We start from the raw sequence: 57671 nt of genomic DNA, 5'->3' as shown, positions 1-57671 counted from the left end.
ATTGGGCGTACCTTCACGTATGAACATTGGTCAGGTCCTTGAGATTCACCTTTCACTTGCTGCAAAGGCTCTTGGATTTGATATTGAAACACCAGTATTTGATGGTGCAAAGGAAATTGATATTCAGGATACTCTTGAGCTTGCAAATGACTATGTAAATATGCCATTTGATAAGGAAGAGGCTGAGAACGGTGAGGAGACATTCTACGACAAGTACGTTGATATTCTTCGTGATGATGTTATGGAATACTTATCTACAAATCGTGCTCACAGAGCTCTTTGGAAGGGTGTTCCTATTTCTAGAGATGGTAAGGTTCAGCTTCGTGACGGTCGTACAGGTGAGCCATTTGATGGTCCTGTTACAATCGGACACATGCACTACCTGAAACTTCACCACCTTGTAGATGATAAGATTCACGCACGTTCAACTGGTCCTTACTCTCTTGTTACACAGCAGCCACTCGGTGGTAAAGCACAGTTCGGTGGACAGCGTTTCGGAGAGATGGAAGTTTGGGCCCTCGAGGCTTATGGTGCATCATATACACTTCAGGAAATCCTTACAATGAAGTCAGATGATGTTATCGGACGTGTTAAGACATATGAGGCTATTATCAAGGGTGAAAACATCCCTGAGCCAGGCATCCCTGAGTCATTCAAGGTATTGCTTAAGGAATTACAGTCACTTGGTCTTGACGTTCGTGTTCTTGATGAGAACCGCGAAGAGGTTGAGCTCATGGAGACAAGTGAATATGGAAATACTGACCTCAACGCAATTATCGCAGGTAGCGACAGAAACTTCGCATTCGAGGATGACAGCTCATTTGCACAGGCAGGCTTTTCTACAAAGAAGTTTGATACTGAAGGCGAACTCGTAGATGACGAGGAAGAGCAGTTCGAAGATGAAGAAGATGATTTTTCTGATATACCAACAGATTTTGATGAGGAATAAATAGGAAGGGAGCTACAAAATGCCAGAGAATAAAGAAGCGACATATCAACCAATAGCATTTGACGCAATACAGATTGGATTGGCATCACCTGAGAAGATCAGACAGTGGTCTCGTGGCGAGGTTAAAAAGCCTGAGACAATCAATTATCGTACACTGAAGCCTGAAAAGGACGGTCTTTTCTGCGAGAAGATTTTTGGACCTAGCAAGGACTGGGAATGTCACTGCGGAAAGTACAAGAAAATTCGTTATAAGGGTGTAGTTTGTGATCGTTGTGGTGTTGAAATCACAAAGGCATCAGTTCGTCGTGAGCGTATGGGTCACATCGAGCTCGCTGCACCAGTTTCACATATTTGGTATTTCAAGGGTATTCCTTCACGTATGGGACTTATTCTTGATCTTTCACCAAAGACATTAGAGAAGGTTCTCTACTTTGCATCATACATCGTACTTGATGCAGGTGAGACAGCTCTTATGTATAAGCAGGTTCTTACAGAGGCTGAGTACCAGGAAGCTAGAGAGCAGTATGGTAACGGCTTCAGAGTAGGAATGGGTGCTGAGGCTATCCAGGAGCTTCTTAGAGATATCGATCTCGATGAAGAGGCTACAAAGCTTCAGATTGAATTAGACAGCGCTACAGGCCAGAAGCGTTCACGTATCATTAAGAGACTTGAGGTTGTTGAGGCATTCCGCGAGTCAGGAAACAGACCAGATTGGATGATTATGACAGTTATCCCTGTTATTCCACCAGATCTTCGTCCTATGGTACAGCTTGATGGTGGCCGTTTCGCTACATCTGATTTGAACGATTTATATCGTCGTATTATTAATAGAAATAACCGTCTCCGTAGATTGTTAGAGCTTGGTGCTCCTGATATCATCGTTCGTAACGAGAAGAGAATGCTTCAGGAAGCTGTTGATGCTCTTATCGATAACGGTAGACGTGGTCGTCCTGTTACAGGTCCTGGTAACAGACCTCTTAAGTCACTTTCAGACATGCTTAAGGGTAAGTCAGGACGATTCAGACAGAACCTCCTTGGTAAGCGTGTTGACTACTCAGGACGTTCAGTTATCGTCGTTGGACCAGAACTTAAGATTTACCAGTGTGGTCTTCCAAAGGAGATGGCACTTGAGCTCTTCAAGCCTTTCGTTATGAAGGAGCTCGTTGGTAATGGCATGGCCCACAACATTAAATATGCTAAGAAGATGGTTGAGAAGTTTGAGCCAGAGGTTTGGGACATCCTTGAAGATGTCATTAAAGAGCATCCAGTTATGCTTAACCGTGCTCCTACACTTCACCGACTTGGTATTCAGGCTTTCGAGCCAATCCTTGTAGAAGGTAGAGCTATCAAGCTTCATCCACTTGTATGTACAGCTTTCAACGCCGATTTCGACGGTGACCAGATGGCTGTTCACCTTCCACTTACTCAGGAGGCACAGGCTGAGTGTAGATTCATGCTTCTCTCACCTAACAACCTCTTGAAGCCTTCAGACGGTGGTCCTGTTGCCGTTCCTTCACAGGATATGGTACTCGGTATCTACTACCTTACACAGGAGCGTGGTACTACAGTAGGCGATAGCCGTGAAGAGCTTGGTGAAGGTAAGGCATTTAAGAACCTTAACGAAGCAATCCTTGCTTACGAGAATGATGCTCTTACAATGCATGCACGTATCACTGTTAACGTATCTAAGACACGTCCAGATGGTACAGTTGTAACTGGTAGAGTTTCATCTACACTTGGTAGACTTCTCTTCAACGAGATCATTCCACAGGATCTTGGTTACGTAGATCGTACAAATCCTGAAAACGAGCTTGTTCCTGAGGTAGACTTCCACGTTGGTAAGAAGCAGTTAAAGCAGATTCTTGAAAAAGTTATTAATACACATGGAGCTACAAAGACAGCAGAAGTTCTTGATGATATCAAGGCTATGGGTTACCACTACTCAACAATTGCTGCCATGACAGTTTCAATTTCAGATATGACAGTTCCACCTCAGAAGCCAGAGCTTATTGCACAGGCTGAAGAGACAGTTGATAAGATTACTCGTCAGTACAAGAGAGGTCTTATTACTGAGGAAGAGCGTTACCGTGAAGTTGTAGATACATGGAAAGAGACTGATGATCAGCTTACTAGAGACCTTCTTGATGGTCTTGATAAGTACAACAACATCTTCATGATGGCTGACTCAGGTGCCCGTGGTTCTGAAAAGCAGATCAAGCAGCTCGCAGGTATGCGTGGTTTGATGGCTGATACAACAGGTAAGACTATCGAGCTTCCTATTAAGTCTAACTTCCGTGAGGGTCTTGACGTACTTGAGTACTTCATGTCAGCTCATGGTGCTCGTAAGGGTCTTTCAGATACAGCTCTTCGTACAGCCGATTCTGGATACTTGACACGTCGAATGGTTGACGTTGCTCAGGAGCTTATTATCCGTGAGTCTGACTGTGTTGCTGGAACAGACCGTGAGATTCCAGGTATGTGGGTATACGCATTCATGGATGGTCGTGAGGAGATTGAGTCTCTTAAGGACCGTATTACAGGTAGATTCTCTTGCTACTCTATCTACGATGCTAAGGGCGAGATGATTGTTAAGGCTAATCACATGATTACACCTAAGCGTGCAGCTGCAATCATTGAGCGTGGTGTTGATGATAAGGGCGAGCCAATCAAGAAGGTTAAGATTAGAAACGTACTTAACTGCCGTTCACACGTTGGTGTTTGTGCTAAGTGTTATGGTGCTAACATGGCTTCAGGTCGTGCCGTTCAGGTCGGCGAAGCAATCGGTATCATCGCTGCACAGTCAATCGGTGAGCCAGGTACACAGCTTACCATGAGAACATTCCATACTGGTGGTGTTGCTGGTAACGATATTACACAGGGTCTTCCTCGTGTAGAGGAGCTTTTCGAGGCTAGAAAGCCTAAGGGACTTGCTATCATTACAGAGATTGCTGGTACAGTCACTATTGAAGAGGACTCTAAGACAAAGAAGAGAGAAGTTGTTGTAACAAACTCTTCTACAGGCGATGTTGAGAAATATCTCATCCCTTACGGATCACGTATCAAGGTTCTTTCAGGTCAGGAGCTTGAGGCTGGTGATGAGCTTACAGAAGGTTCTGTAAACCCACACGATATCCTTGCTATCAAGGGTAAGGCAGCTGTTCAGGATTACCTCATCCGTGAAGTTCAGCGTGTATACCGCTTACAGGGTGTTGATATCAACGATAAGCATATTGAAGTACTTTGCCGTCAGATGCTTAAGAGAATCAGAATCGACGAAGCAGGTGATACAGGCTTCATGCCAGGTTCACTTGTTGATTGGCTTGATTTTGAGGAAGCAAACGAGCAGATGGAAGCAGAGGGCAAGGAGATTGCAACAGGTACACAGGAGCTTCTTGGTATCACAAAGGCAGCACTTGCTACAAACTCATTCCTTTCAGCAGCTTCATTCCAGGAGACAACAAAGGTTCTTACTGATGCAGCTATCAAGGGTAAGGTTGATCCACTTAACGGTCTTAAAGAGAACGTTATCATCGGTCGCTTAATCCCTGCTGGTACAGGTATGAAGAGATACTCAAATATCCCTCTTTCAACAGACAACGATTTAGCTAATGTTGAGATTCCAGAGGATTTTGAAGATATGACTGGTGAGTCTGATGAATTAGTATCAGATGAGTTAGTAGAAATTGAAGAGTAATCTCGAAATTTTATATTGAAATTGATGGACTAGGGTCAGAAATGACCCTAGTTTTTTCACATTTTTAGGGTTGACATTATGATTTTAAGGAAATATAATGTTCTAGCATGCGCTAATAGGATAACTATGCCTATATTTAAGCATGCGAAGAAATAAATTAGGAGGTAAAAAGAATGCCAACATTCAACCAGCTAGTTAGAAAAGGTCGTCAGACATCTGTAAAGAAGTCTACAGCACCAGCACTTCAGAGAGGTTATAACTCTCTTCAGAAGAAGCCTACAAACACTTCTTCACCACAGAAGCGTGGTGTATGTACAGCTGTTAAGACAGCTACACCTAAGAAGCCTAACTCAGCTCTTAGAAAGATTGCCAGAGTTCGTCTTTCAAACGGAATCGAAGTAACTTCATACATTCCAGGCGAGGGTCACAATCTTCAGGAGCATAGCGTTGTTTTGATTCGTGGTGGTCGTGTTAAGGATTTACCAGGTACACGTTATCACGTAATCAGAGGTACACTTGATACAGCCGGCGTTGCTAACCGCAAGCAGGGACGTTCAAAGTACGGCGCTAAGAGACCTAAGGACGCAAAATAAATCTTAGGATAATTTAGTTGTAATTCACATTCACTTTGGTTAATGTTGTATCTATTTTACTTAGAAATAAATACTGCATGGACACATAGTAATTAAATGTGAGTACCGTTGATCTAACAAATTTTAGTTAAGGAGGGAAGTATCGTGCCAAGAAAAGGACATACTCAAAAGAGAGACGTTTTGGCAGATCCTATATACAACAGCAAGGTAGTTACAAAGCTTATCAACAACATCATGCTTGATGGTAAGAAGGGTGTAGCTCAGAAGATTGTATATGGTGCATTTGACAGAGTCGCAGAAAAGACTGGAAAGCCTGCACTTGAGGTTTTCGAAGAAGCTATGAACAACGTTATGCCTGTACTTGAGGTAAAGGCTAGACGTATCGGTGGTGCTACATATCAGGTACCTATCGAAGTAAGACCAGATCGTCGTCAGGCCCTTGGCCTTAGATGGCTCACAATGTTCTCACGTTCACGTACAGAGAAGACAATGGAAGAGCGTCTTGCAAACGAGATCATGGATGCAGCTGGCAACACAGGTTCAGCTGTTAAGAGAAAAGAAGAAATGCATAGAATGGCAGAAGCTAATAAGGCATTTGCTCATTACAGATTCTAATAGGAGGGACGAACAGTGGCAGGAAGAGAATATCCACTTGAGCGTACCAGAAATATCGGTATTATGGCTCATATCGATGCCGGAAAGACTACACTTACAGAGCGTATTCTTTACTATACTGGCGTAAATTACAAGATTGGTGATACTCACGAAGGTACTGCAACCATGGACTGGATGGAGCAGGAAGCTGAGAGAGGTATCACAATCACTTCAGCTGCTACAACATGTCACTGGACTGAGCAGGAAAACTGCAAGCCTAAGAAGGGTGCTCTTGAGCACCGTATCAATATCATTGATACACCAGGCCACGTAGATTTCACTGTTGAGGTTGAGCGTTCCCTTCGTGTACTTGATGGCGCCGTTGGTGTCTTCTGTGCAAAGGGTGGCGTTGAGCCACAGTCAGAGAATGTTTGGAGACAGGCTGACACATATAACGTACCAAGAATGGCTTTCATCAATAAGATGGATATCCTTGGTGCAAACTTCTACGGAGCTGTTGATCAGATCCGTGACAGACTTAAGAAGAACGCTATCGTTCTTCAGCTTCCAATCGGTAAGGAAGATGATTTCAAGGGAATCATCGATCTTTTCGAGATGAAGGCATACATCTATAACGATGATAAGGGTGATGATATTTCTATCACAGACATCCCAGCTGATATGGCAGAGGATGCTGAGCTTTATCACACAGAGCTTGTTGAGAAGATCTGTGAGTTAGATGATGATCTTATGATGGAGTATCTTGAGGGCGAAGAGCCATCTGTAGATGCTCTTAAGGCAGCACTTCGTAAGGGTACTTGCGAGTGTAAGGCTATCCCAGTATGCTGTGGATCTGCTTATAGAAACAAGGGTGTTCAGAAGCTTCTTGATGCAATCCTTGAGTTCATGCCAGCTCCTACAGACGTACCAGCTATCCAGGGTGTAGATATGGATGGCAACCCAGTTGAGAAGCACTCATCAGATGATGAGCCATTCGCAGCTTTAGCATTCAAGATTATGGCTGATCCATTCGTTGGAAAGCTCGCTTTCATCCGTGTATATTCAGGTACATTGAACTCAGGTTCATACTGCCTTAACGCTACAAAGGATAAGAAGGAGCGTGTAGGTCGTATTCTTCAGATGCACGCTAACAAGCGTACAGAGTTAGACAAGGTTTACTCTGGTGATATCGCAGCTGTTGTAGGTCTTAAGGTTACAACAACTGGTGATACAATCTGCGACGAGCAGCACCCAGTAATCCTCGAGTCTATGGAATTCCCTGAGCCAGTTATCGAGCTTGCTATCGAGCCTAAGACTAAGGCTGGACAGCAGAAGATGGGCGAGGCTCTTGCAAAGCTTGCTGAAGAGGATCCAACATTCCGTCAGCATACTGACCAGGAGACAGGCCAGACAATCATCGCTGGTATGGGTGAGCTTCACCTTGAGATCATTGTTGATCGTCTTCTTAGAGAGTTCAAGGTTGAGGCTAACGTTGGTGCACCTCAGGTTGCATACAAGGAAACATTTACAAAGCCTGTTGATCAGGAATACAAGTATGCTAAGCAGTCAGGTGGTCGTGGACAGTACGGTCACTGTAAGGTTAGATTTACTCCAATGGATGCTAACGCTGAGGAGACATTCAGATTTAAGTCTTCAGTAGTTGGTGGTGCTATTCCTAAGGAATACATCCCATCTGTTGGTGAGGGTATCGAGGAAGCAGCTAAGGCTGGTATCCTTTGCGGATTCCCTGTTCTTGGTGTAGAAGCAGACGTTTACGATGGTTCTTACCATGAAGTCGATTCATCAGAAATGGCATTCCACATTGCTGGTTCAATGTGCTTCAAGGAAGCTATGGCTAAGGCAGCTCCAGTTCTTCTTGAGCCTATCATGAAGGTTGAAGTTACTATGCCAGAGGAGTACATGGGTGATGTAATCGGATCTCTTAACGCTAAGAGAGGTCAGATTCAGTCTATGGATGATCTTGGCGGCGGAAAGATCGTTAGAGCACTTGTTCCACTTGCAGAGATGTTCGGATACTCTACAGAGCTTCGTTCATCTACTCAGGGTCGTGGTAACTACTCAATGTTCTTCGAGAAGTATGAGGCAGTTCCAAAGAACGTTCAGGAGCAGATTATCTCTAATCACGCTAAATAATTTAGAAAAATACTAGATAGTTGAAAAATCTCGATATTTCCATTATAATCGGAAATATCGAGAGTTTAGAACTAAACAGCCCATTGAAGGGCATTATCTTAAGGAGGATTTTTAAAAATGGCAAAAGAGCATTTTGACAGAACCAAACCACATTGTAACATCGGTACTATCGGACACGTAGATCACGGTAAAACAACTCTTACAGCAGCTATCACAAAGGTACTTGCTGAGCGTGTATCTGGTAACGCAAAGGTAGATTTCGAGAACATCGATAAGGCTCCAGAGGAGAGAGAAAGAGGTATCACAATCTCTACAGCTCACGTTGAGTATCAGACAGAGAAGAGACACTATGCACACGTTGACTGCCCAGGCCATGCTGATTATGTAAAGAACATGATCACAGGTGCTGCTCAGATGGACGGCGCTATCCTTGTAGTTGCTGCAACTGACGGTGTTATGGCTCAGACAAAGGAGCACATCCTTCTTTCTCGTCAGGTAGGTGTACCTTACATCGTTGTATTCCTTAACAAGTGTGATATGGTTGATGATGAGGAGCTTATCGAGCTCGTAGAGATGGAAGTTACAGAGCAGCTTGAGGAGTATGACTTCAACGATTGCCCAATCGTTAAGGGATCAGCTCTTAAGGCTCTTGAGGATCCAAACGGTGAGTGGGGCGACAAGATCATGGAGCTCATGGACACTGTAGATTCTTACATTCCAGATCCACAGCGTGAGACAGACAAGCCATTCCTTATGCCAGTAGAGGACGTATTCACAATCACAGGTCGTGGTACTGTTGCTACAGGTAGAGTAGAGCGTGGTGTTCTTCACCTTAACGACGAGCTTGAAATCATCGGTATCAAGGAAGATACACAGAAGACTGTTGTAACTGGTATCGAGATGTTCCGTAAGCTTCTTGACGAGGCTCAGGCTGGTGATAACATCGGTGCACTTCTTCGTGGTGTTAACCGTGACCAGATCCAGCGTGGACAGGTACTTGCTAAGCCAGGTACTGTAACATGCCACACAAAGTTCACAGCTCAGGTTTACGTTCTTACAAAGGATGAAGGTGGTCGTCATACTCCATTCTTCAACAACTATCGTCCACAGTTCTACTTCAGAACAACAGACGTTACAGGTGTTTGCGAGCTTCCAGCAGGTACAGAGATGTGCATGCCTGGCGATAACGTAGAGATGACAATCGAGCTCATCCACCCAATCGCTATGGAGCAGGGTCTTACATTCGCTATCCGTGAGGGTGGTAGAACAGTAGGTTCTGGTCGTGTTGCTACAATCATCGAATAATCGAGAGCGAACAGCCCAACCCAAATAGTAAAATCAAGGCTTCCGAGGATTTCCTCGGGAGCCTTTTTTCATGTAAAAATATATTAAATAGCAATCATAAAATAAGTGCGTGGTACCTTTTTGGTACCTTTTTTGCCTATAAAGGTACCAAAAAAGCACATTCTAAATATAAAGAATGTGCTTAAAATATTAATTATTTTCAATTGGAACTCTGAATGTATGTAATAAATCTTCGAACCAGATATTATATTCATCTGAATCTATAGCATCTCTTGCTAACTTATCATCTAAGTCTTTCCAGCCATTTAAAAGTGAAGCTACTTGAGGACTCTCTATTGTAAGAGTAGAAGTGAGAGTCTGTGTTTCTTTATTTACACCGACATGTATGTCTATAGGGATTTCTTTTGATTTCATCTTATTAAGAACAAGCAATAAATCTGCATATGTACTAATTTGTGAGTTAGGTTTAGTAGGTGTATTGAAACCAAAGAATGAATCTATAGTTATTCCTATAATCTCACAAAATGATTCAATTATCTCCATTGGAGGCTCACTATAGCCATTTTCATAATTTGAATAGCTTGGAACTGAAAGCTCCAGCTTAGCAGCCATATCCTTTTGAGATATATTGGCATTTTGCCGTAAGGCCTTCATCTTTTGATTAATTTCTAAATAATGTGAAATTCTCATAGCAATAATCCCTTCATAATCTTCATTAACTATTTGCTAATTGATATTTTAGCACAGTAATTTAAATTTTAATATTATTAAATAAAAAATATTAAGAATCTAATATTTAGGTATTGACATATTAAAATACAAATAATATGATTAAATACAAGAAAACTAATATCGATATTAAATATTTAATAAGGAGGGCGAAATGAATGAAATCTAATTACATGATTGGTGTAGATGAAGTTTCAAAAGAGCTTGGAGTATCTAGAGGTCATGCGTATAAGATTATCAGATCTTTGAATGATGAGTTAGCAAATAAAGGGTTTATAGTAGTTTCTGGTAAGGTACCTAAAGCTTATTGGGAAACAAAATTCTACGGTTATAAGACCGAAGTAATAGCAATGTAAAGGAGGTTTGGATGCCAGCATACAAAGAGAAAGATGGTACTTGGTCCAGTTCCTTTCATTACACAGATTGGACAGGTGCCAATAAAAGAAAACACAAGCGAAAATTCAAAACAAAGAAACAAGCACTAGATTATGAAGCTGAATTTAAACTAGCGGCTAGGGCGGATATGTCAATGAAACTAAAGAACTTTGTAACAATCTACTTTAGTGACAAGGCAAATGAACTCAAGGCTAGGTCAAAAAAGAATAAGGAGTATATGATTCAGGCTTATCTTATTCCATTCTTTGGAGAGAAGCCAATGAATGAAATAACAGCAGCTGATATCATTGCTTGGCAAAATGAGGTTCAATCAAGCAATAACTTCTCTGCATCGTATCTAAGGATGCTACAGAATCAATTAACGGCATTGTTTACACATGCAGAAAGAATTTATGGGTTGAAAGATAATCCGTGTAAACGAGTTAAGAAGATGGGAAACTCAGATGATAGAAGTTTAAATTTCTGGACAATAGAGGAATACTCAAAATTCATAGATACATTTGAAATTGGTTCAATGCATCATTTGATGTTTGAGATTCTATTTTGGACAGGAATAAGAGAGGGTGAGCTCTTAGCGTTGACAATGAATGACATTGATTTAGCGTTACAGAAGCTTAACATTAATAAGACGTTCTACAGGATTGAAGGTGAGGATATCATTACAAGTCCGAAGACAAAGAACTCGATACGAACAATAGACTTGCCAACATTCTTGGTAAAGGAGATACAAATCTATCTTGAAAAACTATATCGGTTCCCTAGTGATGAAAGATTGTTTGCAATAAGTGATAGAGCCTTACAGATGTTAATGAAAAGGCATATTCAAAAGGCAGGAGTCAAGAATATCAGAGTTCATGATCTGCGACACAGTCATTGTGCATATTTAATTCATCAAGGCGTACAGCCATTGATAATAAAAGAAAGATTAGGTCATAAGGATATAAAAGTAACATTAAACACTTATGGTCATCTTTATCCTAGTGAACAGCGAAAGGTTGCTTCATTACTAGATAATCTTCAGAGTGAAAGGGGGAATCAGTAATTGCCAGTTTTAAAGAATAAGACTCAAGGCAATTTCACGATGGTGAGTAATGGAATATTAAGGGATAAAGAATTGCCATTAAAAGAAAGAGGTTTATTGGTAACATTGTTGGGGCTTCCTGACAATTGGGATTTTTCAATAAGTGGGTTGGCTGCGATACTACCAGATGGTAGAGATAAGATTAAAACAGGTCTAAGGAAACTTGAAAAGATGGGATATCTTACACGTTATCAAGCGAGAAGTGAAAATGGAGTTTTTGGAGACTTGATTGTGGAGGTCAATGAAATACCAGCAGTTGTACCGCAAGTGGAAAATCCGTCAGCGGTAAATCCGCCCACGGATAAACCGCATACGGAAAAACACCAACAATATAATACTAATAAATATAAAACTAAAGAATATAAAAAACAAAAATATGTAAAGGGGGATAGTCAAAATGGAAATTCAAAATCTAATGGAACAGGAGTTAATGGCTCTAAAAGAGAGAGCAGCTGGACAAAATCAGAACTTGATTTATATGGATTCTAAGGTTTGTCCAATATGTAAAGGCACTGGCTTTGAGTATTATGAGGATGAACAAGGGCGTCCATTTACTAGGGAGTGTTCTTGCGGTATTAGGCAGAAGCAGATTAAGAAAAATAGAATTGAGTTTGCCAACATACCTTATGGGTTTAAGGCAATGAGACTTGCTAATTACCGTGAAGATATCTATGAATCTCAAGAATCTAGAATCATAGTTGAAAAGAATCTAAAGGCTGCCAATTGGTGGATGGATAACTTTGAAGATATGAAAAAGTTTGGAAAAGGTTTTTATCTTTATTCACCAACCAAAGGATGTGGTAAAACCAGATTTGCAATTTCTCTGGCTAATGAATTAATTGAAACCAAGAATTGTTCAGTGAAGTTTGCTACATCAATTCAGATTATCAATGAACTAAAAGCTACTTGGAATAAAAGTTATGAATATACAGAGCAACAGTTGTTGGAGGAATTAGCGAGAGCAGAAGTTTTGATAATTGATGATTTTGATACTGAGACACCTAAAGAATGGATTGAGGAAAGATTTTATCAAATCATTAATACAAGGTATATGAACAATCTGATTACAATTTTTACAAGTAACACTGCATTGGAAAATACAAGCTATGATGAGAGAATCAAAAATCGAATTCTTGAAAAAAGTTATAGACTTGTCTTTCCAAATGAATCAATACGAGACAAGCTAGGGAAAAGTAATCAAGAAGAATTGAAGGCAGCGATAGCCTGACGAGCGAAGCGAGTTACCGCATAACGTGTCGTTATGGGTAACCCCCTAGAGATAATGACACTGCGTATCATTATCTGGGGGCTCTCCGAGGGGTCTGCCGACGGCTTGCCCGCCAAATGAAAGGAGTGATTTACATGATATCTTGTTCATGTCATTTGTCGAATAAAGACCATGCCCTTACCACAACACATTCAATCACGGCAGCTAGTAAACATAATTTGAGGCTATACACTAAGCAAACAGAATACAATGTCGATCTGATTGAAATTGTTGAGGGAAGCGGTACCAGCATCCTAGATGATGTGAAAAAAATTTATAAAGAAGAATTCTCAGAAGTGTTGAAGGAGTACAATGAAGGTAAGAGAGCGGATAGAAAAATTAAGGATTATTTGAAATATGTTTCCGATAATAAAAAGAACGATGTTGCAGCTGAGGTTATATTGCAAATCGGAGATATGGAATTTTGGAAAGATAAATCAATTGAACAATGGAAAGCCATGACGCCACTTTTGAAGGAGCAACTGGAAGTATTCAAAGCTACAGTTCCTGAATTCAAAGTGGCGTCTGCTGTTATGCACCTTGATGAGAAGTCACCACATATGCAAGTTATAGGAGTTCCTATAGCTACAGGTTATCAAAGAGGAATGAAGAAGCAAGTAGCTAAAACAAAAGTTTTCAATAAAGAACGATTGGAGGAAATACAAGATATTTTGCATGATCATGCTGAAGGATTAATAAAAAATCATCCAGAGATTTTTGGAGACGAAAAACTGAAACCTAAGGAAAAAGGTCGTAACAATGATATGTCAAAGGAGTTCTATATCAGGTGTAAGCAACAGCAATACGAAAAGCTTCAGGCACAAGTTGATGAGCTAGAGGTTCAGCGAGATAGTCTTATCGAAGAACAAAAGGCAGTAATGGTAGAAACAGACAAGGTGGTTGCTGAGGCAATAGATAAAGTTGCTGACACAGAAATGAAAAAAGAATTCATGAGGTATGCGATGTTGGAAAAGCCTAAAACGGCACTAGGTCGAATTGTTTCTGGAGCGTTCAGGCAGTTTAAGAAATGGTGGGAGAGATATAAAAAGCCTGAGGTAAAAGAAAGTACGCTTGAGAAGCTAGAGAGAATCAAAAAGGATATTGCGGGAAAAGAAAAAGAAAGAGCTGAAGCAAAAAAGAAAACTCTTGATTTTGAAAGATAATTCGAATATGCGAAAATAATCCATTAGTATTTGGAAAAATCATGGTGTTCTTAAGTGAAGAATACTATAAACAATAGCTAGAAATTTGAATTACTTTTGTGAAACGGTTGCAATTAGATGATTTCTGAAATATATTTAATGCAAAGCATAGTGTCAATTGTTTTTGTACTAGCGGAGGTGATTCCATTATGAAGCGAAATATTGTAGTGATAATCTGTGCGTTAAGTTTTTCAGTTTTAGTTGGCTGCTCATCTAGTAAAGAGTCTGCTAAGATAGAAGATGCTTCAAATGATATGACAGAAGAGATTCAAAAACCTGATGAAGCTCTTGAGAAAGAAAAAGAGGAGGCATTAGATGATTCACTAGAGGAAGCATCTGAAGAGTACATAGTAAGTTCTTCGTCACCGGTGGAAACATTACCATATGACCCAGATGCTGAGTGGAATTATGTACCACTTGACTAAAATGTTCCTTTTTAGTTTCATAATATTTTTAAAAATACTAGGTGATGCTGATGGCTCACGTTGATATCAGTAATTACGAGGGGGATAATCAATGACTTTTTAATAACTATACTCATGGCTATAATTTATCAATGTCTTTTGCGCTCTCTCTTAACCAATCCATTGATGCCAGATATTCGTAGAAATTATCATATTTTGGAAATTCCCAGTATCCTTCCACGTAACTTATCAATTGTGAGTCAGCATCATAGTCTTTGTTTTGGCATTTACCATAAATATTTAAACTCTGACTATCTGTACCAGCCCAATAATCTCCAGTTTCAACATCAAAAACTAGCGTGCTGCAATCATTGTTAAAATCTGGCAAACAAGGACCTTCTGTATCCATAACAATGAAATGATAGTGTTCAGGCCTATTTTCCATCAACTCATCAAAAGTATAGTTTACTTGCTCTATTTCATAATATTCACTACATCCTACAATATTATCATAAGAGCGAAAAACAGCTTCATAATAATCATTTCTTTTATAGCAATCATTTAATGTATATTTCATCTTGTGAGTGGACGAAAAAGGAATTGTTTGAGAAGAATCATTTCCGTCGCTATTCCCATAAAAAGAGCAACTATTAATGATTGGAATATTATCTGAAAAATCATCCTCTTTTCCATCACATGCAGTGAACAATGAAAATGATAACGTGGTTACAAGTAATATCGTTAATTGTTTCTTCATTATTTATTGTCCTCATATATAAAATATAAATAGTTTAATTTCAGTTACAATAAGCATGGATAGTATGAATCTACAAATTCTAACCGAAAGAATTTGTAATATATTTTACAGCAAAATAATACAATAAGTAACTTTCTTATGTAAATGCAAATTTCGTAAACTTAATGCAAGTTTTCAAAGGTAAAAGCAAAACTATATACTCTATTGCATTTAGTACTGGAAATAGTAGGCAAAATTAAAGGAGCTAAAACCAGCTCCTTTTTATATGTTTGCTTAGTCAGACAAATTTGAAGTTGTCATTCTCCCAAATACCTAAATTCTAATCCAAAATCATGCTTATCCGCTTCATCGTTCAGATAATCGTATCCTTCTTCTGAAACTATTTGAAAGCCGCATTTTTCATGCGTTTTTAAAGATGCGGTATTCTTCTTGCTGACACAATCGCAAAGCCGGAATGATCCATCTGCTTTCATGATTTCTAAGACACCTGACAAAAGAAAAGATCCATATCCGTTTTTCCTGCAGCCCGGGTTCGTTTCAAGTGCCTCAAGATAATACAGTCCGGGTTGTATTTCACAGGTTCTTAACGCACAGACCCACATCCCATCTTTCTCAAAGACCCAATAAGTAGCTTTAGTCTGCTTAAAAAACTCCTCTTTTAAGAAATCCAGAAATCCAGACTCAACTTTGTTGAGAGCTGCTTTCTTATCTGTTTCATCCGGATAAAAGTATTCTGTATTTTCAAGGTTGCTTTCGGCATAAATGTCCATCAGCTTTCTTTTATCCAAATCACTATAACTGGTTATCCTTAATATCATGGTCACCTCTATAACTCCCGATTTGTTGAGTTCAATTATACTTGATTGGGAGATTGATAACTATATGAAATGCAAAAAAAGAGGAGAGCACTGAATGCTCTCCAAAGATTTCTAATTTTGCTTAGCAAGTTAAATTAAAAGATTTTGACGTACAAAAGATATTGTTTGTTTGGACTAAATTATTATTGATAATACCTTTATATAAGGATTCGATATAGTGGTACAAAAAGGGTACAGATAAAAATGACAGTCCTGCAAGCCTCCTTTTTACTAGTGTTTTCGAATACGCCCAATATTCGAGTCCTGTCTCGCGCTCTTTTAGTATAAGAAAATAGGGCTATCCATTTTTGGTAGAGAGTCTTTTCTTTAATAAAGTTATAATTAATAGACATCAGCCCAATTTTACACTAAAATAGTATACTGCGCAAAATTTTATGAATGAAAAATTGGGAGAAATAATGAGAAGAAGATTAATAAAAAATACAGCTATTATGACACTTGTAATATCTGTATTTTGTGGGTGTAGTACATCAAAAAATGACGTACCAGAAAATATAAAAGAATTACCAGAAGTAAAAATTGAAAAACAACAAGTTACCATTCCGGCGATATCTTATTATTGGGCAAAGGAAGATAGCACTGGAATCTATTATTTTGCTGATAAGAAACTATGGAAATATGATCAGAAGACCGATTCTAATGTGGTTGTAACTGAAAATCTTATTAATCCATATGATTTTGTAGTGTGTGAAGGAACCATTTATACATTGGAATGTGACGAAGCAGATTCAAATGGATTTGGACTGTTTGTTTATGATGAGAATACTGATGAATTCGATGAATTGATGAGCTTTGATAATCAGGTACATTCGATTATTACATCAGGCCATTATTTAGTTGCGGCTACAGATAATGAAGACCAATATGAAGTATATGATATTTCAACACCGGATAAGCCTCAGAAGGTGAATGCAGATGAAGTTGAGATAGTCAAGGAAACACCTGCTGTTGAGACAGATGAAGCCAACGAAAAGGTGATTTATGAAGGACATACTATAGCTGACATTAATCAGTTAGAAGCAGATATGGTTGAAGTATGGGGTTGGAATAAGTCTTATGCATATATTGGTGCTTCGGTTCAAGGGGAAGATGAGTTTTATAAAATCAATCTCATTAACACAGATGAAATAACAAAGCTTGCTGATGACACAGCGAAAGTGGCTGTGTTTGAAGATACAATACTAACAAAGAATAAGGACGGATTAGTTGAAATTGAAGACTAGATATGTAAAGCAAATAATGATGGTGTTATCACTAACTTCTATTATTGGACTTGTAGGATGTGCAAAAAGCGAAGAGCCTACAACACAAAATTCTGAAGAACAAATCACTCAGTCTACAGATAATATTGACATAGAAGCTAATGAGGATGAAGAAAATTATACGATTTCTCCAGAAGATTATTCGAACTATGAAGGTAGTTGGACGTTAGATGGTGCACCATTAAGAGATTCTGGAGCATGTCTTGATATAAAAATAAGCGATGGAAACAATCTTGAAGGCAATATTTATACTCGTCAGTCATTAAGTGGTCGTGATGCTGAAATTGAAAACATATCTGGAACGATAGTAGACGGTCAATGTAGCTATTATTATACTGATGATGGTTGGGATGGAAGTGGAACTCTTATCATTTCTTTGGCAGATGAAAAAATACATGTTGAAGTTAAAGATTATGTAATGCCTGATAGTAATGTGGTTGGTTATGGGATTTATGGAAGTTATGATTTTATTAGATTAGATGAATCTAATAAAAATCCTTATAATTTGAAGAAATACAGTGAAGATTGGGATGACGATCAGATACATGAGGAGCTGGAAAAAAGAGCACAATTTAGAGATAGCTGTTTCTTTTATAAGGATTATATTGCATATATGGAGCAGGTTCGTGAATGCACCGATATAGCCGTATATTGTTATCCTATTTACGATACAGATAAGAGATATTATGATACTTCTGATTTTTCAGATGCTCCATGGATTATTATTAACATAGCTAAAAATGAAATATATGCTCGACATGGATACATTTTTACAGACCTAGATTTATATGATTTCTTTATGGGGCAGCTATGGTATGTGCCAACTGTAGAAGCTGAAGATTTTGACGATTCTGTTTTTAATGAGTATGAGAGGGCTAATCTACAGTTACTATCTCAATTAGATAAGCACTAAGAGGAATAGAGAAAATGAAAAAGACAATTATACTTATCTTGGCAAGTGTAATCATACTACAAGGCTGTGGTTTAAATAAAGTTGAATCCACTCCTACAACCTCAGAAGAAAAAGAATTAACAACTGAAGAAAAAAATGATTCATTGATACCTTCAAAAGACAAAGTACTTACTATAAGGAAAAAGTGTTTAGAAGGAATGACTGATGAGGAAATATCGGATTTAACAAGTTGGATTGCTGCGCAAAATCTATCTCTAGAACAGGAATATGTTTATGACGGAGAATTTGAAAAGTACGAAGACCCTGATGCATTAATTTGGAACTTATATGATGAAACTGGTGAAGAAGTTTTGATAGGATATGCTTATGATCCTGATGAAAAAGAGGCAACCTACCATGAAATGGATGAAACTGAGTATGGGGAAAAGTATGGAGAACCAGTAGTAACATCAAAAGAGTACAATGCAGATGCCTATATAGAAAAACTTCAAGCGTTACAGGAAACTATTAATAACGCAGATTTTTCAGCAGAAATACAGAAGCTCATTGGTTACTACAATGAAATAAAAGAGTCTCATAGTGTTGGCGCTCTACGTAATATTTATTATATTTATCATGACATGGATTATTATTTATTAAGATATGCGCCAGAGGATTTTTCTGAAGATATGATTGCAGATAAAAGCACAATAGAAACATATTACGGTGTACTTGATGTCATGAAATGATAGGGAGTAAATGCAACATGAAGAATATCTGGAGAATTATTTACTGTTTACCTTATGGATTAATAATATATGGAATGACACTAAAGGATTGGGACGGTTTTATTTATTTGATTATGTTGTCATTATTCTATAGTTTTTTGCTTATGTGTGCAATTACGATGATTCAGCAAATTGTTCTAGCCTGCAATCATACTTCATTTGCCTATGAGATTGTTCTGTTTTCTATAATAGTTTATATGATTTCAGTAAAAAATGATGAAGTTGTCTTGTGGCTTATTCCCAATATACAAGTGTTATTAGGACATTATGTAGGTTTTAAGCTGGGTAGAAAAATAAAAAATAAGGTGGATATTACTGATGGCGGGAAACAGATTTCATCAATAATATCTGTAATTGTAGCAGTAGTATTAACGGGTACCTTCTTATTCTACTTTGTTATTTATGGAGATGTTCATTATCTTTCGCCAAAATCTCCAAATGGTGTACAGCTTTATGCTAAAAATGTTGGATTTGGGTTTGATTCATATAGCCATGTTTATGTAAGGTATTCTTTATTTAATTCTAAGGATACAGGTGTAGTATTTTGGGAAGATGATGGACCAAGCCTTTATGGGAAAGATGCAGATTATAAAGTCGAATGGATAGATGACTCACATGTGTCGGTGTCATTTAAGGGTAGTGGTTATTCGGATTATAAAACAGAAATAATAGAATATTAAACCTGTTTCACAAATGTATGTGTAATAGTATATATCGGAGCTTTAAATATCATAAGTGGAAAAATACTGGGCTTACGTAAAAGCTGTCTATGGAAAATAGTTGTTGACAAGTTTAAAAATCTTGTTAAAATGTACTCAGATGATGCGATTACACATCTATTGGGGTTTCGCCCCCACAATGTGCGAACGACTTTATTGGGGTTTCGCCCCCACAATGTGCGAACGACTTTATTAGGGTTTCGCCCCTATAAGAGCGAGCGAATGTAATCAAGATTAAGGCGAGCTTCGGCTTGCCTTAATTTTATCTAGGGAGAAATATATGAAAATATCATTTTATTATGTTGATGAAGATTACATCAATTATTTAAAAGAAGTAGAAATTAATGCTAGAGGATTTACGACTGTTCCTAATGTTAGGTATGCAAACTCTAGTAAGTTTGTATATGGTGTGGTTTTAAAAATTGATGACATAGACTATTATGTTCCAATATCGTCTTACAAAAAGTCACAAGAGGATAATATCATCATAAAAATTGAAGATCATAAAAAGCTTGTAGCTAGAGGCTCAATGAGATTTAACTTTATGATACCTATTCCAAAGCAGTGTTTGATACCACTGGATTTTAAAGATTCCATGTTTACTGAACAAGAAAAGGTAATGCTTCAGAAAGAGTATAAAGCATGTAAGAAACTCTTAGTTCAAGCTCAAAAGAGAGCAAAGAAAACATATGATAAGGTTCTAGCTGGCTTAGACACTGAGTTGCTCAAGAATAGTTGCGACTTTAAGCTATTAGAAGAAGCATGTAAGAATTATAGTCCTAAGAAAGAAGAAAAATAGGACTTGGTACCATTCTGGTACCAAAAACTTCAAAAACAACAAATAATGATGCGAATATAGATAATCACATCAAAAGAAACACTGTAAAATCAACGATTATAACTACGATAAACGTAAGTATGAATCGTGAGGGTGGTAGAACAGTAGGTTCTGGTCGTGTTGCTACAATCATCGAGTAATAACGAGCGAACAGCCCAACCCAAATTATAAAATTATGCCCTTCGAGGATTTCCTCGGAGGGCTTTTTTATAGTTTGACAAATATCTATTGTATGGTATTCTTTAGTAAAGATAGAACTCGACCCATCGCTGGATTTAGCGAAGGGCCAGAGTTCTGTTCTTTAATATTAAGAAACATATAGTTGTAATATGTTATAGGGATTGATAAAATAAATTTGTAAATATTTACAAGGATTATCCGTAAGGCTCTGGTCCACCGGCGAATGGGGATTTACCTCATCATATTGGAGTGAAAAATCAGTCCACATGATGGCGGGCGGGACGCCCGTCAATGATATTTGACGAAATAAGCTATAGATGTTAATATTTATATACAAAGAGTGCTACCGATAGACGGTTAGCCCTAGTATAAAACGATTAGAAAATAACCGCTCAGTTTCCTAGGCTCGGCGGTTATTTTTGTGTCTTGGAATCATGCTTTCCGCGCACGTACCCAAGACTATAGAAAGTCGCACACAGTCCTAAGACTGCGATTAAGTCCGTGATTGTAAGCATACGCACAAGTCCTCCTGTAAAGATTTCCCTCAAAGAGGGATCGGAATCTCTATATAAACGGAGGTCACAGTCCTCCGAGAGAAGGACCAACCGCCTACCGTAAATGGTAGCACTAAAAAGCATTATAGAGAACAATTGTTTGTGTGTCAATGGGAGAATTAGATATGGCAGGTACAATTATGTATTTAGCAATATCATTTTTTGTTTCGCTTATATTTATTATATTGGGGATTCAACAGTACAAAAGTAAAAAGCCAGTATCAATTAACACTGGAGAAAAACCACCAAGCGAAGATGAATTAACTAGTGTCACAGAATGGAATCATAGGCATGGAAGAAACTTTATTTTATATGGCTGCATGCTTTTTATATCACTGTTTATATTTGGTGAGAACCACACATGAGGAAAAGAAAAGCAGCGAAGCTGCGATTTTCCGAATGGGTGATGAATAGTAATAGCAATAATTCTAGAGGTACCAAAAGTGTTTCAAAAGAATAAAGACAATGACTCAATAAAGAAGATAATTTTAAATATGCTGCTGGCGACAGCAAGCTTATTCATTAATGGGTTTGGAGTTTATCTTACCATTCAGGCTAATATTGGAGCATCACCTTGGGATGTTCTTAATCTTGGATTATCTAATACATTCGGGATTCTTTATGGCACAGCAGCTATCATAGTATCTTTTTCGATTCTCGGAATAGATATTTTAATGAAAGAGCCTATCGGAATCGCTATGATAATAGATTCTATTGTTGTTGGAAAGTCGGTAGATTTCTTCAATAAGATTAATTTAGTAGAGAAATGTGATTCTATCTTCATTGCGATACCAGTAATGATTTTAGGACTCTTTGTAATGGGATATACCCAGTACACATATATGAGTGCATCCTTAGGATGTGGCCCTCGTGATACTCTTCTTATAGGGTTAACAAGAAGAACTAAGCATGTATCTATTGGCATAGTAAGCATTATGCTACTTGCTACAGCTACTGTAGTAGGATGGCTTCTTGGAGGACCTGTTGGAATAGGTACAATTATTTGTGCTTTTGGAATGGGGCCTATTATGCAGTTTGCATTCTTTACAGTGAAGTTTAATGCTACTGAGATTAAGCATCAGACTATATTAGAATCAATAAGAATAATAAGAGCTTGATTTATGAAGCACTACAAATTTGTTTGTAGTGCTTTTTTGTTTGCAAAACATTTCATGATTGCTATAATTTGAGTAATTATTTTACTCATAATTAGGAGATTGTGTTGCATTAGATGAGGGTACTGGAGAAGAAAATGAGGAAAAAATACTGGCTGTGTACAATGACTTTACTGATTATGATAGTATTTGGTGGATGTAAGTATAGGAAGAATACTATTGAATTCTCTAAGGATTTATATAAGAGGGAATATAGTTATTCAGGTGTGTTTGATATTATTACAGCTGAATATAATGGAGCTACATATAGTTTTGAACAAGCAATTATTGATGAGCCAGAAGCGTCTAAGTTAGTAAAAGAGTTTGATGATGCTAAAAAGCAGATTATAGATTTCTATAATGTTGATGTTGCTGAAGAAAAAATAAAGGTTTATGTTGTAGATGACAATAGATTGGTGGGACCTGTAATAGACGGGGATGCACTTTTTTTACCAAAGGAAATAATAGAAAACTCAGCATTTAGGTACCATCTAGTTCAACTTATCTCAGGAAGAGGACAGTGCGCAAGGACTTTTAATGATTACAAAAGCATATTCAATGTAGAAAATGCAGAACAACCGACATTATTTCCAATAGAAGATTTCAATACAGAGGAACGCGACATTATTGAAAAAACAGAACTTTATATAGATGGAGACAATAACTATATTTTCAAAACAAACACCTCTAAATTTTCTATAAGCAATAAATTACTTGATGAGGATGCCTATAGGAAAGTAATAGAGTTAATAAGAATTGAGGCTGAAATAAAGGATAAATTAAAGGAATACTTAGCTGAAGCGGGGATAAATAAGTCTATGTATGGTAGCGATGTGGATAACATCACATATCATATTGAAAATAAAGGTGGTAGAAGCTATGCACATATAGAAAATGGGCAAATCGATATAACCCTTAATGACTATGGGGTTCGCACTCTTGAGCATGAGTTGATGCATGGTTTTTTCCAAGATTATGAGGATATGAATAAATACTGGCTAGAAGAAGGTTTTTGCGACTACGTAGCTTATGTTCTCTATCCAGAAGAGTATATGGTTGAGTATATAAGAGGATTCGCTAATGATGAGGATTACGATAACGGAGATTTTAAAGAATACTACAGTAAAAAGAATGGTAATGATTCTAATGTAGTAAGACTATACTATGATTATGTTGTAGACAGACTATATCAGGGGAAAGATGTGTCTGATTATCCAAAACTAAAGGTTAAGGTAGGAGTCAATTTGGGGCCTAATACAACGTACACTGGAGTAGATTTATCATATACAGAGGCTATGAGCTTTGTGGAGTATTTAATAGATAAGAAAAGCAAAAAGGAATTGTTTACATTTATTACTTCAGACGCTTCCTATGAAGAATGGTGGGGCCAATCATATGAAGAGCTAAAAACTGAATGGATAAATAGTATTAGTGAATAAAGGAGAATTATTATGCTCACACTATTCAACAGAAAGAAGCTATATGAAGACTATTCATCTATGGAAATATCAAGAATAACGGAGCTTTTAAAAGCTAATAACATAAGCTATGAGACACGAACCAAGAGGAACCAGTCTAATTTTGATATGGTTTTACATACATCAATGACTTCTAGTATCGGTCGAGGTGGCGTTTATACTGGTGGTCAGGCTGTAGGAAATCTGACATTTCTATATAGAGTTTATGTGAGTAGAGCTGACTATGAAAAGGCGAAGAAGCTTATAGAAGAGTAGACCAAAGGAGGAAACCTTGATTACATACAAAGCAATTCAACTAAAAGATGGAAGAGAATGCGTACTAAGGAATGCAGAGCCAGAAGATGCAGAGGATTTTCTTAGATATTTTGATATATCTCATGGGGAGACAGAGTTTCTGACCACATACCCTGATGAGACAGAGCATAATGAGTCAATAGTGTCAGTGCGATTAAAGTCACAAAAGGAAAGTGAGCATAACATCGAGATAGTTGCTATCGTTGAGGGCAAGCTTATTGGTAGTGCAGGGATACATATGGTTCAGGACAGGGACAAGACCAGACACAGAGCTGAGTTTGGAATCACTGTCATGAAGGACTACTGGAGTCTTGGAATTGGAAATGAGCTGACAGCTATGTGCGTAGAAGCTGCAAAAGAAGCGGGATACTTACAGCTTGAGTTAGATGTAGTAGCCGACAACGAAGCCGCCCAAAATCTTTACAAAAAGCATGGCTTTATAGAATATGGCAGGAATCCAAGAGGCTTTAAAACAAGAGCTGGTAAGTGGCAGGAGCTGGTTTTAATGCGATTGGAACTGGATAAATAGCATAGAATAAGATAAGTATCAACAGACCATAGACAGGGAGAAGACATGACAGAAAAAATCTACAAAACACCAAAGGGAGATATCCACTACTGGATAAATACAGAAGGCGCTAATCCACAATATCAGCTGGTTTTCCTACCAGGATTAACAGCTGCACACAGATTATTTGAAAAGCAGCTTCAGGAGTTTGAAGGGAAGTATCCTGTGTTTGTGTGGGATGCACCAGGACACGACACCTCATATCCGTTTGAGATGACCTTTTCACTAAAGGATAAGGCAATATGGGTAGATGAAATCCTTAAAGAAAATGGTTTTGATAATCCAGTAATAATAGGCCAGTCCATGGGTGGATACCTGGGCCAGATGTATGGACAGCTTTTTCCGGAAAAGCTAAAGGGTTTTATTTCTGTAGATTCAGCACCACTTCAAATTCAGTATTATACAAAAATAGAGCTTTGGTTGCTTCATAGGATGGAGCCAGTATATCGCTATTATCCATGGAAGACTCTTCTAAGACAGGGCACAGATTATGTAGCCACATCAGAATATGGAAGAGCCCTCATGAAAGAATTCATGATGACCTACGATGGAGATAAGGACAGATATGCAAAGCTTGCGGGAGGTGGCTACAAGATTCTTGTGGAGGCTGTAGAGGAAGCGCTTCCTTATGAAATCAAGTGTCCCGCCAGACTAATTTGTGGAACAAAGGACCACGCTGGCTCTTGTATAAGGTATAATAAAGCATGGCACAAGAAGACTGGTCTTCCAATCCACTGGATTGAGGGAGCTGGTCATAATTCAAATACAGACAGGCCAGAAGAAATAAATGAAATCATAGCAGATTTCATGAAGGAATTAGAAGGTAATAAGTAAATGAAAAACAATGATAAGACAAATGTAATGCGAGTCCTGGACTCAAAGAAGATAAAGTATGAAAGCCACACTTATGAGGCGGATTCAACACTTACAGGTGAACAAATCGCAGGAATCCTAGGTGAGGACACAGAGAAGGTTTTCAAAACACTTGTAACACAGGGCAAGACTGGAACTTACTATGTTTTTGTAGTTCCAGTAGAAGCAGAGCTTGATTTGAAGAAAGCAGCTAAGGCAGCTGGTGAGAAATCAATCAGCATGATTAAGCAGAAGGACTTACTGGGACTCACAGGCTATGTACACGGAGGTTGCTCACCAATCGGTATGAAAAAGCAGTTCGCAACTTTCATACATATGACCGCAGAAAATTACGAAAAGGTATTTGTCAGCGCAGGAAAGGTGGGAGCACAAATCGAATTGGCACCAGCTGACCTGATAAAAATTGCAAATATCAAGGTGGCTGACATCATAAGCTAGAAAGGTAAAACAAATGACAATCAGATTAGCTCAGGAAAAAGACATTCCAAAGATTATAGACTTATTGCAGCAGGTACTGGAAGTCCATGCAAAAATCAGACCAGACATTTTTATTTCAGGCACAACAAAGTACTCTTTTGATGATGTGAAGGAAATGCTTTGTGTAGAGAGTAAACCTATATATGTTGCCGCAGATGAAAATGATAACGTGTTGGGCTATGCCATCTGTGAGATAAAAGAGACACCGGAAGATGCCACAAACAAGGTTAAGTTTAAGCAACTTTATATCGATGATTTGTGTGTAGATGAAAAAGCCAGAGGTCAGCATGTGGGTAGAGCCCTATTTGAACATGTCAAAAAAGAAGCAAAGAGAATGGGTTGTTATGAAGTGACCTTAGCGGTGTGGACAGGCAACGATAGAGCTGAAGCTTTCTATGAAGGCCTTGGAATGAAGACAAAAGAACGTATTATGGAATTTATTTTATAAAAAATATAGAAAACTATTGACCTTCCATCTTGTGGAAGGTTTATATTTTAGGCAAAGATAAGGCCAAATCTTTTAAAGGACAATCGATAGTGAGGGCGTTTTAATGAAGATCAACCAGGTAGAAGAGCTTGTGGGAATCACAAAAAAGAACATAAGATTTTATGAAGACCAAGGCTTAATTACACCCAAAAGAAATTCAGAGAATGGTTACAGAGAGTACTCCTTGGAGGATGTAAAAGTTCTAAACCAAATCAAACTCCTTAGAAGACTTGAGGTACCAATCGAAGAAATCCGAAAGCTTCAAGTAAAGGAAATCTCATTAGATGATTGCTTACAAAAGCAGAAACAAGAATTTGCCAAAAGACAAAAAGACATGGACATTCTCTCTCAGCTTTGTCAGGAAATCATAGACGCAAATGATGAGCTGGAGGATATGGATGTAGAAAAATATCTGGATGATATGAAACGCCTTGAGAAGGGAGGCGTAAGCTTTATGGATATCAATAAGATTGATGTAAAGAAAGCTAAACGAGGCCCAAAGATTGCAGCATCAGTATTCATAATTATTATGATTGCGTTTATTGCATTAATGGTGCTTGGAAAGATAACAGACCCAGAGACCCCAATGTTTTTCATAATTCTTATGATAGGACTGTGCGCAGCAGCAATCATTGGAGTCAGCTTGGCATTATCACAAAGATTAAAAGAAATAGATGGAGGAGAACAAAATGAAGCTAATAAGTATTGAAAACATTCCAGGACAGGAATACGAAGTATTAGGATTGGTAAAGGGTACAATTGTACAGTCAAAGAATATCGGAAGAGATTTTATGGCTGGTATGAAGACTATTGTAGGTGGAGAGCTTGCTGGCTACACAGAGATGCTTACAGAGGCAAGACAAATCGCCACAAAGCGTATGGTAGATGAAGCTGAGCAGCTTGGCGCAGACGCTATTATTGGTGTCCGTTATTCAGGCTCAAGCGTAATGCAGGGCGCAGCAGAGGTTCTTGCCTATGGCACAGCTGTAAAATTTTTATAGAACTTGAAGCTTAATAGGGTATACTGTAGTTAGAAAACGATTCTAACGAAGGGAGAAAGTTATGGATGCACTATTAAGCTTTATTACAGCAGTATGTGGTAAGATTCAGGTAGTTTCAGATTTATTTTGGGATTTTCCAACTAATTTTGATTGGTATGCCAATATTCCAATCCTTGGAAATTTCTCACTGGCTATTATTTTATTAATTGGCTCTGGAATCTATTTCTCTATAAGACTTCGTTTTATTCAGGTTCGAAAGTTTAAGAGGGGAATAGAGGTTTTAAAGAACAGTAAAGCGAAGACAGGTATTTCTCCGCTTGCATCATTTTTCCTATCCACAGCAATGCGAGTAGGCCCTGGTAACATCCTTGGCGTAACAGGCGCTGTATCAGTAGGCGGCCCAGGTGCATTGCTGTGGATGTGGATTTCTGCATTCTTCGGAATGTCTACAGCATTTGTAGAGTCTACACTTTCCCAGATTTTTAAAGAGAAAAAAGATGATGAATATATCGGTGGTATGGCCTTCTACGGCAGAAGACTTCTAAAAAATTCTGCAATCGTAGGTGTTGTACTTTCACTTATGTATATCATTTATGCGCTGCTTTGCTTCCCAGCACAGGGCTTTAACACGGTATCTGCAATGGGACAGATTGCCAGCATAGTAAGTGGAACAGAGCTTCCAACCACACATGCGGTTTATTGGATTGGTTTTGTAATCGTAATCATTGCAACAATCGCGGTTTCCTTTGGTGGAACAAAGAAGATTTCTCATGTAACAGATATTCTTGTACCTGTTATGGCAATTGTATATGTGCTTACAGTACTTGTGCTTATAGTTATTAATATCACAAGAATTCCTTGGTTCTTCTATGCTGTATTTACAGAGGCTTTTAAGCCAGAAGCAGTATTTGGTGGTGCATTTGGTATCGCATTAATGCAGGGGGTTAAGCGAGGACTTATGTCTAATGAAGCTGGTCAAGGTACCATCACAATGCCAGCAGCTGCATCAGATGCAGACCATCCATGTGATCAGGGTTGCGTACAGGCTATCGGCGTTTTCCTTGATACAATTGTAATTTGTACACTAACAGGTTTTGTAGTTATTATGGGCCGCGTATGGCTTACAGATAATGGAGCAGCTTGGTTTGAGCTTGGAAAGCTTCCAAAGTATTTGGCATCTGCAGCAGAGCTTACACCAGGCACAGCATTTAATAACGTGGTTACATTGCTGATATCTCTTTGCTTTGGTTTGTTTGCCTTTACATGTCTCCTTGGATTTATGTCCTTCTCAGAGATTTGTGCTAACAGAATCAACCGTAGCAAGACATTTATCAATGTAATCAGAGTGCTGGATATCCTTGTAATTTGCTTCGGAATGCTTACATCTATCGTTGGAATGGATTTAGGGGCATTGTGGGATTTATCAGATTTTGCTAATATCTTGATTGCATACTGCAACATTCCTCTTTTATACATTGGATTTAAGTATGTAAAAAAAGCCCAGCTCCATTACGAGAAAGAGGATGGAACCCCATTCACATCTGACGTTATCGGTATGGATGTAAGCGTTTGGGATGAAAGAGCAAGAAAGAATTAATGTTAGAAAAACAATTTATTGAGTTATACACATCACAATTAAATGAGCAACAAATGGAAGCAGTACGGACCGTCGAAGGGCCCGTGCTGCTTTTGGCTGTTCCGGGAAGTGGTAAGACCACAGTTTTGGTGAACCGCCTTGGATACATGATTTATTGTAAGGGAATAGCCCCGGAGAATATTTTGACTTTGACCTACACAGTGGCAGCCACAAAGGACATGGCCAACAGATTTGAAAAAATATTTGGACCAGACCTTTCGGATAGATTAGAATTCAGAACCATAAATGGAATTTGTTCCAAGGTCATTGCCTACTATGGCAGAATGATTGGAAAGAATTCCTTTGAGCTTTTGACGGACGAGAAGGAGATAATCAGACTCCTTTCAAGCATATATCTAAATGTGGAAGGGGAATATCCTACAGAGAGTGATATAAAGAATATCCGCACTCTTATAACCTACTGCAAGAATATGTATCTTACAGGTGACGAGATTGATAAGCTTGGCAAAGATGAGGATATAAATCTTCGCAAGATTTATGAGGCGTACAATAACGAGCTGAAGAATCACAGCCTGATGGATTATGATGACCAGATGCTGTATGCATACAGAATCCTGAAGGGCGCACCTGTGGTGCTCAACTACTATAGAAATCTGTACAAATTTATTTGCGTGGATGAGGCTCAGGATACTTCAAAGATTCAGCACATGATAATATCATTACTTTCAGGTGAAAGCGGAAATCTTTTTATGGTTGGAGATGAGGATCAGAGTATCTATGGATTTAGAGCAGCTTATCCAGAGGCACTGTTGAATTTTGAAAGAAATCATGTAGGTGCAAAAGTTCTGGTGATGGATAAGAATTATCGTTCTAATGCAAAGATTGTAGAGGCTGCTGATATCTTTATCCAACACAATAAAGACAGACATAAAAAGCATATCTGTGCCACAAAGGATGCCAAGAGCGATATTAGCTTTGTGAAGATGGACAGAGAAAAGCAGTACAGCTATCTGGTTAAGGTGGCGGAAAACGTAACAACGAAGACAGCTGTCTTATATCGAGACAATGAAAGTGTGCTTCCTCTTGTGGATATGTTGGAAAGACAGTCAGTGCCTTATAACATCAAAAATGTAGACATGGCATTTTTCACAAACAGGGTGGTAATCGATATCATCAATATGCTTCAGTTTGCCTTCGTGCCGATGGATGCAGAGCTGTTTATGAAGATATATTTCAAGTTCCAGTTGTATCTCAGCAAAAAGGACGCTATAGAAATGTGTGCGCTGGCAGAGAGAAATCATTCTGGAATTCTTGATGCTATAGAATTGTTAAATCTCAACGGACATGTTTTGGGTAACTGTAAATCCCTAAGAACACACTATAGAAACATGGTGGATGAGACACCATATAAGGCCATAAATCGCATAGAGAATTTCATGGGATATGGAGATTATCTTAATTCCAACAACATAGATACCAACAAAATCTTCATCCTAAAGATGCTGGCTAAAAAAGAAAAAGATATTCCATCCTTCCTAAACAGATTAAATGAGCTTAGAAGGATTCTTATGGAAAAGAAGAATGATAGTAGCACAAAATTCATTCTTTCCACGATTCATTCCAGCAAGGGATTAGAGTATGATTCGGTAATCTTGATGGATGTAATTAACGGTGTATTTCCAAACAAAGTACTAAGAGCTAATACAAAAGCTACACCTCAGGAGAAGAGGGATTACGAGGAAGAACGCAGAATCTTTTATGTTGGTATGACCAGAGCAAAAGATAAACTTACAATCTTCAAATATGAAAACAGGAATTCAACTTTTATAAATGAACTAAAGCCTGAGACCAAGAAAGCCGAAATAGAAAACAAGGTGTCCTACTCAGCAACAAAGGTTACATCATATTTCAAACAGCCTAAGACCACAATCCAAGGAAAGGAAGGTGCTCCTGACAGGCTTATAATAGGTCAGGTGGTTTTCCAAAAGAAATATGGAAAAGGGACAATTACTGATGTAGTTCTTTCTGATGATGGACAGCCAGAGAAGTTTTCAGTACAATTTGAATCAGGTGTAGAGAAGGATTTTATGTTTCCAAATGCATTTTCTTATGGAATGCAGCTAATGGGTTAATTTAAGAGGGGTAGTAAAAATGGATAAAGAATTACAAGATTTAAATAAGCAGGTTATGCAGGTTCATGAGCGAGTGGATGTTTTATTTAAGACAGCCAATATACCATCTATGCTTATGAGCGAGTATAAGAATAAGGTTTCACAGTATGAGAACATGATTGAATCTGTGGAGACCATGAAGAAGATGGCAGGGTCTGACGATGCAGTGGAAAAGCTTATTTTCCAGCAGAAGGAAATTCTTAATCGAAGAATGAAATGTGAGCTTGAACTTGCAAGAAAAGCCCAGAGCTGTCTGTAGAATTAATAGAATACAGGTAATAAATTTGTAATATTTTTAGTTTTTCCCTAGGAATTCCCTTCATTTTACGATATAATTGACGAATGCGGGGAGATGAGTATGGATAACATACGATTGGGGGATTAATGTTTTGAACAAGAAATTTAATTATAAGGACTACGTGTCAGAAAGTGCTATTTTCATAATTCTTCTTGGCATGATTGGTCTTCTATTTAAGGAAGAAAGCGTATACATCTATAAGTGGTATTTTGCCCTGTTGATAGTTGGTATAGGCTTTTTTTCATTGACTAAAAAAATCTTCAAGAACTTCACTGACAGAGGTTACATCTTTTCAAAGGTAATAGGTGTATCTATTTCTGGAATGGTTGTATTCTGGCTGTCAAATCTTAAGCTGTTAAAGTTTACACCAATAAACTGTGCCTTTGTCACAGTTCTTTTGGCTGTGATTATTTCGACAGTATCAATCCTGCAAGACAAGAAAAGTGACAACGCTGTTTCCGTAGATAAGGATAACCTAAAGCTCATGATAGCTGAGGAGCTAATGTTCCTATTGCTTCTTACATGCTTGCTTTACATGAAATCTTTTAAGCCAGATGCATATGGTACTGAGAAATTCATGGATTATGGTTTCATGAATACCATGACTAAACTCACCTATTTCCCAGTAGAGGATATCTGGTTTGCAAACGAGAATCTCAACTACTACTACCTTGGACAGTATTTTGCAGCTTTCATCAATCAGCTTTCCTTTAATGATGTAAGATTCAGCTACAATATCATGTTCTACACAGTATGCTCTATGGCATTTGTAGAGGCATTCTCATGTACTTACAAGCTTATTCAGACAAAGTTTGGTGCAGGCTTTAAGAAGGTTCATGGAATTATTGGTGGCTTACTTGGTGGCGCTGGAGTGTGCTTTGAAGGAAGTGCTCACTTTATCGTCTTTGGAATTGTATTAAACGCTTATAATGCGATTATTGGAAATACAGAGTATTCGTACTGGTTCCCTGAGAGTACAAGATATGTTGGTTATGTGCCTGAGAGAATGGATAAAACCATCACAGAGACTCCATCATATTCATTTGTAATTGGCGATTTGCATGCACATGTTATTAATATCATGTTCGTGCTTACAATCATTGGAATTATCATTGCCTTTGCTACACAGCTGGCAGATAAGAAGGGTAAGAATCAGAAGCTTGAACTTGATTTCACACCAAAGGATTTCATCCTTAAGGCGCTTAATCCTACAGTACTCCTCTGCGGATTTTTCACAGGCTTCTTCCAGGGAAATAACTACTGGGATTATGCTATTTACATGATGATTTCAGCTCTTGCTGTTTTATTCGTGGATTTTAAGGTCTATGGATTTACAAAGAAGAGCACATTATTCTCAGTAATTCAAATCGCATTTATTATGGCGATTGCTAATATTGTTATTCTTCCATTCAAGCTGAATTTTACAAAGATGGAAGGTGGTATTTTCCTTTGTGAGAATCACACCTTGTTTCATCAGCTACTTGTTCTCTGGCTCTTACCAGTTGCGACAGCAGTTATCTGTCTGGTATTTGCTATCAAGGATTACTTAAATGATGAGGATAAGTCTCAGGATAAGAAGGTAAATGTTCTTGGAAGAATTATCGTAAATGCGAATATTGCAGATCTTATTGTGATGCTTTTTACTTGCTGCTCAATAGGATTAATTCTTATTCCAGAGATTATTTATGTAAAAGATATTTATAACATTGATTACGCCAGAGCAAACACTACCTTCAAGCTGACATATCAGTCTTGTATTATGTTTGGAATAATCACAGGCTATGCCCTGATATCACTTTTTACCTTCAAGAAGACTAAGGTTAAAAAGATTTTGGCATGTGTGCTTCTGGTACCTACACTTGTCTGCATGTCATATTACTTTGTAAGCTGTCACGATTGGTTTGGAAATATCTTCGACGGCTCAAGACAAAGAACATTAAATGCTACTGCCTTTATGCAGAACAATCCACAGTTTGTAGAGGACTTACAGGTTGTAGATTACTTGAATAGCCTTGATTATGATAAGCCTCCTGTAGTTTTAGAAAACTATGGAGATGCTTATACTGACGCAGGTAGAATGTCTGTGGCTTCAGGTTGTCCTACAGTTTTAGGTTGGTATGCCCATGAGTGGCTTTGGAGATTCAGCCAGGAAGCTGTCGAGGCTCGTGCAGCTGATATCCGTGAAATTTATACAGGCTCCGATCTGGATACAACAAGGGAATTGATTAAGAAATATAATATTCAGTACATTTACATTGGTCAGTTTGAGTATCAGAGCTATGATTTTGCTGGCACACCAATCAACCTTTATAAGCTTTTACAGCTGGGTGATGTGGAATTACAGCTTGAGAATAGCTACTATGGCGGCTATCACAACTACCTGATTAAAGTAAATTCATATTAGTAAGTTAGGAACAGTCATATTTATGGCTGTTCCTTTTGCAAATAGAATTATTACCTTTGATATTAAAATAATTACCTCTTATCCCAAATTGTTGTGTGGGGAAAAAAGATGTGTAGAATATAAAACATAGGAGGCGCCAATAGTTATGAAGATAAATATTGACGTAGATGAGTCTTTACAGCAGGACATGATAACTATTCACTGCCGAGAGATAACAGAGGAGATATTACAGCTGCAGCGACTGTTGTCTGGGGGACAGATGGGGGCACAGAAAATATCAGCCTACATTGATGACACGGAATATTACGTGGAGGTCAAATCAATAATATTTGTTGAGGCTGATGGAAACTACATATCAATCCACACTGGTAAATCCATCTACAGGGTAAGACAAAAGCTATATGAGTTGGAAGAATTGTTACCGAGGGAATTCCTTCGGGTATCAAAATCAACTATCGTAAATACGGAGTTGATAGCTTCCATAAAAAAGAACATTACAGGTGCAAGCGAAATCTCCTTCAGGAATTCCACAAAGAAAGCTTATGCATCGCGAAAGTACATTAAGGCACTTATTGAAATAATGGATGAAAAGAGGATAAAGAGATGACAAAGAAAACAATTAGAAATGCAATTAGAGGTTTGGCACTTATCGCATTTGCGGTATGTTTATTACTTAGCAAATCAAACATTTTCACAGACATGCCTATGGTAAAGATTGCAGTATGCATCATTATGGCGTTATTCTTCGGAGAGCAGCTTCTTGAGAGGAGCTTTGTTGGAATGGCAATTCCAGTTGGTGTGGTCGCATGTTTATTCAGAGAAGAGCTACTTTTAGGCGACGTACACTATGCTATCATTATGATTGCGGTTATATTGATTGGAATTGGACTTTCTACTATCTTTGGTCACAAGCCACATCACATAAACGTTATCCATAATGGCAAGGAACGTACAGTAGATGTATGTGGAAACGCAGAGTACTGGGAAGATGAGGGAACTTTCGACTTAGATAATAGCCTTGGTTCAAAGACACAGTACATCAAGATTAATGATATGAAAAAGGGTACTATCGACAATGCACTTGGTCAGTTGACAGTTTACTTCAATGGAACAACAGTTGATCCAGATGGAGCAGAGCTTGATATTGACAATGGTTTGGGAAGTCTTTCAGTTTATTTCCCAAAGGAGTTCAGAGTATCCTTTAATTGTGATAATGGAATGGGGAGAATCAATATGCATGGTGAGTGCTCACAGGATATGTCACAGCCACTTATCAAAGCAAATGTTGATAATGGAATGGGACAGATTGATTTCTACTTCGAATAATAGGTAATGGCTGAGGGACCAGAGAAGGTCCCTCTTTTTGGAGGTTTAGGCATAATGAAAAAGGGACTTGTTATGGAAGGTGGAGCAATGCGCGGAATCTTCACCTGCGGTGTTATTGATGTATTACTTGAAAATGGAATTGAGTTTGACAGTGCAGTGGGAGTTTCTGCTGGTGCAACTTTTGGAATTAATTTCAAATCAAAGCAGATAGGCCGTCCACTGAGATACAATAAGGTTTACTGTAACGATAAGCGATATTGCAGTGTTAGGTCGCTCATAAAGACAGGTGACCTTTATAATGTTCCATTTTGCTATGGCACTCTGCCATATGAGCTTGATGTGTGGGATTTGGATACCTTCTACAACAATCCTATGGACTTTTACTGCGTTGCCACAGATATAAACACAGGTAAGGCGGTTTATCATAATTGTATCAACAGAGATGAAACCCGTGATGGAATCGACATCAAATGGATACGTGCATCTGCGTCTATGCCAATGTTTGCCCGTCCTGTAGAAATCGACGGCGGCCTGTATCTTGATGGTGGAATGGCAGATTCTATACCTTTGAGGTTTATGGAAAGCGAAAAATGTGATAGAATCCTTGTGATTGAAACCCAGCCTGCTGATTTTGTTAAGAAGCCGCAGAAGTATATGGGACTTGTTAAGCTTATGCTTGGCAAATATCCCAACATGGTGGAGACCATGAGAAACCGCCATATTATGTACAACGAGGAAAAGGAATACGTAAGACAGAAGGAACAGGCGGGAGAAGTTTTTGTTATCAGGCCATCGGAGGCACCAAACATTAATCCTACCGAGAAGAAGCCTGAAGAGCTCCAGAGAGTATACGAAATGGGAAGGGCAGAAGCCATTCGTAACCTTGAGGGGTTAAAGCAGTATTTGAAAGGTAATTAGAATGAGTATTTTAAATGTTGAACATTTGTCCCACGGCTTCGGTGATCGTGCTATTTTTGAGGACGTATCATTTAGGCTTTTGAAGGGAGAGCATATCGGACTTGTCGGAGCTAACGGCGAAGGCAAGTCTACTTTTATGAATATCATCACTGGAAAGCTTCAGCCAGATGAGGGAAAGATTGAGTGGTCAAAGAAGGTTCGTGTTGGTTATCTTGATCAGCACACAGTACTTGAGAAGGGCATGACAATTGGCTCGGTTCTTCACTCAGCCTTCGATTTCCTTTATGACATGGAGCAGGAGATGAATGACATCTATGCCAGCTTGGGAGATGTCACCGATGATGATGAGATGAATAAGCGCATGGAGGAGGCAGGCACCATCGCAGACCTTCTGACTATGCACGATTTTTATATGATAGATGCCAAGGTAGAAGAGGTTGCCAGAGCTCTCGGTGTTCTTGATCTAGGTCTTGATAAGGATGTTACGGAGCTTTCCGGTGGACAGCGTACAAAGGTCCTTATGGCAAAGCTTCTTTTGGAGAAGCCAGACATCCTTCTTTTGGACGAGCCTACTAACTATCTTGATGTAGAGCATATTGAGTGGCTTAAGAGATATCTTAATGATTACGAGAATGCATTTATTCTTATTTCGCATGACGTGCCATTTTTGAATTCAGTTATCAATCTTATCTACCACATGGATAACAAGCAGCTTAACCGTTATGTGGGAGATTATGATAAGTTCCAGGAAGTATATGCCATGAAGCAGAGTCAACTTCAGGCTGCATATAACAGACAGCAGAAGGAAATCGCTGAGCTTAAGGACTTTGTTGCAAGAAATAAGGCGAATGTTGCTACAAGAAATATGGCTATGTCACGCCAGAAGAAGCTTGATAAGATGGATGTTATTGAGCTTGCAGCAGAGAAGCCAAAGCCAGAGTTTTACTTTAAGGAAGCTCGTACACCAAGTAGAGTAATCTTCTCCACAAAGGAGCTTGTTATTGGTTACGATAAGGATGAACCACTTTCAAAGCCTCTTAATCTTGAGATGCAGCGTAAGCAGAAGATTGTACTTACAGGTGCAAACGGTATCGGTAAGACTACTCTTTTAAAGAGTATCTTAGGTCTTATTCCACCACTTTCAGGTACAGTTTATCAGGGTGAGTTCCTTGAAATTGGATACTTCGAGCAGGAGATGGATCAGCACATTTCCACAACCTGTATCGAGGAAATCTGGAACGAGTTCCCTTCATATAATCAGAATGAGGTACGTGCGGCTCTTGCCAAGTGCGGTCTTACTACAAAGCACATTGAGAGTTTATGCCGAGTTCTTTCAGGTGGTGAGCAGGCAAAGGTTCGTCTTTGCAAGCTTTTAAACCGCGAGACAAACCTTCTTCTTTTGGACGAGCCTACCAACCATCTTGATGTAGATGCCAAGGATGAGCTTAAGCGTGCCCTTAAGGAATACAACGGAAGTATTCTTATGGTATGCCACGAGCCTGAGTTCTACGAGGGTCTGGCTACTGATGTATGGGATTGCAGTAAATGGACAACTAAGACAATATAGATTTTTCACACCACATAATGACAAATGTCACTTAACAAAATGACAGCCTTCACTACAGAGGGCTGTCATTTTTATTTATATTATCATCAGAAACAAAAAACGAACCCAAAAAGGAGAAGGATATGAGTCAGTGCGTAGTAGAAATCGAAAACTTAGTAAAAAGATATGGGGATAAGGTGGCAGTAGACCACTTTTCATTAAATGTAAACGAGGGAGAAATTCTTGGACTTCTTGGACCTAACGGTTCAGGTAAGACAACAACAATCAACTGCCTGCTTTCACTTCTTAAGTACGATAAAGGAATAGTGACAATCTTCGATAAAGAGATGAAGCCAGAGGCATACGATATCAAGTCACAGATTGGTGTGGTAATGCAGAATGTGGCAGTAGTTGAAACCCTTACAGTTTATGAAAACGTAGATTTCTTCTGTGGTCTTTACATCAAGGATAAAGCAACAAGAAAGAAATATGTTGAGGATGCTTTGGAGTTCACAGGACTTACAGAATATAAAAAGTATCTTCCAAAGAAGCTTTCTGGAGGTCTTCTTCGAAGATTAAACATCGCCTGCGGAATCGCTCACAAGCCAAAGCTTATCATTTTTGATGAGCCAACAGTAGCAGTTGACCCACAGAGCCGAAATGCAATCCTTGAGGGAATTAGAAAAATGAACAGAGATGGTGCAACAATCATTTACACATCTCACTACATGGAAGAGGTTGAGGAGCTTTGCACACGAGTGGTGATTATGGACCATGGAAAGAACGTTGCAAACGGAACATCTCAGGAGCTTAAATCATCCCTCATAAACAGAGAAACAATCCGTGTTGGTCTTCCTGATAAGTCCGACAAGATTATCGCAGGAATCAAGGAAATCAACCATGTTTATAAGGTTAAGGAGGACGGAGATGATCTGGTTATTAAATGTGATGGTGGAGATCATAACCTGGTACATATCCTCAGTTATTTAAATGATAACAATGTTCCATTTGGTCACGTATCAACAGAACTTCCTACATTAAATGATGTATTCCTTGAAATCACAGGAAAGGAGCTTAGAGATTAATGTTTGGTCGAATCTATGTATATAAATTAAAAGAAATGCTTCGCAACAAGTACGTTGTGGGCTGGAATATCTTCTTCCCACTTGTACTTGCTACAGTATTTTATTTTGGATTTGGAAATCTTATAAGTGATGATCCTGATAATTTCAAAACCATAGATGTTGGATACGTAAATACGAATCTGGAAGAGACAAATTTTGGAATCCTGTTAGAGGAAATGTCAAAGGTAAGTGATGATCACACCAAGATTGTAGAGGTTCATGAGTATTCCTCAAAGGACGAGGCTACTGATGCAATGAATTCCGAAATGATTTCTGGATTCTATGTTGAGGATGGGGATGATATTTCCACATATGTGCTAACAAATGGCTACAAGGCCACCACTTTAAATGAAATAGTAAGAGAATATAAAAATATGTATTCAGTCATTGAGAAAGTGGCACAGGAACATCCTGAAAATCTTCAGAAAGCCATCGATATGGTTTCGAATCAAATGGAGATAATGAAGGAGCATGATTTTGGCACGAACACCTCACCATACCTACAGTATTTCTTCGCTTTGATTGCCATGTCATCACTTTTCAGCTCATGGATTAGTACAGCAATGCTTGAAGGCATGTGCGCAAATATGACTGAGACAGGAAAGAGATTTGAGGTGGCACCTACCAACAAGCTCCTTGCAATCGCAGGCTGTGTTATGGCAGGACTTACAATTCAGTCAGTATCAAATGCAGTACTTGTTGTATATGTTCAGTATATACTTAAAATTAACATGGGAGCGCCATTTATCAACCTTGTTTTGATTACTACACTGGGAAGTGCCCTGGGAATTTCAGCAGGTGTATTGATTGGTTCCTTTATCAAAAACGAGAGATTATTGATTGCAGTACCACTTGTATTTACAATGGGATGCTCATTCTGCAGTGGTCTCATGTGGCATCAGATTAGACAGATTATTGAAAGCAATTGTCCTATTTTAAACAGAATCAACCCAGCGGCACTTTTGGTTGATTGTCTTTATACAAGAGCTACATACGGCAAAACAGATATGTATTATCAGGACATTATGATTATGGGCTGCATGGTTGTTGGAGGTCTTTTTGTAAGCTCATTATTCTTGAGGAGGAGAAAATATGCCAGTATTTAATGCAATTATAAAATCACTTAGAGCGAATATAGTAAACATCATCGTTTATTTTGCAATCTTCGCTGTATTCGGTAATATGCAGGCGAAGGCAACTGTCTCTACTCAGGAAGATATGTTTGAAGATATGCAGGTGACGGTTGCGGTTACAGACAACGATAATTCGGTTCTCAGCCATGCACTTGTTGATTATCTTAAAGAGACACAGATTGTTGTGGATCCAAAGACAGATGACCCACAGGAAATGAATGATAACGTAAGATTTTTAATCTATGAATATGCACTTATTATTCCTGAAGATTTTGAGGAAAAGGTTTTATCAGGTGAGACAGAAAATGTACTTGAATATATTGCACCAGGAACTACTGCTTCTCAGTTTCTTCTCACACAGAAGCTTGGTGACTATTTACAGGATGTTGTGATATATTTAAATAGTGGTTTTAGTGAGGAAGAGGCAATCAGCCTGACCCACGACCAGATGGTAAAGCTTAGTGAAACAAAAGCTACGGTTATGGACTCAGCCGAGGAAAATCATCGTTCATTCTACACAGGAATGTTCACTTTCAATGGTTATACACATATGATTATCCTTTGCATCTGCTGTGCATGCACACTTACATTTATGAAGGACAAGGATGTTAAAAATCGTATATCCGTTAGTGGAATGCATTTCTTCACAAGAAGTGCAGCTACAATCGGTGGTGTGTTTGCAGTAGGAGTGGTTTTGACAACATTAATGATTGGTGTTATCCAGATTATGAGTCTACAGTATGCAAACAATAAGCTTATCTACTACATGATTGACAGCTATAGTCTGATGTTGGTAGGACTTGGAATGGCATATTTCATCTGCTCGCTTACATCAAATGAGAATCTCATCAACATGATTGGAAACATGATGGTGCTTTCTATGAGCTTCCTTTGTGGAGTATTCGTAGATACAGAATTCCTGTCAGATAAGATTGTTCAGATAGCACATTTCATGCCATTGTACTGGTACACCACAGCTATTAAGTTTATAAATGATACTCCAATAAATGAGATTTGGAGTCGCAAGTTTGGTACATATATTTTTATTGAAATCCTCTTTGCATTAGTGTTCATATTTGCAGGAATGATTATTTCAAGGAAAAAGGAACAGTATGCTATTTGATGTGATTATCCGCTTTTTAGCGGCATTAGGATTAACAGTACTTATTAACGCAAGTGGCATTACAACCCTCTCGGTTGTAATGTCTATTTGCGTTTTTTTGATATTAGAAATAAGTCTTTTAGTTGATGATAAACGTATATACGGAGTACTGACCGCTGTGCCATTTGTAGCCACGCTGATATATATGATACGTGAGGATAATACTGCTTTTGGTTATGTGGCGGTGTTTGTAATTATTGCAGCATATACTGTGGTTTCTACAATATTATATGAGCAGGTAATGACCTACAAGAGACTTCTTCATCGTACTAGGGACGACAGTAAGGAGTTGGAGGAAATATTAGAGGAAAAAAATCGAAGGCTTTTGTCAGAGCAGGATCAGCAGGTGCATCTTGCAACCCTTGCAGAGCGAAACAGAATTGCCAGAGAGATTCATGATAACGTGGGGCACCTTTTATCAAGAGCCATCCTGTTGCTGGGAGCCATATCTACTGTGAATAAGGATGAGAATCTTGAGCCTCAGTTAAAGATGCTTGCCAATACTTTGGATGAGTCAATGGCAAAGATGAGAGCATCTGTACACGACCTGCATGATGACTCTATAGATTTGAAAAAGAACTTTGATGACATCATCGGAGAGCTGAAAAGCTTTACCGTAAATACGGATTTAGATTTGGATGAATCTATCCCGACAAATATCAAGCTGTCGCTGATAGGAATTTTAAAAGAGGCAGTTACAAATATCCTGAAGCACTCAAATGGCGACGAGGTATCAATTATCCTTCAAAGAAACTACAGCTTCTGTACCATTTCAATTACGGATAACGGAACAGTGTCACAGGAGATGAAGGAAAAGATTGCTTTAGATGATTATGAAGGCATAGGCCTTACAAATATAAGAAACAGAGCAAATGCTCTTGGGGGAGATGCATACATTTATACCAACGATGGGTTCACAGTTTTTGCTAGGCTTCCCCTTGTAGTAAAAGTGGCTGAAGAGGTGTCATAAATGGAAGACAAGAGGATTTTACTAATCGACGATGATGAGCTAATTACAATGTCCCTTGAAATGATTATCAATGCGGAAGAGGGATTTACAGTAATCGGAAAGGGAAACAGTGGAAGAGAAGGCGTAAAGCTTTATGACGAGCTACAGCCAGATCTGCTTCTCATGGACATTCGTATGGCGGATATGAATGGACTTGAGGCAGCAGAGGAAATCCTTTCAAAGCACAAGGATGCCATTATCCTGTTCCTTACTACTTTTTCAGATGATGAATATATCGTAAAGGCGTTGAAGCTTGGCGTTCGTGGATATCTTTTGAAGCAAGACTATAAATCTCTTCCAGCTGCACTTCATGCAGCAATGGATGGTCAGAGCGTATTTGGTGGGGCTATAGTAGATAAGCTGCCAGCTCTTATGAACAGTGCTACTGAAGAGGAAGCTGGCTTTGACTATCAGTCAAAGGATATTTCTGAAAAGGAATATGAAGTTATTCAGCTTGTGGCTGAAGGATTTTCAAATAAGGAGATTGCCCAGAAGCTTTTCCTGTCTGAGGGTACAGTAAGAAACTATCTTTCCACAATTCTTGAAAAGCTGGAGCTTAGAGACAGAACACAGCTTGCTATTTTCTATTTAAAGAATTAAAAAAGAGCTAAGACCTATTTAACAGGTCTTAGCTCTATTACGTTATCGCCATATTCAATATTATTTCTCTCAAGGAAGGCTACGAAGTCTTCCATCTGCCATGGCTGCATCACATCTTCAGGGTGATGAGCATCGCAACCGATTACAAATTTAGCTCCCATAGCAGAAGCCATGGAGAAGAATCGGTCACTAGGATAATTTCTATTTAAGAAGAATCCCTGCATATTTATTTCAAGTGGAATATTAAGGTCGATGGAAGCTTTAACAATTCTTTTCATGTGGTGCTGGTAAACCATATCAGGACCAACGTAGTTCATCAAATCTGGATGAGCAAGATAGCTGAACAATCCAGTCTGCATTCCTTCTATTGTTAAATCCACATAAGCTTTTACATCTGCTTCATCTGTAGTCTCAGCGCCCACGTAAAATCCATCTATTTCATTAGTAGGTGCAAAGTGCTGCCCCTGAATAATGTAGTCTATAGGATATTGGCGTACCTGCTTCATAAGAGGCTCAAAATATTTATCTGTATATTCAACTTCAAGTCCAATAAAGAGCTGAATATCATTTTTATATTCTTCGCGAAGCTTCACCAGCGTGTCTGTATAGTTTTCCAACTCACTCATGTCCATACGGATGCCAGATTTATATTCTGGTGGATAAGGCTGAGGAGTATGATCTGAAAAGCCTAAGATTTTGAAGCCGTTTTCAATGGCCTTTTCAATATACTCTCTTTCAGTACCAATCGCATGATGACATCTTGTTGTGTGTGTATGGTAATTAGCTAACATAATGTACCTCCAATAGCCTATATAATAACACAAATCAAAATATTAAAATGTGTTTTTTATAGCCAGACGCGTCAAAAGTTTGACAGATTGTGAGAATTATGTTAAAAACTATGGACATAATTTGGACACAACTAGGTACTATAATGCAGAAAGTTTTGGTCACAAAATATTAAGTAGAAAGAGAATTATGAGTAAAAAATATTTAAGATGCGTGGCGGTAGGCTTATTATTTACATTATGCGCGATTCCTTCTTTGAACAGTAATGCTGAGGAGATGACTCAGCCAGTGGAAGTACCGGTTCAGGAAATTCCAGTGCAGGAGATTCCAGTTCAGGATGATTCGGTTCAGGCTCTTACAGAGGAGCAGCAGGCAGAGCTTTTGGTACAGGAGCAGTTGGCTCAGGTAACAGCAGAGCAGGCTACTCGCCAGCTTGTTATCATTGGAGATTCCAGAACTGTTGGAATGAAAAGCGCTGTTGGAAAGAATGCTAATATCTGGTCTGCAAAGGTTGGAATGGGACTTGCGTGGATGAAGAATGTAGGTGTTCCTTCTGTGGAGGCAAGCATTAATGAGAATACTGATGTGGTAATTCTCATGGGTGTAAATGATGTTCGTAGCCTGTCATATACGGATAAATATGTTTCTTACATAAACGATAAGGCGGCGGCATGGACAGCACTTGGTGCAAATGTTTATTATGTATCTGTTAATCCAATGGCCTTTGAGACTAAGAGCTATCCGGGTATTACCAATTCATTAATTGAGAATTGGAATACGAGAATGCAGGCTGGACTTAGTGAGAATGTTCACTACATTGATACATATTCAACAATGCTTGGAAATGTTAGCTCAAAGGATGGTATTCACTACAACAAGAGCACTTACAAGACAATTTATACCCTCATTAACCAGGGAATTATAATGGACAAATTAGAACAGAAGATGGCGAATCTCTGTTAGGGATAAAGGTCTACTGATAACATTTATCAGTAGACCTTTTATTTTGAAAAAAGGCTTAGACAATTTGGACTTTCATGGTATTATAGTTTGGCATAAATTTATTGACCTAATATTTGTAGGGTGATTATCTCTGGCAGGATAATTACCAGTTGTAGTTTATATAGTTAGAGGAGTACTAAAATGTTAGAAATCAAAAACCTTACCTACAGGGTTGATGATGAGGGTGATACTACAAAGGAAATCATCGATGGTCTCAACCTTACTGTAGAGGATGGCAAATTCGTTGTTATCACAGGCCCAAACGGTGGTGGTAAGTCTACACTTGCTAAGCTTATCATGGGCGTTAATCAGCTCACATCAGGCCAGATTATTCTGGATGGTGTGGATATCTCAGAGAAAAATATTACTGAGCGTGCAAAAATGGGAATCAGCTTTGCTTTCCAGGCACCAGTTCATTTTAAAGGAATCAGAGTAATTGATTTACTTCGTCTTGCAGCAGGAGAGCACATCTCTGTTGCAGCAGCATGTGAATACCTTTCAAAGGTAGGCCTTTGCGCTAAGGATTATGTAGAGCGTGAGGTCAACGCATCACTTTCAGGTGGAGAGCTTAAGCGTATCGAAATCGCTACAGTTCTTGCACGTGGAACAAAGCTTTCAATCTTCGATGAGCCAGAGGCTGGTATCGATCTTTGGAGCTTCCAGAACCTTATTAAGGTTTTCGAGAACATGAGAAAGACTGTAAATGGTACTATCATTGTCATCTCACACCAGGAACGTATTCTTAACATCGCCGATGAAATCGTTGTTATCGAGAACGGTAAAGTTAAGAAGCAGGGACCAAAGGAAGAAATCCTCCCAGAGCTTCTTGGTACATCATCAGCTGTTGGAGCAGCTTGCGAGAAGTTAGGAGGTGACCAGTAATGACACTTGATGCAATTCAAAAGAACATTTTACATGAGGTTGCAGATTTAGATAGTATTCCACAGGGTGCATACAATATCCGCGCTAATGGAACAAGCGCTGGTCGCAATACTACAGCAAACATCGATATTGTTACAAAGGAAGATAAGCCAGGTATTGATATTATTGTAAAGGCTGGCACAAAAGGCGAAAGCGTTCATATCCCAGTTGTTCTTTCAGAGAGCGGACTTAAGGATATGGTATATAACGATTTCTACATTGGCGAGGACGCTGATGTTACTATCGTAGCCGGTTGTGGTATTCACAACTGCGGAGATCAGGATTCTCAGCACGATGGTATTCATACATTCCATGTAGGAAAGAATGCCAAGGTTAAATACGTAGAGAAGCACTACGGCGAGGGCGACGGTAAGGGCGCTCGTATCCTTAATCCTGTTACAGAGGTTTACCAGGAGGAAGGCAGCTATGTAGAGATGGAGATGGTACAGATTAAGGGTGTTGATTCTACAGTCCGTACTAATCTTGCAGAGCTTAAGGAGGGTGCTACTCTTCTTATTCACGAAGCACTTATGACTCATGGCTCACAGACAGCTACTTCAGATTACAAGGTAGTGCTTAACGGTGAAGGTTCTAGCGCAGACGTTGTTTCACGTTCAGTTGCCAAGGATGATTCAGAGCAGATTTTCGAGGTTTCAATCGAAGGTAACACAGCTTGTAATGGACATGCTGCTTGTGATGCTATCATCATGGGTAACGCACACGTTGTTGCTATTCCAAAGCTCGATGCTAAGAATGTTGATGCAGCTCTTATTCACGAGGCTGCCATTGGTAAGATTGCTGGTGATCAGCTTATTAAGCTTATGTCTCTTGGTCTTACAGAAGAAGAGGCTGAGGAGCAGATTGTAGCGGGATTCTTACGTTAAAAGCGACAACAAAATACAATTTGTTTCTTAGTGAAAAAACAAAGAATTTACTATCTATTCTTTGTGTATTTTCGTTTTCAACCCTCCAAAGATGATACTATCGTAGTAGTCACCTATGGAGGGTTTTTATATGGCTATTTCACCTATTCGTGGAGTAAATTCATATATGTCTACATCAAGTGTTCAGCCTATGAGCTATGCAGTGGAAAATGAGTCTGAGGTTTCAGATGTCTTTGCTGCGGAGGTTACACAGAACACTGCTGGTGTAAATGGAGCTATCCCTGTCCAGTATCCTAATGCGACTGTAAAGACTGAGCCAGTTGAGAAGGAGAGACTTATTGATCCGACAGCAATGTTGGAGCAGAGAAGAAAAACTGCCAGTGCTTTCAACGAGATAGCTTCACAGTTTAGAACCGCAAACACAGGTTATAGCAAAGCAGGAATCGGCAATTCCTATGGACTTGCAGGAAACAGATTTGATGCATTTGCTTAATAAAAAGATTTAGATTATATAGAGGGCTAATGTGAGGTTCACATTGGCCCTTAATTATTTATGACAAGAAAAATTCATTTCTTAGTTTTTTTAAAATAAAATACACATTTAATAAACAATTTATTTGGATTTGTTTGGTATATTAGGAGTGATGTAATGGGGTGATTTATATTGGGTTGGGAGGTTTTTATGCGTTTCAAGAAACTGTCAGTAAGAATAACTATATATATTATTATTGCTACATCTATAGGCATAATTATGCAGAATTTCATAGCATCTTACAGCATGTACAATATGATGCAGGATAATGCAGAAAAAACCTTGACAGGATTTGTTGAGCAAATTACAGCACGTCTTGATGCATATACCCAAAAGCAGTATGCATATCTAGATGGGTTTATGATCTCAAAGGAGATGTCATCACTGAAGGAATTTCCAGATGACCCGGCTATACAGGAAGCTGCTGAGATTTATACAAAAGATTTTATGAATGCAATTCCAAATAGTAAAAGCTTATTCTATGTGGAATACAATGGAAAGGTATTGACCCATACACGACCTGATATGATAGGCTATCAAAATGACCCTGAGCTGATTAAGATGATTCAGGGACTCTATTATAATACTGAAGGAAAAACAGTTTATAATAGCGTTACAGCAGTATCTCCAGCTACAGGTGATATTAGCCTAGTTTTTGCTCGTTCATCATATAAAAATAATGGTCAGCCAGCAGGCTATTGTTCTGTTGAAATAGATAAAACAGAGTTCTATGATTTGCTGGAACAAGGAATTCATCTTGCAGATAACCAGGATGTCATTTTGACAGGAATCAGAAATCCTGTAGTTTATTATTCCAACAACCCAGAAGAAATTACATTAGCACCAGAAAATCCTGCTGTATTGTCTGTGATGGAAAATGTGTCGGCTGGTACCGATGAAACAATAGAAGGAGTTGTTCGTTATAACCAGGTTGGTACTAATCGACCTATGTATGGATATTATGAGTACTTGCCAGCGAATGACTGGCTGCTGTTTGTAGGAACAGACACAAATGAGTTTTATGGTCCGGCATATGCCACAACAAACAAAATGATAATTAACGGATTAGTGATTATTATTTTGATTGGTTTGTTACTAGTATTATTAATTGGCCATATGATTAAGCCAATTACAAAGATACAGGAGGCATTGGCGAAAGTTGCAGCGTTAGATTTAAGTGATAACAATGAAATTGCTGGATTTGAAAAGAGAGCGGATGAAATAGGAAAGCTTGCAGCTGATACTAAACGAGTAATTTTCAGCTTGCGAGGCGCCGTGAGTGTGTTCAAGGAATACAGCAATGTAATGGATGATAGTGCAGGTAATTTGGATGATGCGTCAAAGGTATTAGCTAATATTACCGCTGAGAATAAAGATATAGCCGATAATTTGGCAGTAAAAATTAATGAGACAAATGAAGCTATTGAAACAGTTCATGCAGAAATAGAGAATATTGTTTCTTTGGTTGATGAGGTATCTACGAAGGTTGAAGTGGGACAGGAGGATTCCGAAGAGTTAATAAAATCAGCAGCCGAGATTAATGATAAGATTGATGAAGAGATTCAGAAAAATATGTCTATGCTTCAGGAGACTATGGCATCTATGCAGGAGGCACTTGAAAGCCTAAAGGCCGTTGAACAGATTAATGTACTTGCAGAGGATATTATGTCAATCACCTCCCAGACAAATCTGTTGTCACTTAATGCGTCTATCGAGGCGGCAAGAGCAGGTGAGGCAGGTAGAGGTTTTGCTGTAGTTGCTGGAGAAATCGGAGCTTTGGCAGAACAGTCCAAGGAAACCGCCATGAACATTACAGAGATAGTTGCAGCCAGCAATGAATCTGTAAGCAACGTAAGAAATCAGGTTTCAAATCTTATTGAATTTATAAAGAACGATGTTATTGCAAGTTTTGAGGTGTTCTCAGAACAAAGCAAGCATTACGACGAGGGTATATCAACCATCAAGCAGGCAGTGGCTGATATAGGTGATGTAATGGATAATCTGACTGCATCCATTGACGAGATTGCCAAGCAGATTGAATCAGTCAATGATGCTTCTGCAGAAAATACAGAAGGTGTTGCCAGCATCCTTGGAAAGAATACTCAGTCTGATGAGTTATCTCAGGGAATGCAGGATTTGGCAGAGGAAACAAAACGTAATGCCAGCGATTTGAAGATTGCTATTAATCAGTTTAATGTTTGATTAATAAGTGCTGTAGTTGAGGCAAGAGCAAAGGCTCTTGCCTCTTTTATGTATTTATTGTGAAATTTTAACCAGCTTTGTTGAACTGTGAATTTACGAGAACTATAATCAAGCTGAAAAGGGTCCAATTTGGACGTTAAAATGAATGGGGGTGAATTTTTTTATGATCAGCTTTCTAGTTTGTTTAGCAGTACTCATCGGTGGCTACTTTGTTTATGGCAGAATTGTCGAGGGTATTTATGGCCCTGACGACAGAGAAACTCCTGCGGTACGAATCAACGATGGTGTTGATTTTGTAGTAATGCCTAAATGGAAGCTGTTCCTTATCCAGCTTCTAAATATTGCTGGACTTGGACCTATCTATGGCGCATTAGCAGGTGCACAGTGGGGTACCTCAGTATTCCTTTGGATTACACTTGGTACTATTCTTGCAGGTGGTGTTCATGATTTCTCAGTAGGATTTATGAGTATGCGTCATGACGGCGCAAGTGTTTCTGAGCTTACAGGTATTTATCTCGGAAAAGTTATGAAGACTATCATGCGAATTTTCAGTGTAGTTCTTCTTGTTATGGTTGGTACAGTATTTGCTGTAGGACCAGCAGGACTTATTTCACTTTTGATTGGTAATCACGGAGGCAGCGGCCTTCTTACTAATACATATTTCTGGCTTGCTATTATTTTGGTTTATTATTTCATAGCAACCTTTATTCCAATCGACAAGATTATTGGAAAGCTTTATCCAGTATTTGGTATTTGTCTTTTAGTAATGGCTGTTGGTGTTGCAATTGGTATCTTTACTCACGGATACTCAATTCCTGAAATCGAGCTTGCAAATCTTCATCCATCAACTACACCTATTTGGCCAATGATGTTCGTATCAGTTGCCTGCGGTGCTATTTCAGGTTTCCATGCTACACAGTCTCCACTTATGGCTCGTTGCTGTAAGACAGAGAAGGAAAGCCACATGGTATTCTATGGCGCTATGGTATGCGAAGGTGTTATCGCTCTTATTTGGGCAGCAGCAGGTAGTGCAGTTTATGCTAGAACTGGCGGATTGACAGTAGGATTAACAGAGATGCTTGCAAATGGTCAGGCAACTTGTGTATATGATATCTGTACAAAGACAATGGGTGGCGTTGGTATCATCCTTGCAATGCTTGGTGTTATTGCATGCCCTATTACTTCAGGTGATACAGCATTCCGTTCAGCTAGACTTGTTATTGCAGACTGGTTCAAGATTGAGCAGAAACAATATCGCAATCGTTTATACATATGCGTACCTCTTCTTGCAGCAGGCGCATTAATCAGCCAGTTAAATTACGGTGTAATCTGGAGATATTTCAGCTGGTCTAATCAGACACTTGCTATGATAGCTCTTTGGACCGCATCAATGTACTTATACAAGAATGCAAAGAATTACTGGATTACAGTTGTTCCAGCAACATTTATGTCAGCTGTATCAGTTACATATTTCTTCTGCGCACCAGAGTGCTTACATTTATCAACGGCAATTGCTTATCCAATCGGACTTGTAGCAGCGCTTGTATTCTTAGGATTATTCTTCCATGCAACTGCTGAACATCATGAGTTCTTTAAGCATTTCCATCTGTTCCATCATACCTAAAAAGGACAGGTGAAGTAGATAAACAGAACTAAATAGTTTGTTAGAAAGAGGTCATAGCGATATGGCCTCTTTTTTGTGCTGAAAAACATTATTATGTTACGAATAACACTTTAAAGTGCTAAACAATTATGGTACAATTCGGGTACTATGCGGACAATATCTGCTATATTCGGAGGAGAATAATGGACAACAAGAAGATTGGCTACAAGGACGTATTTACACAAACTGAATATGTCAAAATGATGTTTGCGGCACTTATTAACAGATTTGGAGATTCTATTGATGCAATTGCCAGCACCTGGATCGTTTATCAGCTTACCAGTTCAGCAGCATGGTCTGCGTTGATATTCGGTATAAATAATCTTCCTACAGTTGTAGTGACTCCTCTTGCTGGAGCCTGGGTAGAGGGAAGAAACAAAAAGAGAATAATGATAGTGACAGATTTGATTCGAGCTGTAGTTGTGGCTGCCGTTGCGTCACTATTTTTATTTGGTCTTTTGCAGCCATGGATGTTACTTATTTCTACAATTACTATCTCAACTGCAGAAGCTTTTAGAGGACCTGCAAATACTGCTATAACGCCTAACATTCTTGAAGAAGAAATGTATGAATTTGGAATGTCATTAAAGGATTCATTATCCCAAATTGTTCAGCTTATTGGTTTAGGTTGTGCTGCCGGAATTATAGCGCTTATTGGCATATCAGGTGCATTATATATTGATATGGCTACATTTATAATTTCAGCTGCAATAATATTATTCGTAAATACGAAGGAGACAATTACTGAAAAAGTAGTGTTTAATGCTAAGAACTATGTGACTGACCTTGTAGAAGGTATTAAGTATGTTTCAAAGGACGAGGTTATTGTGTTCTTCTTGTGGTTTTCAGTATTCATTAATGCAGTGTTAGTACCACTGAATGGTTTACAAGCACCAATGGTAGAAGAAATTCTTCATAGTGGGGTAGAGGCATTATCAGTTTTCTCAATTGCATTTACTATAGGTATGCTTTTGGGTGCAGTGGTATATCCATTTGTATCAAGGAAAATTGGCAATGTAGCAATATTCTGGGGAATGGGAATTATGATTAGTGGATATTATATACTTATGGTGGCATTACAACCATTGTATGTGAATCAGTGGGTGACATATGCGATATTATCAGTATTATCAGTCCTTACAGGTATGATAATAGCCATAGCTAATTCAATGACTAGTGTAATATTTATGAAAAAAGTTAAGAAGGAATATATCGCCAGAGCAGCAGCTATCGCTACATCGGTTTGTGTTGCAGCTATGCCAATAACATCATTCTTAGTTAGTGCTGTTGTTACAGTAGTATCAGTTAAGGCAATCTTTATTGTCAGTGGTATTTTGGCATTTCTTGTAACAGCGCTTATGTCTAGGAAAGCATATCTTCTTAGTGATGATGAACCAGCTTCAGCTATATCATGTGAAGAGTCAGTTGAAACAGATGTAGAAGTTAATTCAATTGAGGAAGCCATATAAACTATAAAGGGGCGGTACATTATGTGCCACCCCTTTTAAATGATTATTTATTCTTATAGTAGTTGTCTAATGTAGATGAGAACCATCTTCCATTAAGAACGTTTTTACCCATAAGGTCCTTTACATCATCTGAAACAATATTGTCTGAGTTCATCTGACCAATAATCTTTCCATATGATGAAGAGACATTTTCAAGAGAAACAATAGCGTTATTAGCATCAGCATCAAGGACTAGTGATACAGGATTAGAGCTTGTCCAATTGCTCCACTTATCTAAGCCAGCGCCATTTGGATTGCCAGTAGCAATAAAGTTGCTGAGATACTGATCAAATACATTCGCCATATTCTGGTAGCCTGTAGCACTAAAATCAGCAAAGCTTCCGTAAGAATGATTATCTGTAAGCATAGGTACAAATATTCCATGGAAGGAACCCATTAATGGTATTCTGGTTGCACTGTTATTGCTACCGTATCTTACCTGACAGAGGTACATGTTGTTTTTATATTTGCCATACATTTCTTCAGCAGAGCACTGTGCATTGAAGATTCTGTACATTTCTGAACCGTACTCAATAGAATATGATTTAGCAAGATCCTGAGTTTTTGCATCAAAAGCCTTCATATCAGCACCTGAGAAATATCCATCATACGCAGAGAATAAACTGAATTCTGTCTCACCTGTAAGCATTAATACAGGAACATTGTTGAACTTAGTTGTCTTGAAGCCTTCTGAAGGAATGACAACATCATCAGCATATAAATGAGGGAACACGCTCATTCTGATGCCTGCGTTTGACATAAGCTGGCAGAGACGGTCAGCACCGATTCCTTTCATGTATGTAACTACAGCTGGGTCATTAGATAATAACCATGTTTTAGCTGTTTCTATATCAGCAAATAAGCCATCCTCTACTGCTAAAGGAGCAACAGCTTTAGCCATGATTTCAGCACTTTCATCCTTGTCAGCGACTGTCATACCACCTGAGTAAACTACAGCCTTATCAAATTTGCCTTCGAAAAGTGGGCTGATAAGCATAGCCATTACATCACGACCACCTGCAGAGAATCCTGACACTGTGATGTTATTAGGATTTCCACCGAACTGTGCAATGTTATTTTTCACCCAGTCGAGAGCCATTGCGATATCTAACATAGCATAGTTGCCAGTAGAACCTTCTGTTGTATGGAAAGCTGGAAGTGCATTAAATCCAAGAATTCCAAGACGATAGTTAAGAGAAACATAGATGCAATTTTCATCTACAGTAATTTGAGTACCGTCAATCTCTGTTGAGCTTCCAGTCTGATTGTTTCCACCGTGGATATAAACCATTACAGGAAGATTTTCCGCATTAGCTGGTGCGTAAACATCAAGGTTTAGACAGTCTTCAGAACCAGAGACTACTGTCTTTCCAGTTGCATAATCCTTTCCGCTTTGGATAGCCTTATTGCCAAGCTTTGAGCAATCTAATGGTGTAGCCCAGCTTGTAGGAGCAGTAGGAGCAGCCCATCTTAAATCACCAGTAGGTGCAGCAGCGTATGGGATAGAATACCATACATTACATGTGTCGGTGCTGGTTCCTTTAACAGCACCATATTGTGTCTGTTTTACAAGTGATGTTGCAGCTACGTCTTTTTCAACGCTAATGGTTGTTTCTGGAGCAGCTAATACTGTCAGGCTAGAACTGCTAACCATTGCAATGGCAAGTGATAATGCCATAATTCTTGATAACCTCTTTTTCATTTTCTTCTTCTCCTTTTTCATCCCAAAAAGTTTTTATGAGATGAGTATAGAGGGTGGTAGTAACTACCATGCAACTAAAAATACGTTAATTGAATTTTAGTAAAATTGCCGATATAATTGTGAATCATCATTTTAGAGGAAAAGAAATGAAAAAAAGATTCTTATCAATCGGAGATTATTCCAAAAAAGTGGGAGTCTCTCCTGAATTTCTCAAGTTTTATGAAAAGAAGGGATTAGTATCACCTGCATGGAAGGATGACAGATCCTACAGATACTATGCTGACTATCAGGTGACCCATTTTATGGAATACCAGCAGCTAAGCAGAATGGGGGTATCCTTAGAGGATGCTAAGGAAATCCAAGAACATGCCAGTCTCGAAGAAAGACTTAATATCTATAAAAAAGCCTGTGAGGAAAAGAGACAGGAACTGGAGCAGATGGAATTATTCCTAGAGCAAATAGAGGATACATCAAATGCGATAGAAAATATAGCTAAAAACAGAGGATGGAGAATAGCCGAAGTGCCGGTATCCTATTTTGTATATCCGAAATCCTTCGAGCATAAAGAATCTGTTAAGAATCCTGTATGGAAAGACAATTTCAGTATGAATATCACACAGTATGTGAAATTGAAGGACCGTAATTGCGATAGGCTAGAAGAAGGAAATTTCGAGCGCCTTTGGGGAGCTGTGCAGCCTTTTTCAAACATCATTTACAAAGAAGCCAGCAATAACCCTAATAATGAAATAATGGTTGTGGGCGGAGTAAAGTGTTTTGTATATGAACATGCCATCCCAACAGACTATGATGAGTCAGGGAAGCTGAGTGATAAGGTATGGGATTTATCGGAGCCACTCAAAATCCTGAAAGACAATGGAATGAAAAATAAGGGAGTGGTATGGCAGAAACGATTATGTGTTAGCCATGAGGCAGATGGCGAGTTTTTGCAGGTGCAGACTACAATACCAATAGAATAAATGGTATTATAAAAGTGCTGTGGATATATTTTGAGAATAAATGGGAGGTAAGCATGAGCAAAGTATTAATATTTATGGCAGAGGGCCACGAGGAAATCGAAGCCCTTACAGTAGTAGATTTACTTAGACGTGCAGGAATAGAGATAGAAACAGTTTCAGTAACCAGCAACAGAATGGTTCCAGGCAGTCATGGAATAGTAACAGTATGTGATCAGCTTATTGAAGAGGTGGATTTTGACAGTGCAGATATGCTTGTGCTTCCAGGTGGGATGCCAGGTACACTTAATCTTGAACTTTGTCAGCCTCTTATGGAGCAGGTTCATAAGTTTAACAATTCAGGCAAGAATATAGCTGCTATCTGCGCAGCACCTACAGTATTTGGTAAGGCAGGACTTCTTAAGGGAAAGAAGGCTACATGTTATCCAGGAATGGAAAATGATTTGGATGGTGCTAAGGTTTCAACTGATGAGGTTTGTCACGATGGAAATATCATCACTAGCCGTGGTCTTGGAACAGCTATCCCATTTGCACTGGAAATAGTTAGAACCTTCCAGGGTGATGTAGCTGCTGATAAATTAGCAAAAGCTATTGTATATAAAGGATAGAAAGAGGAAAGAAATGGAAAAAATAAAGAGTTTCACAATCAATCACAACATTCTTACACCAGGATTTTACATTTCACGTGTAGATGATGGTGATATCATCACTTACGATTTACGTACACGTAAGCCAAATGCAGGCGACTACATGGACAATGCTACAATGCATTCAGTTGAGCATATGATTGCTACTTACATCCGCAATTCTGAGATTGCAGACCATGTTATCTACTTTGGACCAATGGGATGCCAGACAGGCTTTTACCTTGTAGTTAAGGGCGTAGATTCAAAGAAGACCTTCGAGGTAGTTAAGAAGGTATTTGAGCAGACTGTAAATCACGATGGAGATGTATTCGGAAAGAGTGCCATCGAGTGTGGTCATTATGAGAATTTGGATATTGAGCTCGCTAAGAAGGAGTGCGCTCGTTATCTTGAAGTGCTTAATTCTTGGACTAATATGGAATTCACATATCCAGAATAGGAGGAAAATATAAATGACATTAGGTATTATTGGTGCTATGCAGATGGAGATTGAGAATCTCAAGCCATCTATCAAGAATCCTACATTAGAGACAATCAGTGGTGCCACATTCATCAAGGGCCAGATTGATGGTGTTGATGTAGTTGCGGCAGTCAGCGGTGTGGGAAAGGTCTTTGCAGCCGTATGCACAGAGATTATGATTCTTCACTTTGGTGTAGATCGTATTATCAACATCGGTGTTGCAGGCACACTTGTTAGAGACCTTAAGGTGCTTGATGTAGCTGTTGCGGAATCAGCAGTTCAGCACGATATGAATACAACAGCTCTTGGTGATCCAGTTGGTCTTATCTCTGGAATCAACGTAATCAACTTTGAGGCTGATAAGGAGCTTACTAAGATCGTATGTGATGTTCTTAAGGATAAGGGCATTTCTTTCCAGAAGGGTGTCATTGCTTCTGGTGATATGTTTGTAGATACAGATAAGCAGCGTGACAGAATCCGCCAGAATTTCCAGGCTATCGCCTGCGAAATGGAGGGCGCTAGCATCGCTCATGTTTGCTACATCAACAATGTTCCATTTACACTTATTCGTTCTATCTCTGATGGAGACGGAAGTGCCATGGATTACAACACATTTGCTGGCAAGGCAGCAGAGCAGTCTATTAGTATTGTGTTGGATGTTATTAAGCGATTAAACTAAGGTAAAATTATGTAGAATATTTTAAGGATAATGCCAGACATTAAGGTTCGTTTCGTAAACGTAGTTGACCTTATGAAGATGGAGCCAAGCAATAAGCATCCACATGGTCTTTCAGATGTAGAGTACGATTCAATCTTTACAAAGGATAAGCCAATCATATTCGCATTCCACGGATATCCAACACTTATCCACGAGCTTACATACACAAGACATAACAGAAACATCCACGTTTATGGATATCATGAAGAAGGTACAATCACAACTCCATTCGATATGAGAGTTCAGAACAAGATTGACCGTTTCAACCTTGTTATCGCTATGCTTAACTACATGCCTGAGATGGAAAACAAGGGCGCATTCTTAAAGCAGAAGATGAGAGATAAGCTTGTTGAGCACAAGACATATATTCACGATATCGGCGTAGATATGCCAGAAATCGCTGAGTGGAAGTGGACAGGACTTAACTAATGATTTAAAAGCTCATTGCCTTTTGGCAATGGGCTTTTTTAGGTTTGCGCGCCATGGGCGCGCTCTAACGCAATGGCATTAAGTTAAGAAAAAAATTTAAAATAGCTTGACAAATATTTCATAGTGTGCGGATTTTTTGCTAATTACTTAGCAAAAAATCCCTTGTGATTAAGTACATTCATTTTTTCACAGGAGGAACCGCATGAAATATTTAAAACCTAACACACTACGTAGAAATTTATTTGATTCTATTGACCAAATTTTACTTAACAAAGCATCTTATGTAAAAAATCCAACTGACCACTCTAGAACGCGTAAGCTTTCTTTTAAAGCTATTATTAACTCAATTCTCCAAATGTCTGGAGGTAGTATAAACAACGAACTCTT

At 38.7% G+C, this 57671-nt stretch carries 57 protein-coding genes and 1 pseudogene (1 of these 58 running past the window's edge); 53 read left to right on the top strand and 5 right to left on the bottom strand.

What is annotated here, in order from left to right; genetic code table 11:
- The 6 genes from rpoB to tuf all read left to right on the top strand — a co-directional run.
- Positions 1-949: the end of a DNA-directed RNA polymerase subunit beta gene (gene rpoB, locus BMZ41_RS12400; RefSeq protein WP_090530094.1), read on the top strand. Its footprint begins 2957 nt before the window's first position; the window shows 949 of its 3906 coding nt (coding positions 2958-3906); the start codon falls outside the window, past its left edge; it ends in the stop codon at positions 947-949.
- A gap of 19 nt (positions 950-968) precedes the next feature.
- The gene (gene rpoC / locus BMZ41_RS12395) at positions 969-4643 is read left to right on the top strand and encodes a DNA-directed RNA polymerase subunit beta' (RefSeq protein ID WP_090167939.1); all 3675 of its coding nucleotides are present in this window, start codon (positions 969-971) and stop codon (positions 4641-4643) included.
- Between the two features lie 173 nt (positions 4644-4816).
- Entirely contained in the window at positions 4817-5236 is a 420-nt protein-coding gene (rpsL, locus tag BMZ41_RS12390) for a 30S ribosomal protein S12 (RefSeq protein ID WP_015548550.1), read from the top strand.
- Between the two features lie 144 nt (positions 5237-5380).
- Entirely contained in the window at positions 5381-5851 is a 471-nt protein-coding gene (rpsG, locus tag BMZ41_RS12385) for a 30S ribosomal protein S7 (RefSeq protein WP_143002002.1), read from the top strand.
- A 15-nt stretch (positions 5852-5866) separates the two neighbouring features.
- Positions 5867-7984: an elongation factor G gene (gene fusA / locus BMZ41_RS12380; RefSeq protein WP_090167937.1), complete on the top strand. Its 2118-nt coding sequence runs from the start codon at positions 5867-5869 to the stop codon at positions 7982-7984.
- Positions 7985-8101: 117 nt separating this feature from the next.
- Positions 8102-9289, top strand: a complete 1188-nt coding sequence (gene tuf, locus BMZ41_RS12375) for an elongation factor Tu (protein ID WP_072913474.1) — start codon at positions 8102-8104, stop codon at positions 9287-9289.
- A gap of 189 nt (positions 9290-9478) precedes the next feature.
- Here the strand turns inward: tuf and BMZ41_RS12370 are convergent, their stop codons facing one another.
- On the bottom strand, positions 9479-9979 hold the full coding sequence (locus BMZ41_RS12370; protein ID WP_090167936.1) for a helix-turn-helix domain-containing protein: 501 nt from the start codon (positions 9977-9979) through the stop codon (positions 9479-9481).
- A 197-nt stretch (positions 9980-10176) separates the two neighbouring features.
- Here BMZ41_RS12370 and BMZ41_RS12365 point away from each other — a divergent pair, with 197 nt between their 5' ends.
- From BMZ41_RS12365 to BMZ41_RS12340, 6 genes are all read left to right on the top strand, one after another.
- Positions 10177-10374 (top strand): DNA-binding protein, encoded by a 198-nt coding sequence (locus BMZ41_RS12365; protein ID WP_090530091.1) that lies wholly within the window; start codon positions 10177-10179, stop codon positions 10372-10374.
- Between the two features lie 11 nt (positions 10375-10385).
- A complete protein-coding gene (locus tag BMZ41_RS12360) occupies positions 10386-11456 on the top strand; it encodes a tyrosine-type recombinase/integrase (RefSeq protein WP_090530088.1) in 1071 nt (356 codons plus the stop codon).
- Positions 11457-11984, top strand: coding sequence for a helix-turn-helix domain-containing protein (locus tag BMZ41_RS12355; protein WP_090530085.1), 528 nt, complete (start codon positions 11457-11459; stop codon positions 11982-11984). It begins immediately after the preceding gene.
- On the top strand, positions 11893-12723 hold the full coding sequence (locus BMZ41_RS12350; RefSeq protein WP_090530080.1) for an ATP-binding protein: 831 nt from the start codon (positions 11893-11895) through the stop codon (positions 12721-12723). The genes BMZ41_RS12355 and BMZ41_RS12350 overlap by 92 nt, the downstream gene beginning before the upstream one ends.
- Positions 12724-12857: 134 nt before the next feature.
- Positions 12858-13925 (top strand): plasmid recombination protein, encoded by a 1068-nt coding sequence (locus tag BMZ41_RS12345; protein WP_090167933.1) that lies wholly within the window; start codon positions 12858-12860, stop codon positions 13923-13925.
- Positions 13926-14113: 188 nt separating this feature from the next.
- On the top strand, positions 14114-14389 hold the full coding sequence (locus tag BMZ41_RS12340; RefSeq protein WP_090530077.1) for a hypothetical protein: 276 nt from the start codon (positions 14114-14116) through the stop codon (positions 14387-14389).
- A 118-nt stretch (positions 14390-14507) separates the two neighbouring features.
- On the opposite strand, the gene BMZ41_RS12335 is transcribed toward BMZ41_RS12340, so the two are convergent.
- Together BMZ41_RS12335 and BMZ41_RS12330 are read right to left on the bottom strand one after the other, a co-directional pair.
- A complete protein-coding gene (locus BMZ41_RS12335; protein ID WP_090530074.1) occupies positions 14508-15125 on the bottom strand; it encodes a hypothetical protein in 618 nt (205 codons plus the stop codon).
- Between the two features lie 296 nt (positions 15126-15421).
- Positions 15422-15943 carry a GNAT family N-acetyltransferase gene (locus BMZ41_RS12330; RefSeq protein WP_090530071.1) on the bottom strand — a complete coding sequence of 174 codons (522 nt, stop codon included), beginning with the start codon at positions 15941-15943 and terminating at the stop codon, positions 15422-15424.
- 458 nt (positions 15944-16401) lie between these two features.
- On the opposite strand from BMZ41_RS12330, the gene BMZ41_RS12325 reads away from it, so the two are divergent.
- From BMZ41_RS12325 to BMZ41_RS12190, 28 genes are all read left to right on the top strand, one after another.
- Entirely contained in the window at positions 16402-17226 is an 825-nt protein-coding gene (locus tag BMZ41_RS12325; protein ID WP_090530068.1) for a hypothetical protein, read from the top strand.
- Entirely contained in the window at positions 17216-18178 is a 963-nt protein-coding gene (locus BMZ41_RS12320) for a YARHG domain-containing protein (protein WP_143071350.1), read from the top strand. Before BMZ41_RS12325 ends, BMZ41_RS12320 begins: the two co-directional genes overlap by 11 nt.
- 14 nt (positions 18179-18192) lie before the next feature.
- Positions 18193-18906 carry a hypothetical protein gene (locus BMZ41_RS12315; protein WP_090530063.1) on the top strand — a complete coding sequence of 238 codons (714 nt, stop codon included), beginning with the start codon at positions 18193-18195 and terminating at the stop codon, positions 18904-18906.
- Between the two features lie 17 nt (positions 18907-18923).
- The gene (locus BMZ41_RS12310; protein ID WP_090530059.1) at positions 18924-19625 is read left to right on the top strand and encodes a hypothetical protein; all 702 of its coding nucleotides are present in this window, start codon (positions 18924-18926) and stop codon (positions 19623-19625) included.
- Between the two features lie 319 nt (positions 19626-19944).
- Positions 19945-20463 (top strand): type III toxin-antitoxin system ToxN/AbiQ family toxin, encoded by a 519-nt coding sequence (locus BMZ41_RS12305; RefSeq protein ID WP_090530056.1) that lies wholly within the window; start codon positions 19945-19947, stop codon positions 20461-20463.
- An 898-nt stretch (positions 20464-21361) separates the two neighbouring features.
- A complete protein-coding gene (locus tag BMZ41_RS12300; protein WP_090167923.1) occupies positions 21362-21601 on the top strand; it encodes a hypothetical protein in 240 nt (79 codons plus the stop codon).
- Positions 21602-21679: 78 nt separating this feature from the next.
- On the top strand, positions 21680-22354 hold the full coding sequence (locus BMZ41_RS12295) for a YczE/YyaS/YitT family protein (RefSeq protein ID WP_242942063.1): 675 nt from the start codon (positions 21680-21682) through the stop codon (positions 22352-22354).
- A gap of 134 nt (positions 22355-22488) precedes the next feature.
- Complete coding sequence (locus BMZ41_RS12290) at positions 22489-23829, top strand: hypothetical protein (protein WP_090530053.1); 1341 nt, start codon at positions 22489-22491, stop codon at positions 23827-23829.
- 12 nt (positions 23830-23841) lie between these two features.
- Positions 23842-24123 carry a putative signal transducing protein gene (locus BMZ41_RS12285; RefSeq protein WP_090167920.1) on the top strand — a complete coding sequence of 94 codons (282 nt, stop codon included), beginning with the start codon at positions 23842-23844 and terminating at the stop codon, positions 24121-24123.
- Between the two features lie 16 nt (positions 24124-24139).
- On the top strand, positions 24140-24691 hold the full coding sequence (locus tag BMZ41_RS12280; protein WP_242942062.1) for a GNAT family N-acetyltransferase: 552 nt from the start codon (positions 24140-24142) through the stop codon (positions 24689-24691).
- 45 nt (positions 24692-24736) lie between these two features.
- A complete protein-coding gene (locus BMZ41_RS12275) occupies positions 24737-25564 on the top strand; it encodes an alpha/beta fold hydrolase (protein WP_090530050.1) in 828 nt (275 codons plus the stop codon).
- Complete coding sequence (ybaK, locus tag BMZ41_RS12270; protein ID WP_090530046.1) at positions 25565-26041, top strand: Cys-tRNA(Pro) deacylase; 477 nt, start codon at positions 25565-25567, stop codon at positions 26039-26041.
- Positions 26042-26054: 13 nt separating this feature from the next.
- A complete protein-coding gene (locus tag BMZ41_RS12265; protein WP_090530043.1) occupies positions 26055-26528 on the top strand; it encodes a GNAT family N-acetyltransferase in 474 nt (157 codons plus the stop codon).
- A 103-nt stretch (positions 26529-26631) separates the two neighbouring features.
- Entirely contained in the window at positions 26632-27276 is a 645-nt protein-coding gene (locus tag BMZ41_RS12260) for a MerR family transcriptional regulator (RefSeq protein WP_090530040.1), read from the top strand.
- Entirely contained in the window at positions 27257-27568 is a 312-nt protein-coding gene (locus BMZ41_RS12255; RefSeq protein WP_090167909.1) for a YbjQ family protein, read from the top strand. The genes BMZ41_RS12260 and BMZ41_RS12255 overlap by 20 nt, the downstream gene beginning before the upstream one ends.
- A gap of 61 nt (positions 27569-27629) precedes the next feature.
- Positions 27630-29165 carry an alanine/glycine:cation symporter family protein gene (locus BMZ41_RS12250; RefSeq protein ID WP_090167907.1) on the top strand — a complete coding sequence of 512 codons (1536 nt, stop codon included), beginning with the start codon at positions 27630-27632 and terminating at the stop codon, positions 29163-29165.
- Positions 29165-31297: an ATP-dependent helicase gene (locus tag BMZ41_RS12245; RefSeq protein ID WP_090530037.1), complete on the top strand. Its 2133-nt coding sequence runs from the start codon at positions 29165-29167 to the stop codon at positions 31295-31297. Before BMZ41_RS12250 ends, BMZ41_RS12245 begins: the two co-directional genes overlap by 1 nt.
- A 19-nt stretch (positions 31298-31316) precedes the next feature.
- Positions 31317-31595, top strand: coding sequence for a hypothetical protein (locus tag BMZ41_RS12240; protein ID WP_090167902.1), 279 nt, complete (start codon positions 31317-31319; stop codon positions 31593-31595).
- Between the two features lie 130 nt (positions 31596-31725).
- Positions 31726-34038: a DUF2298 domain-containing protein gene (locus tag BMZ41_RS12235; RefSeq protein ID WP_090530034.1), complete on the top strand. Its 2313-nt coding sequence runs from the start codon at positions 31726-31728 to the stop codon at positions 34036-34038.
- A 145-nt stretch (positions 34039-34183) separates the two neighbouring features.
- Positions 34184-34645: a LytTR family DNA-binding domain-containing protein gene (locus BMZ41_RS12230; protein WP_090167898.1), complete on the top strand. Its 462-nt coding sequence runs from the start codon at positions 34184-34186 to the stop codon at positions 34643-34645.
- Entirely contained in the window at positions 34642-35364 is a 723-nt protein-coding gene (locus tag BMZ41_RS12225; protein ID WP_090530031.1) for a LiaF transmembrane domain-containing protein, read from the top strand. Before BMZ41_RS12230 ends, BMZ41_RS12225 begins: the two co-directional genes overlap by 4 nt.
- A 54-nt stretch (positions 35365-35418) precedes the next feature.
- Complete coding sequence (locus BMZ41_RS12220; protein WP_090530028.1) at positions 35419-36282, top strand: patatin-like phospholipase family protein; 864 nt, start codon at positions 35419-35421, stop codon at positions 36280-36282.
- A gap of 1 nt (position 36283) precedes the next feature.
- Positions 36284-37849: an ABC-F family ATP-binding cassette domain-containing protein gene (locus tag BMZ41_RS12215; RefSeq protein WP_090167892.1), complete on the top strand. Its 1566-nt coding sequence runs from the start codon at positions 36284-36286 to the stop codon at positions 37847-37849.
- 122 nt (positions 37850-37971) lie between these two features.
- Entirely contained in the window at positions 37972-38913 is a 942-nt protein-coding gene (locus BMZ41_RS12210; protein WP_028247621.1) for an ABC transporter ATP-binding protein, read from the top strand.
- Positions 38913-40058: an ABC transporter permease gene (locus BMZ41_RS12205; protein ID WP_090530026.1), complete on the top strand. Its 1146-nt coding sequence runs from the start codon at positions 38913-38915 to the stop codon at positions 40056-40058. Before BMZ41_RS12210 ends, BMZ41_RS12205 begins: the two co-directional genes overlap by 1 nt.
- Positions 40045-41208: an ABC transporter permease gene (locus BMZ41_RS12200; RefSeq protein WP_090530023.1), complete on the top strand. Its 1164-nt coding sequence runs from the start codon at positions 40045-40047 to the stop codon at positions 41206-41208. Before BMZ41_RS12205 ends, BMZ41_RS12200 begins: the two co-directional genes overlap by 14 nt.
- Positions 41198-42217: a sensor histidine kinase gene (locus tag BMZ41_RS12195; protein WP_090167887.1), complete on the top strand. Its 1020-nt coding sequence runs from the start codon at positions 41198-41200 to the stop codon at positions 42215-42217. Before BMZ41_RS12200 ends, BMZ41_RS12195 begins: the two co-directional genes overlap by 11 nt.
- The gene (locus tag BMZ41_RS12190) at positions 42218-42856 is read left to right on the top strand and encodes a response regulator (RefSeq protein ID WP_090167884.1); all 639 of its coding nucleotides are present in this window, start codon (positions 42218-42220) and stop codon (positions 42854-42856) included.
- Between the two features lie 14 nt (positions 42857-42870).
- On the opposite strand, the gene BMZ41_RS12185 is transcribed toward BMZ41_RS12190, so the two are convergent.
- The gene (locus BMZ41_RS12185; RefSeq protein WP_090530020.1) at positions 42871-43647 is read right to left on the bottom strand and encodes a histidinol-phosphatase; all 777 of its coding nucleotides are present in this window, start codon (positions 43645-43647) and stop codon (positions 42871-42873) included.
- Between the two features lie 187 nt (positions 43648-43834).
- On the opposite strand from BMZ41_RS12185, the gene BMZ41_RS12180 reads away from it, so the two are divergent.
- The 7 genes from BMZ41_RS12180 to BMZ41_RS12150 all read left to right on the top strand — a co-directional run bounded on the left by BMZ41_RS12180 (position 43835) and on the right by BMZ41_RS12150 (position 52318).
- Positions 43835-44608, top strand: coding sequence for an SGNH/GDSL hydrolase family protein (locus BMZ41_RS12180; RefSeq protein ID WP_090530018.1), 774 nt, complete (start codon positions 43835-43837; stop codon positions 44606-44608).
- A gap of 180 nt (positions 44609-44788) precedes the next feature.
- Positions 44789-45529 carry an ABC transporter ATP-binding protein gene (locus BMZ41_RS12175; RefSeq protein WP_090167878.1) on the top strand — a complete coding sequence of 247 codons (741 nt, stop codon included), beginning with the start codon at positions 44789-44791 and terminating at the stop codon, positions 45527-45529.
- Entirely contained in the window at positions 45529-46452 is a 924-nt protein-coding gene (locus tag BMZ41_RS12170; protein ID WP_090167876.1) for a SufB/SufD family protein, read from the top strand. The genes BMZ41_RS12175 and BMZ41_RS12170 overlap by 1 nt, the downstream gene beginning before the upstream one ends.
- Positions 46453-46582: 130 nt before the next feature.
- Positions 46583-46945 (top strand): hypothetical protein, encoded by a 363-nt coding sequence (locus BMZ41_RS12165; RefSeq protein ID WP_090167874.1) that lies wholly within the window; start codon positions 46583-46585, stop codon positions 46943-46945.
- 189 nt (positions 46946-47134) lie between these two features.
- The gene (locus BMZ41_RS12160) at positions 47135-49186 is read left to right on the top strand and encodes a methyl-accepting chemotaxis protein (protein ID WP_090530015.1); all 2052 of its coding nucleotides are present in this window, start codon (positions 47135-47137) and stop codon (positions 49184-49186) included.
- Between the two features lie 163 nt (positions 49187-49349).
- Positions 49350-50810 (top strand): carbon starvation CstA family protein, encoded by a 1461-nt coding sequence (locus tag BMZ41_RS12155; RefSeq protein ID WP_090530012.1) that lies wholly within the window; start codon positions 49350-49352, stop codon positions 50808-50810.
- A gap of 182 nt (positions 50811-50992) precedes the next feature.
- The gene (locus BMZ41_RS12150) at positions 50993-52318 is read left to right on the top strand and encodes an MFS transporter (RefSeq protein ID WP_090530010.1); all 1326 of its coding nucleotides are present in this window, start codon (positions 50993-50995) and stop codon (positions 52316-52318) included.
- A 43-nt stretch (positions 52319-52361) separates the two neighbouring features.
- Here BMZ41_RS12150 and BMZ41_RS12145 read toward each other — a convergent pair whose 3' ends face one another.
- Entirely contained in the window at positions 52362-54059 is a 1698-nt protein-coding gene (locus tag BMZ41_RS12145; RefSeq protein WP_090530007.1) for a carboxylesterase family protein, read from the bottom strand.
- Between the two features lie 146 nt (positions 54060-54205).
- On the opposite strand from BMZ41_RS12145, the gene BMZ41_RS12140 reads away from it, so the two are divergent.
- From BMZ41_RS12140 to BMZ41_RS12115, 6 genes and pseudogenes are all read left to right on the top strand, one after another.
- Positions 54206-55036, top strand: coding sequence for a MerR family transcriptional regulator (locus BMZ41_RS12140; RefSeq protein ID WP_090530004.1), 831 nt, complete (start codon positions 54206-54208; stop codon positions 55034-55036).
- Between the two features lie 53 nt (positions 55037-55089).
- Positions 55090-55641 carry a DJ-1 family glyoxalase III gene (locus BMZ41_RS12135; protein WP_090530001.1) on the top strand — a complete coding sequence of 184 codons (552 nt, stop codon included), beginning with the start codon at positions 55090-55092 and terminating at the stop codon, positions 55639-55641.
- Positions 55642-55654: 13 nt separating this feature from the next.
- Positions 55655-56116 carry an S-ribosylhomocysteine lyase gene (locus BMZ41_RS12130; protein WP_090529999.1) on the top strand — a complete coding sequence of 154 codons (462 nt, stop codon included), beginning with the start codon at positions 55655-55657 and terminating at the stop codon, positions 56114-56116.
- A 13-nt stretch (positions 56117-56129) separates the two neighbouring features.
- On the top strand, positions 56130-56816 hold the full coding sequence (locus tag BMZ41_RS12125) for a 5'-methylthioadenosine/adenosylhomocysteine nucleosidase (protein WP_090529996.1): 687 nt from the start codon (positions 56130-56132) through the stop codon (positions 56814-56816).
- A 30-nt stretch (positions 56817-56846) separates the two neighbouring features.
- The gene (locus BMZ41_RS12120; protein ID WP_330388886.1) at positions 56847-57284 is read left to right on the top strand and encodes a phosphoketolase family protein; all 438 of its coding nucleotides are present in this window, start codon (positions 56847-56849) and stop codon (positions 57282-57284) included.
- Between the two features lie 202 nt (positions 57285-57486).
- Positions 57487-57671: pseudogene (locus tag BMZ41_RS12115) on the top strand (hypothetical protein); the annotation flags it as partial.

Origin of the sequence: Pseudobutyrivibrio sp. UC1225, assembly GCF_900115215.1 — a bacterium.
Taxonomy (GTDB): Bacteria; Bacillota; Clostridia; order Lachnospirales; family Lachnospiraceae; genus Pseudobutyrivibrio.
The sequence above is the reverse complement of the archived record's forward strand: the minus strand, read 5'-3'. Positions and strand labels throughout refer to the sequence as shown.

What these genes read in the sequence shown, in the direction of transcription:
- BMZ41_RS12260 (WP_090530040.1), top strand. Translation starts at nt 26,632, where the DNA reads ATGAAGATCAACCAGGTAGAAGAGCTTGTGGGAATCACAAAAAAGAAC.
- BMZ41_RS12340 (WP_090530077.1), top strand. Translation starts at nt 14,114, where the DNA reads ATGAAGCGAAATATTGTAGTGATAATCTGTGCGTTAAGTTTTTCAGTT.
- BMZ41_RS12125 (WP_090529996.1), top strand. Translation starts at nt 56,130, where the DNA reads ATGACATTAGGTATTATTGGTGCTATGCAGATGGAGATTGAGAATCTC.
- BMZ41_RS12360 (WP_090530088.1), top strand. Translation starts at nt 10,386, where the DNA reads ATGCCAGCATACAAAGAGAAAGATGGTACTTGGTCCAGTTCCTTTCAT.
- BMZ41_RS12275 (WP_090530050.1), top strand. Translation starts at nt 24,737, where the DNA reads ATGACAGAAAAAATCTACAAAACACCAAAGGGAGATATCCACTACTGG.
- BMZ41_RS12135 (WP_090530001.1), top strand. Translation starts at nt 55,090, where the DNA reads ATGAGCAAAGTATTAATATTTATGGCAGAGGGCCACGAGGAAATCGAA.
- BMZ41_RS12150 (WP_090530010.1), top strand. Translation starts at nt 50,993, where the DNA reads ATGGACAACAAGAAGATTGGCTACAAGGACGTATTTACACAAACTGAA.
- BMZ41_RS12200 (WP_090530023.1), top strand. Translation starts at nt 40,045, where the DNA reads ATGCCAGTATTTAATGCAATTATAAAATCACTTAGAGCGAATATAGTA.
- BMZ41_RS12335 (WP_090530074.1), bottom strand. Translation starts at nt 15,125, where the DNA reads ATGAAGAAACAATTAACGATATTACTTGTAACCACGTTATCATTTTCA.
- BMZ41_RS12140 (WP_090530004.1), top strand. Translation starts at nt 54,206, where the DNA reads ATGAAAAAAAGATTCTTATCAATCGGAGATTATTCCAAAAAAGTGGGA.
- ybaK (WP_090530046.1), top strand. Translation starts at nt 25,565, where the DNA reads ATGAAAAACAATGATAAGACAAATGTAATGCGAGTCCTGGACTCAAAG.
- BMZ41_RS12345 (WP_090167933.1), top strand. Translation starts at nt 12,858, where the DNA reads ATGATATCTTGTTCATGTCATTTGTCGAATAAAGACCATGCCCTTACC.
- BMZ41_RS12225 (WP_090530031.1), top strand. Translation starts at nt 34,642, where the DNA reads ATGACAAAGAAAACAATTAGAAATGCAATTAGAGGTTTGGCACTTATC.
- BMZ41_RS12240 (WP_090167902.1), top strand. Translation starts at nt 31,317, where the DNA reads ATGGATAAAGAATTACAAGATTTAAATAAGCAGGTTATGCAGGTTCAT.
- BMZ41_RS12255 (WP_090167909.1), top strand. Translation starts at nt 27,257, where the DNA reads ATGAAGCTAATAAGTATTGAAAACATTCCAGGACAGGAATACGAAGTA.
- BMZ41_RS12370 (WP_090167936.1), bottom strand. Translation starts at nt 9,979, where the DNA reads ATGAGAATTTCACATTATTTAGAAATTAATCAAAAGATGAAGGCCTTA.
- BMZ41_RS12310 (WP_090530059.1), top strand. Translation starts at nt 18,924, where the DNA reads ATGAAGAATATCTGGAGAATTATTTACTGTTTACCTTATGGATTAATA.
- BMZ41_RS12130 (WP_090529999.1), top strand. Translation starts at nt 55,655, where the DNA reads ATGGAAAAAATAAAGAGTTTCACAATCAATCACAACATTCTTACACCA.
- BMZ41_RS12175 (WP_090167878.1), top strand. Translation starts at nt 44,789, where the DNA reads ATGTTAGAAATCAAAAACCTTACCTACAGGGTTGATGATGAGGGTGAT.
- BMZ41_RS12120 (WP_330388886.1), top strand. Translation starts at nt 56,847, where the DNA reads ATGCCAGACATTAAGGTTCGTTTCGTAAACGTAGTTGACCTTATGAAG.
- BMZ41_RS12285 (WP_090167920.1), top strand. Translation starts at nt 23,842, where the DNA reads ATGCTCACACTATTCAACAGAAAGAAGCTATATGAAGACTATTCATCT.
- BMZ41_RS12220 (WP_090530028.1), top strand. Translation starts at nt 35,419, where the DNA reads ATGAAAAAGGGACTTGTTATGGAAGGTGGAGCAATGCGCGGAATCTTC.
- BMZ41_RS12350 (WP_090530080.1), top strand. Translation starts at nt 11,893, where the DNA reads ATGGAAATTCAAAATCTAATGGAACAGGAGTTAATGGCTCTAAAAGAG.
- BMZ41_RS12215 (WP_090167892.1), top strand. Translation starts at nt 36,284, where the DNA reads ATGAGTATTTTAAATGTTGAACATTTGTCCCACGGCTTCGGTGATCGT.
- BMZ41_RS12265 (WP_090530043.1), top strand. Translation starts at nt 26,055, where the DNA reads ATGACAATCAGATTAGCTCAGGAAAAAGACATTCCAAAGATTATAGAC.
- BMZ41_RS12165 (WP_090167874.1), top strand. Translation starts at nt 46,583, where the DNA reads ATGGCTATTTCACCTATTCGTGGAGTAAATTCATATATGTCTACATCA.
- BMZ41_RS12325 (WP_090530068.1), top strand. Translation starts at nt 16,402, where the DNA reads ATGAGAAGAAGATTAATAAAAAATACAGCTATTATGACACTTGTAATA.
- BMZ41_RS12300 (WP_090167923.1), top strand. Translation starts at nt 21,362, where the DNA reads ATGGCAGGTACAATTATGTATTTAGCAATATCATTTTTTGTTTCGCTT.
- BMZ41_RS12230 (WP_090167898.1), top strand. Translation starts at nt 34,184, where the DNA reads ATGAAGATAAATATTGACGTAGATGAGTCTTTACAGCAGGACATGATA.
- BMZ41_RS12170 (WP_090167876.1), top strand. Translation starts at nt 45,529, where the DNA reads ATGACACTTGATGCAATTCAAAAGAACATTTTACATGAGGTTGCAGAT.
- BMZ41_RS12290 (WP_090530053.1), top strand. Translation starts at nt 22,489, where the DNA reads ATGAGGAAAAAATACTGGCTGTGTACAATGACTTTACTGATTATGATA.
- BMZ41_RS12210 (WP_028247621.1), top strand. Translation starts at nt 37,972, where the DNA reads ATGAGTCAGTGCGTAGTAGAAATCGAAAACTTAGTAAAAAGATATGGG.
- BMZ41_RS12145 (WP_090530007.1), bottom strand. Translation starts at nt 54,059, where the DNA reads ATGAAAAAGAGGTTATCAAGAATTATGGCATTATCACTTGCCATTGCA.
- BMZ41_RS12315 (WP_090530063.1), top strand. Translation starts at nt 18,193, where the DNA reads ATGAAAAAGACAATTATACTTATCTTGGCAAGTGTAATCATACTACAA.
- tuf (WP_072913474.1), top strand. Translation starts at nt 8,102, where the DNA reads ATGGCAAAAGAGCATTTTGACAGAACCAAACCACATTGTAACATCGGT.
- BMZ41_RS12205 (WP_090530026.1), top strand. Translation starts at nt 38,913, where the DNA reads ATGTTTGGTCGAATCTATGTATATAAATTAAAAGAAATGCTTCGCAAC.
- BMZ41_RS12160 (WP_090530015.1), top strand. Translation starts at nt 47,135, where the DNA reads ATGCGTTTCAAGAAACTGTCAGTAAGAATAACTATATATATTATTATT.
- rpsL (WP_015548550.1), top strand. Translation starts at nt 4,817, where the DNA reads ATGCCAACATTCAACCAGCTAGTTAGAAAAGGTCGTCAGACATCTGTA.
- BMZ41_RS12365 (WP_090530091.1), top strand. Translation starts at nt 10,177, where the DNA reads ATGAAATCTAATTACATGATTGGTGTAGATGAAGTTTCAAAAGAGCTT.
- BMZ41_RS12330 (WP_090530071.1), bottom strand. Translation starts at nt 15,943, where the DNA reads ATGATATTAAGGATAACCAGTTATAGTGATTTGGATAAAAGAAAGCTG.
- BMZ41_RS12195 (WP_090167887.1), top strand. Translation starts at nt 41,198, where the DNA reads ATGCTATTTGATGTGATTATCCGCTTTTTAGCGGCATTAGGATTAACA.
- BMZ41_RS12305 (WP_090530056.1), top strand. Translation starts at nt 19,945, where the DNA reads ATGAAAATATCATTTTATTATGTTGATGAAGATTACATCAATTATTTA.
- rpoC (WP_090167939.1), top strand. Translation starts at nt 969, where the DNA reads ATGCCAGAGAATAAAGAAGCGACATATCAACCAATAGCATTTGACGCA.
- BMZ41_RS12155 (WP_090530012.1), top strand. Translation starts at nt 49,350, where the DNA reads ATGATCAGCTTTCTAGTTTGTTTAGCAGTACTCATCGGTGGCTACTTT.
- BMZ41_RS12180 (WP_090530018.1), top strand. Translation starts at nt 43,835, where the DNA reads ATGAGTAAAAAATATTTAAGATGCGTGGCGGTAGGCTTATTATTTACA.
- BMZ41_RS12245 (WP_090530037.1), top strand. Translation starts at nt 29,165, where the DNA reads ATGTTAGAAAAACAATTTATTGAGTTATACACATCACAATTAAATGAG.
- BMZ41_RS12185 (WP_090530020.1), bottom strand. Translation starts at nt 43,647, where the DNA reads ATGTTAGCTAATTACCATACACACACAACAAGATGTCATCATGCGATT.
- BMZ41_RS12190 (WP_090167884.1), top strand. Translation starts at nt 42,218, where the DNA reads ATGGAAGACAAGAGGATTTTACTAATCGACGATGATGAGCTAATTACA.
- BMZ41_RS12250 (WP_090167907.1), top strand. Translation starts at nt 27,630, where the DNA reads ATGGATGCACTATTAAGCTTTATTACAGCAGTATGTGGTAAGATTCAG.